54 protein-coding genes, 2 tRNA genes and 1 riboswitch (2 of these 57 running past the window's edge) are annotated in these 56754 nt (G+C 57.1%); of the genes, 31 read left to right on the forward strand and 25 right to left on the reverse strand.

Annotated elements, in window-relative coordinates; genetic code table 11:
* The 3 genes from sufC to AC2A6O_RS00265 form a co-directional block, all read right to left on the reverse strand.
* Positions 1–26: the beginning of a Fe-S cluster assembly ATPase SufC gene (sufC, locus tag AC2A6O_RS00255; RefSeq protein WP_148586993.1), read on the reverse strand. Its footprint begins 730 nt before the window's first position; only the first 26 of its 756 coding nucleotides appear in the window; it begins with the start codon at positions 24–26; its stop codon lies beyond the left edge, outside the window.
* 66 nt (positions 27–92) lie between these two features.
* Positions 93–1565, reverse strand: coding sequence for a Fe-S cluster assembly protein SufB (sufB, locus tag AC2A6O_RS00260; protein ID WP_148586994.1), 1473 nt, complete (start codon positions 1563–1565; stop codon positions 93–95).
* 103 nt (positions 1566–1668) lie between these two features.
* A complete protein-coding gene (locus tag AC2A6O_RS00265) occupies positions 1669–2838 on the reverse strand; it encodes a cysteine desulfurase family protein (RefSeq protein ID WP_498925291.1) in 1170 nt (389 codons plus the stop codon).
* Positions 2839–3140: 302 nt separating this feature from the next.
* Here AC2A6O_RS00265 and AC2A6O_RS00270 point away from each other — a divergent pair, with 302 nt between their 5' ends.
* From AC2A6O_RS00270 to AC2A6O_RS00280, 3 genes are all read left to right on the forward strand, one after another.
* Entirely contained in the window at positions 3141–3809 is a 669-nt protein-coding gene (locus tag AC2A6O_RS00270) for an alpha/beta hydrolase (protein ID WP_148586996.1), read from the forward strand.
* Between the two features lie 60 nt (positions 3810–3869).
* Positions 3870–4346 (forward strand): GNAT family N-acetyltransferase, encoded by a 477-nt coding sequence (locus AC2A6O_RS00275; protein ID WP_498925292.1) that lies wholly within the window; start codon positions 3870–3872, stop codon positions 4344–4346.
* 97 nt (positions 4347–4443) lie between these two features.
* Entirely contained in the window at positions 4444–5235 is a 792-nt protein-coding gene (locus AC2A6O_RS00280; protein WP_498925293.1) for a GNAT family N-acetyltransferase, read from the forward strand.
* Positions 5236–5307: 72 nt separating this feature from the next.
* Here AC2A6O_RS00280 and AC2A6O_RS00285 read toward each other — a convergent pair whose 3' ends face one another.
* The gene (locus AC2A6O_RS00285) at positions 5308–5790 is read right to left on the reverse strand and encodes a DUF2155 domain-containing protein (protein WP_498925903.1); all 483 of its coding nucleotides are present in this window, start codon (positions 5788–5790) and stop codon (positions 5308–5310) included.
* Between the two features lie 177 nt (positions 5791–5967).
* On the reverse strand, positions 5968–8898 hold the full coding sequence (locus AC2A6O_RS00290; RefSeq protein ID WP_498925294.1) for a valine--tRNA ligase: 2931 nt from the start codon (positions 8896–8898) through the stop codon (positions 5968–5970).
* A 183-nt stretch (positions 8899–9081) separates the two neighbouring features.
* Here AC2A6O_RS00290 and AC2A6O_RS00295 point away from each other — a divergent pair, with 183 nt between their 5' ends.
* Positions 9082–9510, forward strand: coding sequence for a DUF1284 domain-containing protein (locus AC2A6O_RS00295; RefSeq protein ID WP_498925295.1), 429 nt, complete (start codon positions 9082–9084; stop codon positions 9508–9510).
* Positions 9511–9530: 20 nt separating this feature from the next.
* On the opposite strand, the gene AC2A6O_RS00300 is transcribed toward AC2A6O_RS00295, so the two are convergent.
* The 3 genes from AC2A6O_RS00300 to AC2A6O_RS00310 all read right to left on the reverse strand — a co-directional run bounded on the left by AC2A6O_RS00300 (position 9531) and on the right by AC2A6O_RS00310 (position 12808).
* A complete protein-coding gene (locus AC2A6O_RS00300; protein ID WP_498925296.1) occupies positions 9531–10259 on the reverse strand; it encodes a PopZ family protein in 729 nt (242 codons plus the stop codon).
* A gap of 284 nt (positions 10260–10543) precedes the next feature.
* A complete protein-coding gene (locus AC2A6O_RS00305; protein ID WP_286192769.1) occupies positions 10544–11935 on the reverse strand; it encodes a TolC family outer membrane protein in 1392 nt (463 codons plus the stop codon).
* Between the two features lie 210 nt (positions 11936–12145).
* A complete protein-coding gene (locus AC2A6O_RS00310) occupies positions 12146–12808 on the reverse strand; it encodes a protein-L-isoaspartate O-methyltransferase family protein (RefSeq protein WP_498925297.1) in 663 nt (220 codons plus the stop codon).
* Between the two features lie 250 nt (positions 12809–13058).
* Here AC2A6O_RS00310 and AC2A6O_RS00315 point away from each other — a divergent pair.
* Positions 13059–13132: transfer RNA gene (locus AC2A6O_RS00315), tRNA-Cys, on the forward strand.
* A 415-nt stretch (positions 13133–13547) separates the two neighbouring features.
* Positions 13548–14678 carry a carboxylate-amine ligase gene (locus AC2A6O_RS00320; RefSeq protein WP_498925298.1) on the forward strand — a complete coding sequence of 377 codons (1131 nt, stop codon included), beginning with the start codon at positions 13548–13550 and terminating at the stop codon, positions 14676–14678.
* 44 nt (positions 14679–14722) lie between these two features.
* On the opposite strand, the gene AC2A6O_RS00325 is transcribed toward AC2A6O_RS00320, so the two are convergent.
* Complete coding sequence (locus AC2A6O_RS00325; RefSeq protein ID WP_498925299.1) at positions 14723–15016, reverse strand: hypothetical protein; 294 nt, start codon at positions 15014–15016, stop codon at positions 14723–14725.
* Positions 15017–15310: 294 nt separating this feature from the next.
* On the opposite strand from AC2A6O_RS00325, the gene cobD reads away from it, so the two are divergent.
* Together cobD and cbiB are read left to right on the forward strand one after the other, a co-directional pair.
* Positions 15311–16294 carry a threonine-phosphate decarboxylase CobD gene (gene cobD / locus AC2A6O_RS00330; protein WP_498925300.1) on the forward strand — a complete coding sequence of 328 codons (984 nt, stop codon included), beginning with the start codon at positions 15311–15313 and terminating at the stop codon, positions 16292–16294.
* Positions 16295–16303: 9 nt separating this feature from the next.
* Positions 16304–17281, forward strand: coding sequence for an adenosylcobinamide-phosphate synthase CbiB (gene cbiB / locus AC2A6O_RS00335; protein WP_498925301.1), 978 nt, complete (start codon positions 16304–16306; stop codon positions 17279–17281).
* A 1-nt stretch (position 17282) separates the two neighbouring features.
* Here the strand turns inward: cbiB and AC2A6O_RS00340 are convergent, their stop codons facing one another.
* From AC2A6O_RS00340 to cobU, 6 genes are read right to left on the reverse strand one after another with little or no spacing between them, the layout of a single operon-like run.
* The gene (locus tag AC2A6O_RS00340; protein WP_498925302.1) at positions 17283–18773 is read right to left on the reverse strand and encodes a cobyric acid synthase; all 1491 of its coding nucleotides are present in this window, start codon (positions 18771–18773) and stop codon (positions 17283–17285) included.
* Between the two features lie 6 nt (positions 18774–18779).
* Entirely contained in the window at positions 18780–19079 is a 300-nt protein-coding gene (locus tag AC2A6O_RS00345) for a YrhK family protein (protein ID WP_148587007.1), read from the reverse strand.
* Between the two features lie 50 nt (positions 19080–19129).
* Positions 19130–19768: a cob(I)yrinic acid a,c-diamide adenosyltransferase gene (gene cobO / locus AC2A6O_RS00350; RefSeq protein WP_148587008.1), complete on the reverse strand. Its 639-nt coding sequence runs from the start codon at positions 19766–19768 to the stop codon at positions 19130–19132.
* Positions 19765–23523 carry a cobaltochelatase subunit CobN gene (gene cobN / locus AC2A6O_RS00355; RefSeq protein ID WP_498925303.1) on the reverse strand — a complete coding sequence of 1253 codons (3759 nt, stop codon included), beginning with the start codon at positions 23521–23523 and terminating at the stop codon, positions 19765–19767. The genes cobO and cobN overlap by 4 nt, the downstream gene beginning before the upstream one ends.
* Before the next feature lie 34 nt (positions 23524–23557).
* Positions 23558–24673: a cobalamin biosynthesis protein CobW gene (cobW, locus tag AC2A6O_RS00360; protein ID WP_498925304.1), complete on the reverse strand. Its 1116-nt coding sequence runs from the start codon at positions 24671–24673 to the stop codon at positions 23558–23560.
* Positions 24670–25221 (reverse strand): bifunctional adenosylcobinamide kinase/adenosylcobinamide-phosphate guanylyltransferase, encoded by a 552-nt coding sequence (gene cobU, locus AC2A6O_RS00365; RefSeq protein ID WP_498925305.1) that lies wholly within the window; start codon positions 25219–25221, stop codon positions 24670–24672. Before cobU ends, cobW begins: the two co-directional genes overlap by 4 nt.
* Before the next feature lie 33 nt (positions 25222–25254).
* Positions 25255–25472, reverse strand: a riboswitch (cobalamin riboswitch).
* A gap of 334 nt (positions 25473–25806) precedes the next feature.
* Here cobU and AC2A6O_RS00370 point away from each other — a divergent pair.
* Both AC2A6O_RS00370 and AC2A6O_RS00375 read left to right on the forward strand, forming a co-directional pair.
* Positions 25807–25882, forward strand: a tRNA-Asn gene (locus AC2A6O_RS00370).
* A gap of 217 nt (positions 25883–26099) precedes the next feature.
* Positions 26100–27158: a cupin-like domain-containing protein gene (locus AC2A6O_RS00375; RefSeq protein ID WP_498925306.1), complete on the forward strand. Its 1059-nt coding sequence runs from the start codon at positions 26100–26102 to the stop codon at positions 27156–27158.
* Positions 27159–27233: 75 nt separating this feature from the next.
* Here the strand turns inward: AC2A6O_RS00375 and nagA are convergent, their stop codons facing one another.
* From nagA to AC2A6O_RS00390, 3 genes are read right to left on the reverse strand one after another with little or no spacing between them, the layout of a single operon-like run.
* The gene (gene nagA, locus AC2A6O_RS00380; RefSeq protein WP_498925307.1) at positions 27234–28388 is read right to left on the reverse strand and encodes an N-acetylglucosamine-6-phosphate deacetylase; all 1155 of its coding nucleotides are present in this window, start codon (positions 28386–28388) and stop codon (positions 27234–27236) included.
* Complete coding sequence (locus AC2A6O_RS00385) at positions 28385–29425, reverse strand: SIS domain-containing protein (RefSeq protein ID WP_498925308.1); 1041 nt, start codon at positions 29423–29425, stop codon at positions 28385–28387. Before AC2A6O_RS00385 ends, nagA begins: the two co-directional genes overlap by 4 nt.
* Positions 29426–29430: 5 nt before the next feature.
* A complete protein-coding gene (locus tag AC2A6O_RS00390; RefSeq protein ID WP_498925309.1) occupies positions 29431–30192 on the reverse strand; it encodes a GntR family transcriptional regulator in 762 nt (253 codons plus the stop codon).
* A gap of 204 nt (positions 30193–30396) precedes the next feature.
* Between AC2A6O_RS00390 and AC2A6O_RS00395 the strand changes: the two genes are divergently transcribed.
* The 5 genes from AC2A6O_RS00395 (at position 30397) to AC2A6O_RS00415 (ending at position 34519) form a co-directional block, all read left to right on the forward strand.
* Positions 30397–31278 carry an N-acetylmuramic acid 6-phosphate etherase gene (locus tag AC2A6O_RS00395; protein ID WP_498925310.1) on the forward strand — a complete coding sequence of 294 codons (882 nt, stop codon included), beginning with the start codon at positions 30397–30399 and terminating at the stop codon, positions 31276–31278.
* Between the two features lie 235 nt (positions 31279–31513).
* Positions 31514–32425 carry an ROK family protein gene (locus AC2A6O_RS00400; RefSeq protein WP_498925311.1) on the forward strand — a complete coding sequence of 304 codons (912 nt, stop codon included), beginning with the start codon at positions 31514–31516 and terminating at the stop codon, positions 32423–32425.
* On the forward strand, positions 32422–33168 hold the full coding sequence (locus tag AC2A6O_RS00405; protein WP_498925312.1) for a copper homeostasis protein CutC: 747 nt from the start codon (positions 32422–32424) through the stop codon (positions 33166–33168). The genes AC2A6O_RS00400 and AC2A6O_RS00405 overlap by 4 nt, the downstream gene beginning before the upstream one ends.
* Positions 33165–34334: a Gfo/Idh/MocA family protein gene (locus AC2A6O_RS00410; RefSeq protein WP_498925313.1), complete on the forward strand. Its 1170-nt coding sequence runs from the start codon at positions 33165–33167 to the stop codon at positions 34332–34334. The genes AC2A6O_RS00405 and AC2A6O_RS00410 overlap by 4 nt, the downstream gene beginning before the upstream one ends.
* Positions 34335–34342: 8 nt before the next feature.
* On the forward strand, positions 34343–34519 hold the full coding sequence (locus AC2A6O_RS00415) for a hypothetical protein (protein ID WP_498925314.1): 177 nt from the start codon (positions 34343–34345) through the stop codon (positions 34517–34519).
* A gap of 90 nt (positions 34520–34609) precedes the next feature.
* Here the strand turns inward: AC2A6O_RS00415 and AC2A6O_RS00420 are convergent, their stop codons facing one another.
* The 3 genes from AC2A6O_RS00420 to AC2A6O_RS00430 are packed head-to-tail and all read right to left on the reverse strand — an operon-like array spanning position 34610 to position 37722.
* The gene (locus tag AC2A6O_RS00420; RefSeq protein WP_498925315.1) at positions 34610–35677 is read right to left on the reverse strand and encodes an alanine racemase; all 1068 of its coding nucleotides are present in this window, start codon (positions 35675–35677) and stop codon (positions 34610–34612) included.
* Between the two features lie 3 nt (positions 35678–35680).
* Complete coding sequence (locus tag AC2A6O_RS00425) at positions 35681–37198, reverse strand: M81 family metallopeptidase (protein WP_498925316.1); 1518 nt, start codon at positions 37196–37198, stop codon at positions 35681–35683.
* Between the two features lie 2 nt (positions 37199–37200).
* On the reverse strand, positions 37201–37722 hold the full coding sequence (locus tag AC2A6O_RS00430) for a hypothetical protein (RefSeq protein ID WP_498925317.1): 522 nt from the start codon (positions 37720–37722) through the stop codon (positions 37201–37203).
* An 87-nt stretch (positions 37723–37809) separates the two neighbouring features.
* Between AC2A6O_RS00430 and AC2A6O_RS00435 the strand changes: the two genes are divergently transcribed.
* The 9 genes from AC2A6O_RS00435 to AC2A6O_RS00475 all read left to right on the forward strand — a co-directional run bounded on the left by AC2A6O_RS00435 (position 37810) and on the right by AC2A6O_RS00475 (position 47488).
* Complete coding sequence (locus AC2A6O_RS00435) at positions 37810–38196, forward strand: RidA family protein (protein ID WP_148587023.1); 387 nt, start codon at positions 37810–37812, stop codon at positions 38194–38196.
* A 4-nt stretch (positions 38197–38200) separates the two neighbouring features.
* Entirely contained in the window at positions 38201–39067 is an 867-nt protein-coding gene (locus AC2A6O_RS00440) for a MurR/RpiR family transcriptional regulator (RefSeq protein ID WP_498925318.1), read from the forward strand.
* Entirely contained in the window at positions 39060–39854 is a 795-nt protein-coding gene (locus tag AC2A6O_RS00445) for an SDR family oxidoreductase (protein ID WP_498925319.1), read from the forward strand. The genes AC2A6O_RS00440 and AC2A6O_RS00445 overlap by 8 nt, the downstream gene beginning before the upstream one ends.
* Before the next feature lie 9 nt (positions 39855–39863).
* On the forward strand, positions 39864–41774 hold the full coding sequence (locus tag AC2A6O_RS00450) for a beta-N-acetylhexosaminidase (RefSeq protein WP_498925320.1): 1911 nt from the start codon (positions 39864–39866) through the stop codon (positions 41772–41774).
* 342 nt (positions 41775–42116) lie between these two features.
* On the forward strand, positions 42117–42251 hold the full coding sequence (locus AC2A6O_RS00455; RefSeq protein WP_498925904.1) for a hypothetical protein: 135 nt from the start codon (positions 42117–42119) through the stop codon (positions 42249–42251).
* Positions 42252–43211: 960 nt separating this feature from the next.
* A complete protein-coding gene (locus AC2A6O_RS00460) occupies positions 43212–43811 on the forward strand; it encodes a hypothetical protein (RefSeq protein ID WP_209001321.1) in 600 nt (199 codons plus the stop codon).
* A gap of 290 nt (positions 43812–44101) precedes the next feature.
* The gene (locus AC2A6O_RS00465) at positions 44102–45400 is read left to right on the forward strand and encodes an NAD(P)/FAD-dependent oxidoreductase (RefSeq protein WP_498925321.1); all 1299 of its coding nucleotides are present in this window, start codon (positions 44102–44104) and stop codon (positions 45398–45400) included.
* Positions 45397–46239 (forward strand): DUF1365 domain-containing protein, encoded by an 843-nt coding sequence (locus tag AC2A6O_RS00470; RefSeq protein WP_498925322.1) that lies wholly within the window; start codon positions 45397–45399, stop codon positions 46237–46239. The genes AC2A6O_RS00465 and AC2A6O_RS00470 overlap by 4 nt, the downstream gene beginning before the upstream one ends.
* 19 nt (positions 46240–46258) lie before the next feature.
* Positions 46259–47488 carry an SAM-dependent methyltransferase gene (locus tag AC2A6O_RS00475; RefSeq protein ID WP_148587029.1) on the forward strand — a complete coding sequence of 410 codons (1230 nt, stop codon included), beginning with the start codon at positions 46259–46261 and terminating at the stop codon, positions 47486–47488.
* A 48-nt stretch (positions 47489–47536) separates the two neighbouring features.
* Here AC2A6O_RS00475 and AC2A6O_RS00480 read toward each other — a convergent pair whose 3' ends face one another.
* Both AC2A6O_RS00480 and AC2A6O_RS00485 read right to left on the reverse strand, forming a co-directional pair.
* Positions 47537–48343: an SDR family NAD(P)-dependent oxidoreductase gene (locus AC2A6O_RS00480; RefSeq protein ID WP_498925905.1), complete on the reverse strand. Its 807-nt coding sequence runs from the start codon at positions 48341–48343 to the stop codon at positions 47537–47539.
* A gap of 58 nt (positions 48344–48401) precedes the next feature.
* Positions 48402–49055 carry a ChrR family anti-sigma-E factor gene (locus AC2A6O_RS00485; RefSeq protein WP_498925323.1) on the reverse strand — a complete coding sequence of 218 codons (654 nt, stop codon included), beginning with the start codon at positions 49053–49055 and terminating at the stop codon, positions 48402–48404.
* A gap of 314 nt (positions 49056–49369) precedes the next feature.
* Between AC2A6O_RS00485 and AC2A6O_RS00490 the strand changes: the two genes are divergently transcribed.
* The 3 genes from AC2A6O_RS00490 (at position 49370) to AC2A6O_RS00500 (ending at position 52798) form a co-directional block, all read left to right on the forward strand.
* Positions 49370–50404 carry a cysteine synthase A gene (locus tag AC2A6O_RS00490; protein ID WP_498925324.1) on the forward strand — a complete coding sequence of 345 codons (1035 nt, stop codon included), beginning with the start codon at positions 49370–49372 and terminating at the stop codon, positions 50402–50404.
* A 28-nt stretch (positions 50405–50432) separates the two neighbouring features.
* Complete coding sequence (gene cls / locus AC2A6O_RS00495) at positions 50433–51947, forward strand: cardiolipin synthase (protein ID WP_148587033.1); 1515 nt, start codon at positions 50433–50435, stop codon at positions 51945–51947.
* Between the two features lie 206 nt (positions 51948–52153).
* Positions 52154–52798 (forward strand): LysE family translocator, encoded by a 645-nt coding sequence (locus tag AC2A6O_RS00500; protein WP_498925325.1) that lies wholly within the window; start codon positions 52154–52156, stop codon positions 52796–52798.
* Positions 52799–52848: 50 nt separating this feature from the next.
* Here AC2A6O_RS00500 and AC2A6O_RS00505 read toward each other — a convergent pair whose 3' ends face one another.
* Positions 52849–53883: a helix-turn-helix domain-containing protein gene (locus AC2A6O_RS00505; RefSeq protein WP_498925326.1), complete on the reverse strand. Its 1035-nt coding sequence runs from the start codon at positions 53881–53883 to the stop codon at positions 52849–52851.
* Between the two features lie 118 nt (positions 53884–54001).
* Here AC2A6O_RS00505 and AC2A6O_RS00510 point away from each other — a divergent pair, with 118 nt between their 5' ends.
* The 4 genes from AC2A6O_RS00510 (at position 54002) to sseA (ending at position 56642) form a co-directional block, all read left to right on the forward strand.
* Positions 54002–54427, forward strand: a complete 426-nt coding sequence (locus AC2A6O_RS00510; protein WP_498925327.1) for a hypothetical protein — start codon at positions 54002–54004, stop codon at positions 54425–54427.
* Positions 54428–54570: 143 nt separating this feature from the next.
* Complete coding sequence (locus AC2A6O_RS00515) at positions 54571–55287, forward strand: alanyl-tRNA editing protein (RefSeq protein ID WP_498925328.1); 717 nt, start codon at positions 54571–54573, stop codon at positions 55285–55287.
* A gap of 26 nt (positions 55288–55313) precedes the next feature.
* The gene (locus AC2A6O_RS00520; RefSeq protein WP_148587038.1) at positions 55314–55787 is read left to right on the forward strand and encodes a GFA family protein; all 474 of its coding nucleotides are present in this window, start codon (positions 55314–55316) and stop codon (positions 55785–55787) included.
* Between the two features lie 9 nt (positions 55788–55796).
* Positions 55797–56642, forward strand: coding sequence for a 3-mercaptopyruvate sulfurtransferase (gene sseA / locus AC2A6O_RS00525; RefSeq protein ID WP_498925329.1), 846 nt, complete (start codon positions 55797–55799; stop codon positions 56640–56642).
* A 16-nt stretch (positions 56643–56658) separates the two neighbouring features.
* On the opposite strand, the gene AC2A6O_RS00530 is transcribed toward sseA, so the two are convergent.
* On the reverse strand, positions 56659–56754 hold the final stretch of the coding sequence (locus tag AC2A6O_RS00530; protein ID WP_498925330.1) for a methyl-accepting chemotaxis protein. The gene runs 1245 nt beyond the window's last position; 96 of the gene's 1341 nt are visible here — the last part of the coding sequence; its start codon lies off the right edge, out of view — the gene reads right to left on this strand; the stop codon is at positions 56659–56661.

The following is a 56754-nucleotide window of genomic DNA, read 5'->3' on the forward strand; positions in this document are numbered from 1 at the left end:
GCGTGCAGGTTTTTGATCTCAAGCATTGAGATTGTTCCTCGTAATTCGGAGGGCGTTCAGAGCCCCAATCAATTCGTAAGTTTGCAGGGCCGTTAGCCCACGGATCCTTCCAGGCTGATCGAGATCAGCTTCTGTGCCTCGACGGCGAATTCCATCGGCAGCTGCTGGATGACATCCTTGACGAAACCGTTGACGATCAGCGCCACGGCTTCCTCTTCCGACAAACCGCGCTGCAGGCAGTAAAACATCTGGTCGTCCGAAATCTTCGAGGTGGTCGCCTCGTGTTCGAACTGGGCCGAGGCGTTCTTGCTCTCGATGTAAGGCACGGTATGCGCGCCGCAGTCCTGGCCGATCAGCAGCGAGTCACACTGGGTGAAGTTTCGTGCATGCGACGCTTTCCGATGAGCGGAAACCAGACCACGATAGGTGTTCTGCGACTTGCCTGCAGAAATGCCCTTGGAAATGATCCGGCTGGACGAGTTCTTGCCCAGATGGATCATCTTGGTACCGCTGTCGACCTGCTGGTATCCGTTGGAAACGGCGATCGAATAGAATTCACCACGGGAATTCTCGCCGCGCAGGATGCAGGACGGGTATTTCCAGGTGATCGCCGAGCCAGTTTCGACCTGGGTCCAGGAGATCTTGGAATTCTTGCCACGGCAGTCGCCACGCTTGGTGACGAAGTTGTAGATGCCGCCCTTGCCGTCCTTGTCGCCGGGGAACCAGTTCTGGACGGTAGAGTATTTGATCTCCGCATCATCCAGGGCGACCAGTTCAACGACAGCCGCATGAAGCTGGTTCTCGTCACGCTGAGGTGCCGTACATCCTTCCAGATAGGAGACGTAGGCGCCCTTCTCGGCGATGATCAGCGTGCGCTCGAACTGACCGGTGTTTTGTTCGTTGATGCGGAAATAGGTCGACAGCTCCATCGGGCAGCGAACACCCTCAGGAATATAGACAAACGACCCGTCCGAGAAGACAGCCGAGTTCAACGTCGCGTAGTAGTTGTCGGTGACCGGAACGACGGAACCGAGGTACTTCTTTACCAGGTCCGGATATTCGCGAAGCGCTTCGGAAATGGAACAGAAGATGACACCGGCCTTCTTCAGCTCTTCCTTGAAAGTGGTGACGACGGAAACGGAATCGAACACAGCGTCGACGGCGACCCTGTTCTTCGGCTCGACACCTGCAAGGATTTCCTGTTCTTGCAGCGGAATACCGAGTTTTTCGTAGGTCGCCAGCAGTTCCGGATCAACTTCGTCCAGGCTTTTCGGGCCCTCGACGGATTTCGGAGACGCCCAGTAGTAGAGATCATCAAGATCGATTTTCGGGTAGGAAACACGCGCCCAGGTCGGTTCTTCCATCTGCTGGAAACGGCGAAGCGCGTCCAGGCGCCATTCCGTCATCCATTCCGGCTCGTTCTTCTTTGCCGACAGAAAGCGGACGGTTTCTTCGGACAGGCCTTTGGCGCCTCTATCCGACTCGATATCGGTCACGAAGCCGTATTTATACTGGTCGACATCGATGGCTTTCACCTTATCGATGGTTTCCTGTACAGCTGGCATATCTTGCCTCCATTCAACAGGCCCCGTGCCTGCTTCGGTTATTCCCTGCAGGGACCTTGTCACCTGCGCCATGTCTGGCAGCAAAGCTGCCGAATTCCTGTCATCAAGCTGCCTGGTGACGAGCTTGCGGGTTGAGCCTGCCAACGATTTTTGGCCACAGCTCGAGAAACCTGTCTATGTCGGAGCCGCTGGTATTCCACCCCATGCTGACGCGCAAGGCGCAACGTGCAAGATCTTCCGAAACGCCCATGGCGGTCAGCACATGGGACACGGACACCTTGCCGGAGGAGCAGGCAGAACCGGATGAAACCGAAATATGGTCGAGATCAAAAGCGATCAGCGCGGTTTCTGCCGGAATGCCCGGAACGGCAAAACAACAGGTGTTGGACAGTCTTTCCGCCTTGTCGCCGAAAATCACTGTCGAAGGACAAATCGCGCACAGCCCGGCTTCGAGCTTCGCCTTCATCTCTCTCAAATGGCGCATGTCGGCGACTTCTTCAAGGGCGGCTTTGCTGGCAATTCCGAAGCCGGCAATTGCGGAAACATTTTCCGTTCCGCCACGGCGCCAGTTCTCCTGTCCGCCGCCGACCATCAAAGGCGCTGGAACGCGGGCCGTTGAACGCACCACAACCGCACCGATGCCCTGTGGACCGCCGAACTTGTGAGCCGACAACGTCAGCACATCCGCCTGCCAGCTGTCAGGATCGATCGGCATCCGGCCGGCAGCCTGAACCGCGTCCACATGAAAAAAGTGACCGTATTTTTCGGCAATGGCACCGATTTCACCCAACGGCTGAATGACACCGGTTTCATTGTTGGCGGCCATTACGGAAATGAGACTTGGTTCGACGTCTTTGACAGCCTGTTCCAGAGCGTCAAGCACAACGCGGCCGTCTCCGTCGACAGGTATGACCACCTGATCGGAAACGGGGAACCGCCCGCCGGTCATTACAGAGGGATGTTCAACGGCACTTCTGAAGAGTTTGTCGAGATAGACCGGAGCGCCCTGATCCTGCCAGCTCTGTGAGAGGGCCGTCATGTTTGCTTCGGTCCCGCCGGAGACGAATGTCACGGCGCGGGTTTTCGCGTTGCAAAGCCGTGCGACCTGGTCGCGCGCTGTCTCAATACGACCACGCGCCTTCCGGCCATGTGCGTGGACAGAGGACGCGTTACCAGCATCATTCAGTGCTTCGATCATGACCTCACGAACGGTATCGCGCAGGGGTGCGCCCGCGTTGTGGTCCAGATAGATCGGAGCAGGCTGATGCTGCATAGCGCCTCTTATCGTTTGATCTCAAGCCTTGCAAAAAATCGAAAACTCGCTTTGTTGTCAGGTAGATGTGCGAAAAACCTTGAATTTTTCCGCCATCATGACGATAACTGCCCCCAACCGGTCGAACCGAGCATCGTCTGCCTGCTGAGGTAAGGTGCGAACTTTCGAATAATTCTAAACAGGGTTCTAGAAACTCGGAGACAAAGAGTCAAGTTTAGACTTACGGGAAACCACGTATCGTGAGCCCAGAATTCCCGCGCGACCTTCACTCGCGCGACAAAATGACAAGGACATAGCGTTTCATGCCTGAGGTGATCTTCAACGGTCCCGCCGGCCGGCTTGAGGGCCGGTTCCATCCCGCGAGAAAACGCAACGCGCCAATCGCCCTGGTTCTGCATCTGCACCCACAATTCGGTGGCACGATGAACAACCAGATCGTCTACCAGATGTACTACATGTTTGCCCGGCGCGGATTTGCGGTGCTGCGTTTCAACTTCCGTGGCGTGGGCCGATCCCAGGGTACGTTTGACCACGGCCAGGGTGAGCTTTCCGATGCGGCTGCCGCTCTCGACTGGGTGCAAACCGTTCACACAGACGCTCGCGCCTGCTGGATTGCCGGATTCTCGTTTGGTGCCTGGATCGGCATGCAGCTTCTTATGCGCCGTCCGGAAGTGGAAGGGTTCATTTCGGTTGCTCCGCCGGCGAACCTACACGACTTCTCCTTCCTCGCCCCCTGCCCGTCCTCCGGCCTGATCATCCATGGAGACAACGACAAGGTTGTTCCGCAAAAGGATGTGCAGACGTTGGTCGACAAGCTGAAGACCCAGAAAGGCATCGTGATCGATCACGAGACAATTCCGGGCGCCAACCATTTCTTCGAGAACGATATGGATGATCTGATGCAGCGTTGCGGCACCTATGTCGATGGCCGGCTGGGGCTTTCGCCATCCGATTACGTCGACATCGACTGACACGACATCGAAGCCCGCCACCCGGCGGGCTTTTTGTTTCCTGGAACGCCTGCGGTTCTCATGCCCGTTTCAACAGACACTCCCGTTATCCGATCGGCTACCAAAGAAGATTTTCAAGGTCTGTGTGCACTCTACGCGCAGCTTATTTCGGATGACATTGCCGCCGCTGAAAAGTTGCAGCTCGAAACTTTTGACCAAATTCTGGCTCAACCGGGCGTCAATTTGCTTGTCGCAGACCTGAACGGCGCACTGGTTGCGACATGCATGCTGGTCATCGTCCCGAACCTCACACGCGGCTGTGCGCCCTTTGCTCTCATTGAAAATGTCGTCACACACGCTGACTGGCGCGGCAAGGGAATCGGAAGAGCGCTGCTTCAAAGCGCCACTGACACGGCCTTTGCGTCTGGTTCTTTCAAGGTGATGCTGCTGTCTGGTGCGGCCAACAAGGATGCGCATCGATTTTACAAAGACCTTGGTTTTGCCACCACAAAGACGGGGTTTGAAATGCGCGCACCCGGATTCCCCGCACGGACATAGACGCAAGCACTTTGCTTCAATGACGCTCCCCGGTCTGGACAGACCCGCATTTGCCTGCCTTCATTTCAAAAGGCAAAAACGGGAGGCGTAAAACATCATGGCCGGATACTTCGGAACAAAGCAGCAGGTTCAACTGCAGCAACGCGCTGAAGAGCTGTATGGCTGGACCATGGAAACTCCTGGTGCCTGCTGTAACGTCCGCATGCTCGGGACAGACGCCCCTGAGGTTTTGGGTTTCGACACTATCTTCAACTCACTCGAAGAAGACGGTGTCTTCGGATTTCGCCTGCTTGACACAAACGGACACGCAGATCTGGAGAACACACTGACTGAAAAGGGCTACCGGCTGGACACCTGGGATGTATTTGTCGGCGACGCTGAGGCAATCAAAGCTGCAACGACGCCAATCCTTTCAAGGGACCTTCCGGACGGACTTCATACATTTTCTGGACTGGACGGAGCTGAGGGGCCGCTGACGGGTTCGTTTCAGGAATTCGTTGCCGCCGCTGGCATTGCGCCTTTGTCCGGTTCATTTCTGAATGGAGACCACGGCTCCGTTGTTTCCGTCGGACTGTTGGATGCAACAGGCGGTTTCGCGGCCTGCGCGCACGGTTATCTGCCACACAATCAGCACAGCCCATTTTGCCGCTATGCGTGGGGCGGTCTCGTAGCCGTTGCCCCCGCTCATCGTGGTAACGGCCTGGGCACCTATGTCAACGCAATGATGGCGGACGCATGCCTGACCGAGCTTGCGGCAAGCCATCTCTATGAGCTGGTGTCGTCGACGAATATGACGTCACGCCGCATGGTGGAAGGTTGTGGGCTATCCCTGTCACGACAGCTTTATTCCGGGCTGGCCACGAGCGGAGCTGAACGCTTCACACGTTAGTGCTCCGAAACCAGCCTCCCCAGCGGCTTATCCCAGCCTCGACAAACAAGACCCGCTCTTTTGAAGTTGGTATTACCCTTCAAAAGGTTTTGCGCGCGGCACAATTGGGCCGTGATCCTGACCATCCTCAGGACCTGCCAGCGGGTCATCGCCTTCTGCAGCGCTGCCTGTTATAGGCGGTCCGGCATAGTCGTCAGGCGGCGGAACGGTGGAGGCGGCCTTACAATCAGTCAGCCAGATGTCGTAGACGGGATGTTCGACAGCATGGAGACCGGGACTGGCCGCAAACATCCAGCCGGAAAAAATCCGCCGCACTTCGTTGTTGAGCGTGATTTCATCGACCTGAACAAATCCGGTCGTCAGAGGCGACTCTGTCTGAGGACGTGTGTAACAGACCCTTGGCGTGACTTGCAGCGCCCCGAACTGAACTGTCTCGCCGATGTAGACATCGAACGAGATGATACGTCCAGTGATCTTGTCGAGCCCCGAGAAGACAGCGACCGGATTCTCGATCTTTTCCGCGTGCGCCGAAGCCAGGGGCGTTACCGCCGCCATCGCCGCTATTCCAAGGCCTGCGCGCAGGCGCCTAACCGCTCTCATGATGTCAAACTGGTCCGCCATCAGCTTCAATTCGATTCCTCGGATGCCAAGCATACGTATGTTCTTTTATGCGGCGCTAGCACCGAATTGCGGCCCGGAAAAGACAAAGCTTGTTCCGGGCCTCGAAATGATCTAGCCGATTTCCGCCAAACGGCCGAGAGCCGTCTGGACCTTCTCCAGCTTTTCTCTGGATTCGGCAACTTTTTCCCGTTCACCGTCGACAACCTCTTCCGGGGCCTTGGCAACGAATGCCGGGTTTGAAAGCTTCTTCTCGATCTTGGTGATTTCACCTTCCAGCTTGCCGGCTTCTTTCTGAAGACGAGTCTTTTCGGCGCCGAGATCGATCACACCGGCGAGCGGAAGACAAACCGTGGCTTCACCAACAATGATCTGGGCTGCGCCTGAAGGAGCCGCATCTGCCAGCGTCACTGTCTCAGCTCGGGCCAAACGAAGAATGGCGGACTCGTGGGTCTGCAGCCGGGCTTTGGTCTTCTCGCTGGCCCCCGTCACGATCACGGAGACCTTTGTCCCTGCCGGAATGTTCATTTCCGCGCGAACTGACCGGATTTCGGAAATCAGATCGACAAGCCAATTGATTTCCCCAGCTGCGTCCTCGTCAGAAACCTTCGCTTCCGGCCAGGCCGCCAACATAAGCAGACTGTCCTGAGCATTGCCTTCATCACCCAGGCGCTCCCAAAGCTCTTCCGTCAGGAACGGCATGATCGGGTGCAGAACCTTCAGAATCTCGTCCAGTGCCCAAGCAGCGGTCGCACGCGTTTCTGCCTTGGCAGCTTCGTCTTCGCCGTTGAAGATCGGCTTGGCCAGTTCAAGATACCAGTCGCAGAACGTGTTCCAGGTAAAGCGGTAGATCGCACCACATGCATCATTGAACCGGAAGTCTTCCAGAGCCGCGGTTGCTTCGGCGATGCAGCGGCCCGTCTCGGTCGCAATCCAGCGGTTGAGCGTGTGCGTGGTTGCTGCCGGATCGAACCCTTGCACGCGCGCGCATCCGTTCATTTCCGCGAACCTTGCCGCATTCCAGAGCTTGGTCGCAAAGCGCTGACCGCCTTCAGCAGCCTGGTCGGACATCCGCAGCATTCTGCGGGCCTGGACTTCCTGGCTTGCAAGCGCGAAGCGGGTCGCGTCGGCCCCGAACCGTCCGATCAGATCCAGCGGATCAATCACATTGCCGGTCGACTTGGACATCTTCTTGCCCTTGCCGTCGACGACGATCGAGTTGAAATAGACCGTGTGGAACGGCACTTCATCCATGAAATGAAGTCCCTGCATCATCATCCGGGCAACCCAGAAGAAGATGATGTCGAGGCCCGTAATGAGCACATCGGTCTTGTAGTAGCGTGCCAGTTCCGGCGTCTTGTTCGGCCAGCCCATTGTCGAGAACGGCCAGAGCGCGGAAGAGAACCAGGTATCCAGAACGTCTTCATCCCGCGTCAGCGCCTTGCCGCCGGCCATTGCAACGGCTTCTTCCTCGGAATGCGCGCAGTATTCCGTGCCGTCTTCGTCATACCAGACCGGGATCTGATGGCCCCACCAGAGCTGGCGCGAAATACACCAGGGCTGAATGTCGTTGAGCCAGTTGAAGTAGACCTTTTCGGCGTTGCCGGGAATAAGTTTGGTCGTGCCGTCCTGAACGGCTTTCAGGGCCGGTGCCGCCAATGTCTTGGCGTCGACGAACCACTGGTCGGTCAACATGGGTTCGATGACGACCTTGGACCGGTCTCCGAACGGCTGCATGATTTTCTTGGATTCAACCAGCGGCAGACGTTCCGGCGCGTCCGCGCCTTCCTCCAGCGGACGAACGACTGCCCCGCCAAGTGAATTCCACTCCGGCGCCTGTCCCTTCATCCATGCGACATCCGGATGGTCGGCCGGAACCGTGACGGCCAGACCTTCCGCCGTGATCTGTTCAATCACCCGTTTACGCGCTTCGAACCTGTCGAGACCGCGCAGGTCCTCCGGAACGATGTTGATCAGGTCGACCTCTTGAAGGGTCATCTCAGCGCCATTGATGATCGCCTGAGCCTTGCCGGCTTCTTCGACATAAGGCGCACCGTCGGCGCGCATCGCACCCTTGGTGTCCATGAGACGGTACATCGGGATCTTGTTACGCTGCGCGACGCCGTAGTCGTTGAAGTCATGCGCACCGGTGATCTTGACTGCACCCGAGCCGAAATCCGGATCCGGATACTCGTCGGTGATGATCGGGATCAGGCGGCGATGCTCCTTCGGCCCGACCGGAATCTCGCAGAGTTTACCAACAATCGGCTTGTATCGCTCGTCATCCGGATGAACCGCAACCGCGCCGTCGCCGAGCATTGTTTCCGGGCGTGTCGTGGCAATCGAAATATAGTCGCGGGTCTCGCGAAGGGTGATGTTCCCCTCTTCGTCCTTCTCGACGTATTCATAGGTAGCGCCACCGGCCAGCGGATAGCGGAAGTGCCACATGTGGCCATCGGTCTCGATGTTCTCGACCTCAAGATCCGAAATGGCGGTCTCCATTTTCGGGTCCCAGTTGACCAGCCGTTTGGATTTGTAGATCAGGCCCTCGTTATAGAGGTCGACAAAAACCTTGCGAACAGCCTCGGACAGGCCTTCGTCCATCGTGAAGCGTTCACGCGACCAGTCACACGACGCCCCCAGACGCTTCAGCTGAGCGATGATTGCGCTGCCGACTTCACCCTTGTAGCGCCACGCCCGTTCGACAAATGCCTTGCGGCCGATTTCTCTGCGGCTCGGCTCATTGCGCTCGGCCATCTGTCTTTCGACAGCGATCTGTAGCGCAATGCCTGCATGGTCCGTTCCCGGCTGCCAAAGGGTGTCGAAACCCTGCATGCGTTTCCAGCGGATCAGGATGTCCTGCAGGGTGTTGTTGAGAGCATGCCCCATATGCAGCGAACCGTTCACGTTGGGCGGCGGAATTACGATGGAAAAGGAGGCTGCGCCCTCTTTGGCACCAGCTCCGGCCTTGAAGGCCTCCGCCTTTTCCCAGGTTTCGTAAATCCGCGGCTCAACGCTGGCCGCATCGTAGGTCTTATCCAGCATCAGGGTCACTCAATGGGAGAATGAAATTCGATTTTCGTGAAGCACCGTGTAAATCGGATGCGATGCCGCAAGTCAACCGCCTATGCAGGCCAATCCCGCAGCCATGTGGCGCTTTTGGAAGGAGAAACGCCTATCCGTCGATCCGAACTTGGGTCCGAAGGCGTTTGCTGCGATAAGCAGATCATGACCGTTTCAATCCGTCCGCACCACCTGCTTTGCATGCTGACCTATCTGGGCAAGGGCTATACGCCCGCCTTCGTCGAGAACTACAGCATAATCGTTCAACGCCTGAATGACGGTGAGCCAATCGCGTTGGTGGATGGTCCTGACGCCTTGTGTCACCCCATGCTGAGCGAACCGGGCTGCCATTGCCGAAATGAAAGCGTTCGTAACAGAGACCGGACGGCGGCCAACGATATCGCACATGCTCTCGGGCACTCTGTCGAAACCGGCGACAGTTTCGTTTTAACCGGCCAGGACATCGCTCTTTTGAGAAATGCATTCGCCAACGGCGCACTCCGAAAGGCTTGCGAAGGATGCGAATGGCATCACCTGTGTTCGTCAATTGCCCGGAAAAAATTCAGGGGATGCCATCTGGCACCCCCTGACTGAAAACGTCGGGCAATTTCGGCCTAGCGCCGGCGCGTCACGCGCTGGATTTCCTTCTGGACCATCTGCTCCACCATGCCGGGCAGGTTCTGGTCGAGCCAGGCCTTCAGCATCGGCCGCAGCATTTCCTTGACCAGCTCTTCCACTGTCTGCGCCTGGGTCCCCACAAACATGTTCGACAGATTGTCGAAAGCTGCGTGAACCGCTTCGCCAGTGTTCATCGAGGTCAGAGGGGCGTCGACGGGCACATCCGGCAGGTCGTCCGGTACCGGGCTGGTCTCAATGGCCGGCTCAGGATCGAATGCCGGTTCCGGCTCGGGTGCTGGAGAAGCCGCGAAAGAAATGTCGCCGTCATCACCGTCCAAGTCCTCAGCCATACCCTCGACCATGTCCATTGCATCGTCTTCGGGAATGGCCAATTCTTCAGTCAGCTCAAGAACATCGTCGCCTTCGTCTTCTTCGGCATCCGCGGCCATCGCCGCTGCCATATCATCCGCATCATCGTCTTCCGCGGGTATGTCTTCTTCGACGTCGCTGCTCATGTCGAACAGCTTGTCGAGATCGTCCTGGGACATTTCGGAGGCATCGCCCATATCGTCCGTCGCCTCTTCTTCTACTGGTGTCTCTACGGGTTCAGTGCTGCCGTTTTCGCCTTCGTCGGCTCCCTGGGAGTCCTCATCGGATATGATTCGGCGGATCGATGCGAGGATTTCCTCCATCGACGGCTCATCAGCCTTCTTCGCCTGCGCCATGACTTCCCCCGTACTTACCGGCTACGCTCAGGAACAATCAGTTCCGTCAAAATGATTCGTTAACCGAAATTATGAGGGTCCATAGGAAACGCGCAAAGTGAACGCGCTCCGATGCATCGCCTTATCCCCTTTTTAGTCGGAAATTACCGACCACGGGTGGATATCGCCCAAGCGCTTCTCGTCATCCTTCGTAAATTTATCAGGATGTTATGCCAAACAACAAAAGCAGCTGAAGATCTTTCGACCATCAGCCACCATCGTGACGGAGACAAGTTACGAGTTTCTTAGCGGCCATCCGGTGTACGCAGTCCGAACCACTGATCGCGCACAGCCTGGTAATGCTGTTTCGGATTGTAGCGAGCAACACTGAGGCCGAGCGATTCTGCATCCAGCCGGCCCACAGAGGCGACCAGCTGATAGCCGCTTACGATCCGGTTACGCTGTGCGGTCACGAGATTTGATTGCTGTATCACCAGTTCACGCTGCGCATCCAAGACATCAAGTGTTGTTCGCTGCCCGACGCGCTGCTCTTCAATGACACCTTCCAAGGCGAGCTGCTGCGCCTTGACGGCGGCCTGTGCCGCAACAATGGAAGCTTCAGCAGCCTGGTAATTGCCCCAGGCGGAAATGACGTTGGCCCGAATCTGATCGCGTGCGACATCCAGCTGCAACCGGGTCTGGCCCAGTTCTTCCTTCGCCTGACGAACCCGCGAGGACACGCCACCACCCTGGTACAGCGGAATGCTGACATTTCCGAAGATCTGGGCATTGTCGCTATAGTCGGTCACGGGTGACGGGTTCCACGATCTGGAAACGCTGCCATCAAGTGTTACTGTCGGCAGAAGCTCACCTTCGATCGTCTTGATGTTGAAGATGGCGGCATCGACCAGATGCTGAGCCTGACGGATCAACGGCTGGTGCGTTTCGCTCATCTGCATCGCGTTTTCGATGGACTTCGGAACAAAACGGCTGATGGACGTGTCGGCCGACAGGCTGCGTGCTTCCACACCGATGATCTGGCGATAGATGGCACGACTGGTGTTCAGGTTGGCCATTGCGGTGTTGAGGCTGGCACGTGCTTCGGAAGCACGGGCTTCCGCCTGGCTCACATCCGTCCGGGTGCCTTCACCTACATCGAACCTGTCGCGAGCGGCCCTGACCTGTTCCTGGAGGAAGGCAAGGTCACTACGCTGCAGCGACACAAGAGCGGTATCCCTGATCACATCCACATAGGATGTGGCGGCGTCGAGCAGTGTGTCCTGTTCCGTCGACATAAGGCTTTCGCGCTGAGCGCGAACGACAGCTTCTGCCTGACGAGTGGAGTTGATCGTCCGGAAGCCACGGAACAGGGTCTGACTGATGGTCAGGGAGATCGACGCATTGTTGCGGTAGTCGATCGTCGAGTCGGCCCCTGTTGCGAGACGCCCGGCCGCTGCTGATGCCGTCACTGTCGGCCGCCATCCGGACAGCGCCTGCGGCACGTTTTCATCCACACCACGAAGCTGCGCACGGGCTGCATTCAAGGTGGGGTTATTGGAATAGGCAAGAGCCAGCGCTTCTCTGATCGTTTCCGCTTCAGCGGGAGACAGGGAGGCACCAGTTAACGAGGCAGCGGAAACGCCCCCCATCAGCCCTACAGCAATGGTCAAAACTTTTAGAGTTGAACGACCAGACACCCCACACTCCTCACGGGTCAACCGACTTGATCATGTTGAGTAAACTGATGGGTGTTATTCTTCAACCGTTTGAGAGCGGATAATTGCGAATTTCCCCGAGTGCGGCTTAATGGCAACAAGTTCCCGCTGCATAAAGTCCAAATCTGATTGTCAAAGAAAAACCCGCCGGACTCCAGCGGGTTTCCAATTATCTGACATGGCGTCGACGCCTTAGAATACGAACTCTTCCGCTTTGGCGAAGCCCGGCAAAAGGCTCACAGATGCATTGAAGCCGAATCGGCTGCTGACCGCAGTGCCCGACTTTTGGTAAAGCTTGGCGACACCGGATCCACCGCGACCTTCGATCACGGCCAGGCGGCCAGCGGGCTTCAACTGGTCTGTCAGCGTCTGTGGCAATACCTCAACAGCACCATCCACAAGAATGACATCGTAAGGGCCCTCGGAGGAATAGCCCTCGGCCAATGCCCCTTCCACGACCACCGCATTTTCGGTGCCGAGGTCTACCAAAACCTCAGTGGCGGTCTTTGCGAGATCCGGATTTTCCTCCAGAGCGACGACAGAAGCAGCAAGTTTGGAGACCACGGCCGCGCTGTAGCCAGTTCCCGCCCCGATGACCAGAACGATATCGCCTTCCTGGATTTCGGCCAGCTGCACCAGCTTTCCGAAAATATGCGGCTTCATCAGCATACGGCCCGTATCGGCCCCACCAACCGGAAGGTCCTCATCAATATAGGCAACGGCACGCTTGGATGCCGGTACGAAGCGCTCGCGCGGCACCAGTTCCATTGCGTCCAGAATCCGGTGATCGGTCACATCGTTGGTACGCAGCTGGTTATCCACCATCTTGCGGCGGGACTGATTAAAGTCCGTCATATCGGCCCTCACTTTGACATGCCGGATTACCGGCGCCTCTTGAGAAACGTTCATTAGCGATGCAAAGGCTGCCTGACAAGTATCCGTGCAAACAGATCCCGCAATCGCACCACGTTTCTGCGGAAAATAGACTGCGACAAAGGGGTTTCTTCAAATCGGTCTCCCGCAACGGTGGAAATGTGTACGGCGTTAAATTCAGGGCTTGACCAAATCGCGCAACTGTTTGATAAGGCGCGGCACACCACCTAGGGGCCCTGTGGCGGAGTGGTGACGCAGCGGATTGCAAATCCGTGTACACCGGTTCGATTCCGGTCGGGGCCTCCACTTCCTGTTTTCGCTCAGATCGTTTTTCACGTGCCGTCGCCTGGACGGTGCTGGTGATTTCTTGATCCGTTGCACCTTGGCCTCTTTTCAGAAGCGCTGCAAACGGGAAATCCTCGTGAATGTGCAATCCGAAAACGCCGCTGCCGAACGGTAAGTTTTGAGCGTATCTTCACGCAGCAACTTCAAGACCGCTGGAAAACGACTAGGATGTGCTCCCCTTTTTTAGGATTCGTGGCCTGCCGAAAACGGCGACCTTCAACTCCCCCTTTGCCCGCTTGCCCGCTTTGCCTCGACGTTTGATGTCGAAGACCTATAGCCGAGCCGGACAGATCGCAGCGGTCCGTAGGTCCCTGAACATCCCATGCGCCTACTTTCTGGCTTGACCTGACGTTACAATTTCCCGGAAGCTCACCTCATGAAGGAACCTAGTTTCACTATCGGGGTCGAGGAAGAATATCTCCTTGTGGACAAATCGACCCGCAAGCTGGCGAGTTCGCCGCCGCCCGAGCTCTTCAAGGCTTGCGAAAACGCCCTTGAAGGACGCGTCAGTCCTGAATTCCTGAAATGCCAGATAGAGGTCGGCACACCGGTCTGCTCCAGTCTTCAGGAGGTGCGATCTGAACTCGGGTTCCTCCGCAAGACGATTGCGGACGAAGCCGCAGCGTTCGACCTGGCACCAATTGCGTCCTCAACGCACCCGTTCGCAGATTGGACGGACCAGCCGCACACAGACAAGGAACGCTACAATGAAATCGCCAGAACCATGCAAGTCGTGGTCAAGCGCATGGTGATCTGCGGCATGCATGTGCATGTCGGCATCGAGGATGAGGAATTGCGCATCGAGCTGTTCAACCAGCTCGCCTATTTCCTGCCGCACCTGCTGGCCCTCAGCACATCCTCGCCTTTCTGGCGAAGCCGGAACACCGGTCTGAAATCGTACCGACTGTCGGTTTTCAACGAGATGCCGCGAACGGGGCTGCCACCCGGTTTCAACAGCTATTTCGACTATCTGCACACGGTTGATATTCTCGTTCGCGCCGGCGCCATTGAGGATGCCACCAAGATCTGGTGGGACCTGCGCCCCTCGGACAGGTTTCCAACATTGGAAATGCGCATAACCGATGTCTGCCCGCTGCTGGACGATGCTATGGCGATTGCAGCAACCTTCCGATGCCTATGCCGAATGCTCTTCAGGCTGCGCCGTGTCAATCAGGGCTGGCGGCAGTATTCGCGGTTTCTGCTGGCGGAAAACCGTTGGCAGGCACAACGGCACGGAAGCACTGCCAGACTTATCGATTTCGGCCTGAATGAAACAACAGCTTTCCCGGACATGATCGAAGAGCTGATCGAACTCATCCAACCCGACGCCGTTCATTTTGGCTGTGAGGCCGATGTGGCCCACCTGAGAGAGATTGCTGCAAGGGGAACATCCGCTGAACGCCAACTCAAACTGGCCGGAGACTTTCCCGAGGACGGTCAGATACCTCAGGACACCCTTGTAAAGGTTGTCGACCAACTGATTTCGGAGACTCAACAAGGGCTTTGACGGAAGGAAACCTTCCCAGGTCTTGAAACGTGATAACAACCGAATTATCGCGGCGGCGTGCCATGTGCGCCTGTGTGAAAAAACTCCGAAGAACCGGTGAGCACAAACGCAAACTCGTCAATTTCCTCTATCACCGCCGCTGCTGAACGTGACAGGCCCGACCTGGGGCGCATGCCGCGCTGTGCCTTGATCAACGCCTGCCGTGCAAGGGCAAGCTGAACCAGCAGAGCTTCACGTTCGGTATCCTGCAATGGTGAATGACGGCTGCTTTTTGGCATCGGGCGTCCTTTCGTGCACTTTACGATCAATTTGTTCTTCTTTTGTTCTTTCTTCTGCAAATCGCCAGGCCTGTCAATGCGCCTCAGGTTGCTTTGTGGTGTGCCGTACCCGCCGCCCTTGCACGCAATCGGTAACCGAGCTGACAGGTTTCGCCATAAACGCTTGAAAGCACGAGCACCTTGCGCTTAACAACGAGATGCTGCTTCCGAGCAGACTTTGGAGACGTTCCTGCGGCAGCGCATGTCGGGACCGTCTGTACTTTTGATCTTTCAACCGGCTAGATGACTGGACGAAGGGTGGATTGTCCGATCCGCCAACTGCAAGAGGCATATTCGATGGAACACGGCGGGGATTTGACCCTTGCGATTGAGCGCTTTGGCGGAACGCGGGACGACTGGCTGGATTTGTCGACCGGGATCAATCCCTACAGCTACCCTGTACCGAACGATCTACCGTCTTCAGCCTGGACCGCCCTGCCCGCGCGCGGCGCGGAAGAACATCTGATTGCAGCCGCCCGAAACGCATACCGTATTCCAGACCATCTCGGTGTTATTGCAGCGCCGGGGACGCAGATCCTCCTGTCGCTGCTGCCGACGATCCTGCCGGATGGACCGGTGGTCGTGGCCACTCCGACCTACACCAGTCACAAGGATTCCTGGACCCGGGAAAGCCGCGCACCAATTGAGGTGTCCAGCGTCTACTCCCTGCCCGCCGATACGAAAATCCTGGTTCTCGTCAACCCGAACAACCCGGACGGGCGTCTGACAGATGTCAAAAGCCTCATCGAGATCGCACAGACATTGAGTGCAAGAGGCGGCTATCTGGTGGTTGACGAAGCCTTTGCGGATGTCGTTCCGGGAGCCAGCCTGCTGCCGCATATCGGTACGGAAAACGTCGTCGTGCTGAGATCCTTCGGCAAGTTCTTCGGTCTTGCCGGTTTGCGTATCGGCTTTCTCGCCGGTGAAAAAACTGCGATCTCCAGCATGTCCAGACTTCTGAATAGCTGGAGCCTCAGCGGTCCGGCACTGGAAATCGGTGCCAAAGCCTTGAGAGACAGTGCCTGGCAGGACCGGATCACCCGGCAGTTGATTGAGGATATGGCGGACCTCACCGTTGCCCTTTCACAAGCCGGCCTTAGCGTATTCGGCGGCACACCTCTTTATGCGCTCGCCGGTCTGCGGAATCCGAAGGCCTTGCATGAAAGCCTCGCCCGCAGACGGATCTGGACACGGATATTCGACTACGCCCCAACCTGGATCCGTTTCGGCCTGCCCGGTGGCCCGGAAAACCTGAAACGTCTGACCGACGCTCTTGACGAAGCGCTGCAAGAGGTCTGACGGACTGGAATGCTCCTCTACGACCACGCCCTCTGGCTGCTTCTCGCAGCGCTGTTACTGGACGCCCTGATCGGCGATCCTGACTGGATGTGGCAACGCCTGCCACATCCGGTCGTCTGGATCGGCAAAGTGATCGGACTGTTCGACCGTCGTTTCAACAAGACGGAATACGCCCCTGAAACGCGAAAACTCGGTGGCGTTCTGACATTGCTTGTTCTGCTCGCCGGTGCCGGATTTATCGGTGCCGCAATTGAGGCAACCGCCAACTGGCTGCCTTATGGCAGGGTGCTTGAGGCTGTCGTGGCCGCGATTTTCATTGCCCAGAACAGTCTCTACCGTCACGTCGCCGCGGTCCGGGACGGGTTGATCAAAGACGGGTTGGACGGGGGGCGCAAAGCGGTTTCCATGATCGTCGGACGCGACCCGAACCGACTGGATGAGGCCGGTGTCTCGCGGGCAGCCATCGAGTCCTGCGCCGAGAACTATTCTGACGGGATCGTGGCACCTGTCTTCTGGTTCGCCATGCTCGGCCTTCCCGGATTGATCGCCTACAAGGCAGTGAACACGGCCGACAGCATGATCGGCCACAAGAACGAGGTTTATGCCGACTTCGGCTGGGCCGCTGCCCGGTTCGACGATCTGATCAACCTGCCCGCGTCACGACTGGCGGGTCTTTTTATCGCTCTCTGCGCGCCCTTGTCCCGAGGTTCGGTGCGCAAGAGCATCGCCTGTATTCTGGATGATGCGAGAAAACACCGCTCGCCGAATGCCGGCTGGCCGGAAGCCGCCATGGCAGGTGCGCTGAACCTGGCGCTTGCAGGCCCGAGGGTCTATCCGGGGTATACGGTCAACGACCGCTACCTGAATGCGAGCGGACGCAAGGATGCAAGGGCGGAAGATATCACGCGCGCCTTGAGGATCCTGGTCGGCTGCTTCGCGCTTGAAGCATTGCTGATTGCAGGTCTGGCGCTGTTGCTGGCCTTCTAGATCAAGCGTTTTCACCTGTTCCGCGTGCAATCTTCAGGATGGACTCTACATCGAGGACCTGGTCCAGATGCCGTGCGAGATCGTCCAGAATCCGGTCGATGTCTTGATCGTAGCTGAGCTCTGACCGGACGCAGAGAGCCTCCAGAAATGCGGCACGGAAATCATCGTCGGTGAAAAGGCCATGGATGTAGGTTCCATAGACGCGACCATCCGTCGAGACCGCACCATCTGCCCGCCCCTCATCAAGTCGCATCATGGGGTTGGCACAATCCGGCCCGGACGTGCGGCCGACATGAATTTCGTATCCGGACACAGGGGCTCCGCTGGCAACATGGGTACCGCGTGCGGCAATGGTTGATTTTTCTGCCGTCAGGATGGTTTCGACATCCAGATATCCGAGTCCTTCCGCCGTTCCAGGAGATCCCTCGATACCCTCCGGATCGGAGATGGTCTTGCCCAGCATCTGGTAACCGCCACAAACGCCCAGAATATGCCCGCCCCGGCGATGGTGTGCCTTGAGATCAATGTCCCACCCCTGCTTTCGAAAGAAAGCAAGGTCTCCGACCGTGGACTTCGACCCGGGTAAAAGCACAACGTCGGCGTCTCCCGGCAACGGCGTGCCGGGCTGAACAAGCTCCAGTGTTACGCCCGGTTCAAGCCGGAGCGGATCGAGGTCATCAAAATTGGCGATCCGTGAAATCACGGGCACGACAATCTTCAGGCCGCCATCCCCAAAACCGTCTGACAGACCGAGTGCATCCTCCGCAGGAAGTTTCGCTGCGTCGGCAAACCACGGCACAACGCCAAGACCCTGCCATCCGGTGCGTCTTTCGATTTCCCGCAAGCCCTCATCAAACAGGCTTGGGTCGCCCCGGAACCGGTTGATGAAAAAGCCCTTGATGCGCTGACGTTCTTCATCTTCCAGAACCGCGCAGGTTCCCACAACGGAGGCGATGACACCGCCGCGGTCGATGTCTGCACACAGGATCACCGGCAGATCAGCGGCTTCGGCGAAGCCCATGTTAGCGATGTCACCAGACCTTAGATTGATCTCCGCAGGGCTGCCCGCGCCTTCCACAATCACCAGATCCGCACCTGAAGCGTTTATCGAGAAACTTTCCAGAACTCTCGGTAATAATTCCGCTTTCTGCTTTCCATACTCCCGTGCCCTCATCGTCCCATGGCGCTGCCCCTGGACGATCACCTGCGCACCGGTGTCCGTCTCGGGCTTCAACAAAACCGGGTTCATATGAACGCTCAAGGGCACGCGGCAGCCCATGGCTTGCAACGCCTGAGCTCTCCCGATCTCACCACCGTCGGCCGTCACGGCAGCATTGTTCGACATGTTCTGTGGCTTGAAAGGGCGAACCGACAGGCCGCGGTTGGCAAACAGACGGCACAGACCGGCTACGATCAGGCTTTTGCCTACATTCGAACCCGTACCCTGGATCATGATTGCCGGCACCTTGCCGGTGGACATCTGTTCAGCCATTCAATTTCAGTCTTTGCCGAAAGGAGGCGCCCCATAAGGCCGGAACTCGGAGGGGATCGGCAGGTTGGCGAGCCGCAGCTCGAGTATCAAGCGGACCGTCGGACGCACAGCGAACAGAACAGACCCGATAACGAACAGCCAGGTGCCCGCATAAATCAGGCTGTCGTAGAAAAAGAAGATACTGCCGACAAGAAAGGTCAAGGCGGCCAGAAACTCGACGATGGTTCGATAAAGTTCGTATTTTCGAACTATTTCCACATGCGTCTGCGAGGCCGTGCGGAGACGATGGTCGAATAGCTTTTTCATCCTCGTTTCCCCCTAATTTCCATCGTGTTGAGCGATCCTGAGGACAGGTCCTAGAACTCGATGCCTTCCTGGGGTTTCACGCCAGACCGGAACGGGTGTTTTATCTGGGTCATGTCGGTCACGAGATCGGCGATATCGATCAGTTCGTCCTTGGCATTGCGCCCGGTGATGACGACATGGACATCCTCCGGTTTTTCGTTCTTCAGGAAGTCGACGACCTCGTTGATGTCAAGATAATCGTAGCGCAGCACGATGTTGAGCTCGTCGCACAGGATCAGGCGATACTCACCGGAAGTGATCATCTCCTTGGCGGCTTGCCAGGCTTCGTTCGCCGCATCGATGTCCCGCTGACGGTCCTGAGTTTCCCATGTGAAGCCCTCACCCATCCGCTTGATCGTGACAAGATCGGAGAAGCGTTCCAGGGCCATGCGCTCGCCGGTCTCTATCCGCCCCTTCACGAATTGCACCACGCCCACCTTGTGGCCGTGACCGAGTGAGCGGAACACCATTCCGAAACCGGCTGTCGATTTGCCCTTGCCCTTGCCGGTGTGGACGATCAGCAAGCCCTTTTCGAGGGTCTTGGTCGCCATGATCTTGTCACGCGCGGCTTTTTTCTTGCGCATCTTTTCCGCATGGCGGGCATTGAGTTCTTCTTCGGTCTGTTCCGGCTTGTCCTTGTCGGCGGTCACGATGCGTCCGTCCCTTCCAGTCTTGTTTTCAAATCATTTAGTGCAGCATGGGTCGAATTGCGCCGCGGCGTCCAGAGGCCGCGTTCGATTGCTTCCAGAAACCGGTCCAGCATTTCATTGAGCCCGGCCGGATTGGCGTCCTTGAGGAAGTCCAGGACTGTTTCGTTGTCCAGATAGGCATCATAAAGCTGGTCAAAATGGTGATCGCCAACGGCCCGGGTCGTTGCGGCAAAGGCAAAGAGATAGTCGAGCGTGGCAACCATCTCGAAAGCCCCCTTGTAGCCATGCCGCATGACACCCGCGATCCACTTCGGATTTGCCGCCCGTCCACGCACGACCCGGCCGATTTCCTCAGCCAAGGTGCGCACCACAGGGCTTTCCGGCCGCGAATGGTCGTTGTGATAGACCGATGGCGCGTCGCCTTTCAGCGCTTCCACCGTGGCCGCCAACCCGCCTTCGAACTGGTAGTAATCATCACTGTCGAGGAGGTCGTGCTCGCGGTTGTCCTGATTGTGCAGGACGGCGTCGACGGTTTTCAGCCTGGTTTCAAGATCGTGTCTGGCAACAGCGCCTTCCGCTCCGCCTCCATAGGCGTATCCGCCCCAGGTGAGGAAGGCATCGGCAAAGTCTGCGCGTTCTTCCCAGAGCTTCTCATCGATCAATGCCTGAAGGCCTGCACCATAGGCACCCGGTTTTGAACCAAAGACGCGGAACCCTGCTCTGCGCTCGGCTTCGGCCTTGTCCAGCCCCTCGGCCCGAAGCCTCATGCTTTCCGACCGCATCCGCGCAGCAATCGGGTTGGCTTCGTCCGGCTCCTCCAGCGCACCGATCGCACGGGCAGCGCTGTCAAAAAGGTCCATCTGGTGGGGAAAGGCGTCACGGAAGAACCCGGAAACCCGCAAGGTAACGTCGATACGCGGACGCCCAAGTTCAGCCAGTTTCAGGATTTCGAACCCGGTGACCCGACCGGATCCCTGTTCCCAGACCGGCCGCGTACCAATCAGAGCAAGTGCCTGGGCAATGTCGTCGCCGCCGGTTCGCATGTTGGCTGTGCCCCAGCACGTCAACACGAGTGATTGCGGCCATTCGCCTTCTTCCTGGAAAAACCGTTCGGCAACGAGTGACGCGGATTGCCAGCCGAGCCGCCATGCGGTCTCGGTTGGAACGGCACGCACATCGACAGAATAGAAATTCCGGCCGGTGGGCAGCACATCCGGACGCCCACGCGACGGGGCTCCGGATGGTCCAGGGGCTACGAAGCCGCCTGTAAGCGAGGTCAGCACCGCCGACGTTTCAGCATCGCCGGAGCCAGTTACAGCCGGACGCAGGACCGCGTTCAGATCGCCCATAACGGCAGGCGTCGAAAGCCAGCTTTCAGGCACTTCACGGCTCCCTGCAACGAACTCCCGAGCAAGCCTCTCAATCCGCTCGACCGTATCGCCTTGTGAGCGCCAGGGAGCCTCAAGGACATTTGCCAGGACGTCTGGCCGACCTTGCTGCCAGGGGGCAGCGAAATCGCAATCCAGAGGATCGAAGCCATCGAAATGAAGGTCCGCTGCGATGGCCCGTTGCAGGCTCTGTTGCTCTGGCTTTCTGCCACGCGGCACCCTTGCGAGCGCAACCAGCAGGTCGGTCAAAAGATCGCCAACCGGGCTTTCCCCGAGAATATGCAGCCCATCCCGGATCTGCAGTTCCTTGAGATCACACAGATGGGCGTCCAGGCGCGCAAGACGGGTTTCCTCGTCCATCGCGTCGGTGATGCCGATATCCTTGTCCAGACCATGTCGTGCGGCGGCGTCCAGAATGTCGCGCGTCAACGCCTTCAGACGGCGCGGATCGACACCGCTTGCCAGGTAATATTCATCCAGCAAGGTCTCCAGCTCTTCCGCAACGCCATGGCTCTCTGCGCGCGTCAGGGGCGGCGTCAGGTGATCGATGATGACAGCCGACGTGCGCCGTTTGGCTTGGGCACCCTCGCCCGGGTCGTTGACGATGAACGGATAGATGTTCGGAACCGGCCCCAGAACGGCTTCCGGGAAACAGCTTTCGGCCAGCGCCAAGGCCTTGCCGGGCAGCCATTCCAGATTGCCATGTTTGCCGAGGTGGATGACGGCATCGACCGCGAATTGCTCGCGCAGCCAGATGTAGAAGGCAAAATAGTGATGCGGCGGCACAAGCGCCGGGTCGTGATAGGTCTCCTTCGGATCGATATTGTAGCCACGCGCGGGCTGAATACCGACCACCTGATTGCCGAACCGGTGCAGCGCCAGCCGAAAGTGGCCACCTGTTACGTGGGGATCGTCTGAAGGGGCGCCCCAGCGCTCAACAACGGCCGAACGCACGGCGTCAGGCAATCTGTTGAACGAACGCTCGTAGTCTTCAAGTGACAGCGCCTGATAGTCTGCCTTGCCGGACCGGCCCTCCAGCGCATTGGTTACGCCGGACGTCAGGATATCCATCAGATCGGCTGATGTTTGCGGCCCGTCTCCCGTGTCGTATCCGGCAGCGGTCATGGTCTTCAGCAGGCGTACGCAAGACGCCGGTGTGTCAAGCCCGACGCCGTTGGCAAGACGCCCGTCCCGGTTCGGATAGTTTGCAAGAATAAGCGCGGATTTCCTGGCCTCTGCCGGTTTCCGTCCGAGTTTGGCCCAGGCGGCTGCCAGTTCTGCTGTGAACCTGATCCGGTCAGGCACAGGCGTAAAGGCAACCGGTGTCGATTGCGTGGTCTCGTCAAAGACACCTTCTTCCTTGAACGAAACCGCCCGCGTCAGGATACGGCCATCGATTTCCGGCAACACGACATGCATGGCAAGGTCGCGGATCGACAGGCCCTGATCGCTTTCTTGCCAGCCCTCTTTCGAGGATGATGAGAAGACGACCTGCAGCACAGGTTTGCCCGGTCGGTCCAGCGGTGTCGGCTGATGGGCAGCACCGGCTTTGGAGACAGCAAAGGCCGTGCCGTTCAAGACAACGTCGGGTGGTGCCGCGTCGAACAGGCCTTGCAGGATGGCGACGGATTCCGCTTCCTTCAGGCTGGAAACGTAGATCGGCAGCGCATTGACGCCTGCCTTGTCGAGTGCATTGATGAGGGCGTCCAGAGGCGCGGTCTGGGCGCCTTGAACCAGGGCACGATAAAAGGTGATTGCGGCCACCGGTCTGGCAGGGTCACGCCAGGATGCCTTCAATTGTGCAATGTCGGGTGCTGCTTTCCCGGCAAGATAAATTCCGGCACGAGGAAGGGGCACCGGATGCGCCGGTTCTTCGCCCTTTCCAATCAGATAGGCTGCGTATCTCAGGGCGTTGGCGTAATTTTCCGTTCCGCCTTCGACACAGTACCGCCAGAAACGGTGCACTTCGGCCGATGTTCTGGTGGACCGCGACGTCAGGTCTTCGTCCCACTTGTCGTCACCCGGAACGACAATCAGATCGATACCGTTCGCACGGACTTCCTCTTCGAACCTCTCCAGGCCGTAGCGCCAGTATTCCACTCCGCCCAGAATCCGCAAAACAATCAACCGGGACCCACGAACCGTCTGTTCCGCATAAAGATCAACCGAGTAGGGATGCGACAGGGCCATCAGGTTGGCGAGCCGTAGCTCTGCCCGGCCCGCCCCGAGACGACCTTGCGCCGCGGCAAAGCTGCCCAGTTCGGTGTCCGCAGCGGACAGGAACAGAATGTCGGCCGGAGACTGGCCGAGATCGACCGCGTCTCCACCGTCATCGATCCGGCGTGTCTGACTGGCAAGAATGTGCATGCTTGGTCTTTATTTCCGGCTTGTTTTCAGCGTGTCAGGCAGCAGCCGTCAATTCACCCAGCAGACCACGCACCGCAGCCAGATCCAGACCTTTCAGACCAATCACGACAAGCTTGCCGCTTCTTTCGGCTCCAGCGGCGAACCAGGTTTCGACCCGTGGACCAACGGCCTGCACCATTGCCGGCGCCGCCTTGCCCTCGATCTTAACGGAACCCTTGATGCGCAGAACACCTTTTTGCGTCATGGCTTCAAGAACCTTTGTCTCGGCCTCTTTCAGGCTCACGAAGGACGAGACGTCCAGCACGTGGCTTTCAAAATCATCGTGATGGTGATGATCGTGGTGATGGTGGTCATCATCGTGGTCGTGGTCGTGGTCATCGTCGTGATCATGATGGTCATCATGGTGGTGATGATGTTCGTGACGGTCCGTCATGTCGTCCTCGGCAGCAGAGCCCCTACCGAGCAGAACTTCAATCGGGAGCGTGCCGTTTTCGGATGCCACCACGTGAACGGCTGGACGGACATCGGCGGCGATCTTCTCGTGCACCTGTTTCAGGGCGTCTTCCGAAACGAGATCGGCCTTGTTCAGCACAACAAGATCGGCGCACCGCAGCTGGTCATGGAAGAGTTCTTCGACCGGACTGTCGTGATCCAGGGCTTCGTCAGCAGCACGCTGTGCAGCAAGCGCATCCTCATCAAGTGCGATCCGGCCTTCGGCGAGTGCGGCAGCGTCAAGCACGGTCACAACCCCATCGACCGTTACTTTCGGTTTCACGCTCGGCCAGGAAAAGGCCCGCACAAGCGGCTGCGGCAGCGCAAGACCGGAAGTTTCGATGACAATGTGCTCCGGCGGATTGTCCCGCGCGAGCAGCATTTCCATGGTCGGGAGAAAATCGTCGGCAACGGTGCAGCAGATGCAGCCATTGGTCAGCTCAACCACTTCCTCTGCGGCGCAATCAGGGTCCGCGCATCCGTTTACCAGAGAGCCGTCGAATCCCATGTCACCGAATTCGTTGACGATCAACGCGATCCGTTTGCCATTGGCGTTGGTAAGCAAGTTGCGGATCAGCGTGGTTTTGCCGGCGCCCAGAAACCCAGTGACAATGGTTGCCGGTATTTTCGCGCCGGGCTGCAAGGAAGAAGTGGTCATAGTTTGATATCCGGTTGTGAATTGGGTTTCAAAAGCAGCGGCAGCCCCGCAGCGACAAAGACGACCTGGTGGCACTCCTGTGCCATATCCTGGTTCAAACGCCCTTGCGCATCGCGAAACGACCTCGACAGTCTGTTCTCCGGCACAATTCCCATGCCGACTTCGTTGGAAACAAAGACGCAAGGGCCGCTCAGATCCCTCAGAACGGAGGACAGTCGCGCAGTTTCAGCCGAAACGTCCTTGTCAGCGAACATTAGATTGGAAAGCCAGAGCGTGAGGCAATCGACCAGAACCACGCGGTCTGCTCCGCATTCGCCTTGAAGAACGGAAACCAGATCGAGCTGTTCTTCCACGGTGTGCCAGGACGGGCCGCGCTGATCTTTATGGGCGGCGATGCGACTGGCCATTTCATCGTCGTGGGCAGCGCCAGTTGCGACATAGATTTTCCGCAGACCGGTTTCATGGGCGAGCTTTTCCGCCAACCGGCTTTTGCCGGAGCGGGCACCGCCGAGGACCAGTGTCGTCCTCTCGCCAGTTGAATGCGTCATTCCTTCTCCCAGCCGTCCGCCCGACAGCGCCATAGGGTTGCCAATGCGACGGCCGGTCTCCTGGCTTGCGGCTCAGCGCGGTCTGTACCCCTTCCCGGCCCCATAAGGACGCCAGTGGTTTTCGTACAGCCACTCACCGCTCACAGTTGCGGGGGCAGCTCCGGACCTGGACTTGAAAAAGTCCGCACCGGATTCCCGTTTCATCCGGATCGGGCATTGCCTGTTCCGGAACCGTCGGTTTCTTCCTAAACGGATCTTGAGGCCGACACAAGCAGCAGAAAGACTCGGTCACTTGCCCCGGTGATCCGGCATATCCACCCACGCCTACGCCATCTTGAGTCAAAGTCCGGCGATAGCACTGCTCAATTGCCTCGCAAGGGCGCTATCAAACAGCGCGGAACGTAGGGTTTTCCAAGCTCCACAGTCGGTCTAGCGTTCTGAAATATATCGAGTTTTCCACATAGCCTTCAAAAAAATGACGGCGCGATGAAAAAAACACCCTCGGGGGCTTGGCAAACGGATGAAGCCTTTGATATACGCATCTCCATCGACGGGGCGGCAACGCGCTGGCCCCGAGCGTGGTGATCCCCAGTAGCTCAGTTGGTAGAGCAAGCGACTGTTAATCGCTGGGTCGCTGGTTCGAGTCCGGCCTGGGGAGCCATCACCACCTCTTCTTTTTTCCCAAAACGTCCGCTTCAAATTGGTTGGAAACTACGAGTTTCTCCCGTTCGCGATTGCATGCCGCAAGGTTTTCTTGCGCCTTGCAACCAACAGGTCACATCGCCGCGGACCGAAAAAGTTAGCCGCGTTCCGGGGCAGAACATCTCCCTATCGTCACGTCGACATTCATCCGTTGATCCCTGACGGCTCTCGCGTGATTGCGCGCAGGAGACGATGACGAGAGTCCCTTTCTTGATAAAATCCACGACGTCTCGTATCGTGAAATAACGTTAAGTTACTTGCGTTGGTTTCTGGGCAATTTCATCGCCAGAAATGCACCTGCAGATCTCAAAAGCCGGACACCTCTAATGATCGGCGATACAGAGCGATCCATTCCAGCAGTCACAGCAGCTCCCGGTTATGCGGAGTTTCTCGAAAGCTACTGTGACAAGGAGCAGCCCTTGCTCATCAAGGGATTGGCTAAAAGCTGGCCAGCGCGAGAAAAATGGATTTCCAAAGGACTGCGGTCGGACCTGCATAGCCTGCCATCCGTTCGCGACAGAGGCGTCTTTTTCGTAAGCCGGTCACCTGTTCTTGAGCAGGACATCGAGATGCCGGAGTTTTTGAAGGAGGTCCTCTCTTCTGACCAGATAATGAAAGATTCCGTCGCCTGGAGATTCTGGGTGAACAGCAGGAACAACCGAACGGAATTTCACTACGATACCAACGCAGAGAATGTCATCACCGTACAGGTTAAGGGGCGAAAGGAATGGGTGCTCGTATCGCCTGACACTCCGCTGCCCTGCTATCCGTTCACCAATTTTTCCCTTCTGAAAGACGAAGAAAAACTTCTGAAAAACAAACAGTTTTACAAATTCGACCTGGAGGAAGGCGATCTTCTTTACCTCCCGCCGCTTTGGTACCACCGCGTGGTTGCCAAGGAAGACGAGAACATCAACATCAACTGGACGTTCACGAAGCGCGAAACCTCGGTCGTTTCGAAGGAATTCAAGCGAGATATGGAGCGCTGCGGATTGCTGCATTCCTTCAAGAACAGCGATTCCGCGCTGGTTCGGCGCAGCTATGACACCGCCATTCGCGCCCTTCCCAATGTCGGCGGGATTGGCTGGGGTCTGAAATCGTTCATTTCATCGCCCTATAGACCGAGCCGCGCTGCTCTGGTTTGCCGATTTTTCAAGGAACTGCTGCAAATACCGAACACACTACTGACGCTTCCAAATGTTCGATCAACGCTGAAAAAGGTCGACAAGACGTAAGCGACGAGACTCCAAGACTTCCCAATCCCCCCTCGAATACCAGGCAGACAGCTTTTCGCCGTCATACTTTCCTGGTTAAGCTCTTGCCTGTTGCTGTCCTGCAATCCAAACGCTCTCAACGCCAAAATTTTTGCCGAACTGCACAAAATCGGCCGGAAAGCCTTCTTCGAAGCGGCCGAGAGGGCGACCAAGCACATCAGCGGGATCGCTGGTGGCCATCGCCAGCGCCGTTTCAAGCGGAAGCTGGAGCGTTTCCCTCAGAAACTTCAGGGACGCGGGAAGATCGATGTCGGCGCCGGCCAGAGTGCCGTCTTCCAGGGTCAAAGTGCCATTCCGGCGAAAGATTTCGCGCCCACCCAGGAAGAAGGATGTGACATCGGTGCCGGTCTGCGACATTGCGTCGGTCACGATAAATATCCTGCCCGGACCCGTCTTGGACTTGAATGCAATCCGCATTGCGACCGGATCGACATGGACACCATCAGCAATGATGCCCACGTTGAGCGCGCCAAGATCGAGCGCAGCGCCGACAACGCCGGGTTCGCGGTGTTGCAACGGGCTCATGGCGTTGAAGAGATGGGTGACCATCGAAGCGCCTGCTTCCGCTGCTGACTTGCACTGACGATAGGTCGCATTGCTGTGGCCGAGGCTGACGTGAATTCCCGCGTCGGCCAATTCCCGCATCTGCTCGGGCGGCACCGTTTCCGGTGCCACAGTCATGATCAGGCTCGGCAGTTCCCGCGCCGCGCGCAGGTAGAGAGACATGTCTTCCCGGGTCAAAGGCCGGATAAGTTCCGGGTCATGCGCCCCCTTGCGCCCGGCAAAGAGGTGTGGCCCTTCCAGATGCAATCCGTGAAACCCCTTCACGCCTCTCGCCCAGGCAGCAATTCCAAGATCAACGACTTTCCGCGTTGTCTCAGGAGTGTCAGTAATCAGGGTCGGCATCAGGGCCGTCGTTCCAAGGTTCACGTGGGCAGCGCAGATACGTTCGATATCATCGACCGTTTCGGCATCTCCCAGCATCAAGCCGCCGCCGCCGTTGACCTGAAGATCGATCAACCCCGGGGTGAGAAGACCGTCTCCGAGGTCCTTAGACGCCATACCAGCCGGCACTTGCTCAGCGGGACACAGACCCGCCACCTTGCCATCCTCGACAAGCAGGGCTGTATTCGCATGGATTTTCTCTCCATCGAAAACCCGGCTGCACAGATAGGCGGTTCTGGAGGTCATACCGTCTGGGTGACTTTCTTCAGGTGCTTTGGAACATCCGGATTGAAACCTCGGTGCCGCGCGAACCACTCGATGAAGGCATAAAAGGAGACGATCTGGACCAATGCATCGGTCAAGGGATGTCCCGTCGCCTGGAAGGCGAGCTTTTCTGCGCGGCTGACTTTATCCGTCGTTGCAAAGACACTGCCGCCCTGATCCACCATGCGATCCGCGGCCTGAGCAAGCCCCTCTTCAGCAGCATCGCGCACACCAAGGGCGAGGATCGGATATCCGTTTTCGACAATGGACACAGGACCGTGCATTACCTCGGCAGACGAATAAGCCTCGGCATGGATCTGGCAGGTTTCCTTGAACTTCAGCGCGGCTTCATTGGCTATGGCCAAACCCGGGCCGCGGCCAATGACATAGAGCGAGCCACGTTGTTCGATCGGCTTGGCGAGCGCCCGCCAGTCCTTGTCGATCGCTTTCTCGAAATGCTCCGGCAATGCTGCCAAAGCCTCAAGCAATTCCTTGTCGCCGCCGATTTCCGCAAGCAGCAGCAGTCCGGCCAATACGGAATTTACGAAGGTCTTGGTCGCGGCGACGCTGCGCTCAGGCCCCGCGCAGATGTCGATGGCAGCACTGGACAACCTTGCGAGTTCGCTGTCCGATGTGTTGGTAAAGCCAACAGTGAAAGCGCCCTCTTTCGTAGCATTTTCCACGACCGAGAGACTGTCCGGGCTTGCGCCGGATTGAGAGATTGCAATCACCAGCGCCTGGCCGAGCTTGACCTTTCCGCCATAGACCGAGGAAACGGACGGTCCCAGAGAGGCCATGGCAAGGCCGAGGTAGATTTCCGAGGCATACTTCAGAAACGTCGCGGCGTGGTCAGACGAACCGCGGGCAACACTTGCCAGAAACACGGGCGCGCCCGCCTTTTTTGCGATGTCGCGGATCAGCGGATGTCCATCAGCCAACAGACGACGGGCGGCTTCCGGAATTTCTTCAATTTCCCGGCGCATATGCGTCGGCGTGGCAAGGGTACTTGCTTCACTCATCAGGATCAGTCTTCCGAAATCTGAAGTTCGGCGATGAAGTCATAGGCATCGCCGCGGTAAACGGAACGGGTGAATTCGACGACGTTTCCGGATGCGAGATAGGACACACGCTCGATCTTGAGCCCTGCTGACCCCGCCGGCACACCGAGTATGTCAGCATCAATGGGCTCAAGGTTTCGCGCGGAGATGCGCTGAATGGCGCGCACCGGCTGCAAGCCTGCCGCCCTCAGGACGGCATAGAGGGATGTTGTCACACGTTCAGGATGGGGCAGAACAGTCTCGGACAGGGACGCGCGCTCAATTGCCATCGCGGTCCCGTCAGCCTTGCGAAGCCGGTCGACACGGGCAACACGCTGACCGGATGTAAGACCCAGCGTGAACATTTCCTCTGGTGATGCCGGAAACAACCCACGGCGCAGCCATTCGCTGCTAGCGGAAAGCCCCCTGCGTGCCATGTCTTCGGAAAAGGAGGTCAGACTGGAAAGACGCTGTTCGACCTTGTGGACCTTGGGCGCCACGAACGATCCGCTGCCACGTTTCTGGACAACGACCTGATCCTCGACCAGACCAGCAACCGCCTTGCGCACCGTTACGCGGGAAAGGTCCGTGATGGACGCAATTTCGCGCTCGGACGGAAGCGGTTCATTCTCCCTCAGCACGCCGTCGTCAATTGCCTGCTGAATGCGACGCCGCAGCTGCAAGTATCGTGGACCGCTGGAGTTCGCCAGCCAGTCACCATTTTCCAGCAGGGAAATGAAGTCTGTCATTAAACAAGGCGCCTTGGAGATGAAAATAATACCTTTCCGATACCAATTTAAACTCTATCGAAACCCAAAATCAAGTGTTAAAACAATTTGCGTACCTGCGTCACCGCAATCGGAGTCCCCCCGGACACGCCGTCCGTAGGCGGGGTTGGCCGAGAGACCTAATTCCAAGACATGAAACCCGGCGTATCTCCGAGCTCCTGCCCCATGAATTTGCCCACCACAGAAGACCGTGACCCGCTTTCCATTGGCCTGTCCAAAAGGTCCGATGAAGACGTTCTGTCCCTTTTGCTGCAACGTCAGAAAGATGCTTTGAAAGCCACAGAAGCAGCCATCCCGCACATCGCAAAGGCGGCCGAAGCGTTGCAGGCCGTAACGGTGTCGGGCGGAAAGATCGGGTACGCAGGCGCCGGCAGCGCCGGCTTGACGGCGCTGGCAGATTGTCTGGAACTGCCCGGCACTTTCGGCTTCCCTGTGGAACGCATGCGGATGCTCTATGCTGGCGGCGCCACAAACCTGCTCCATCTTGCCGGCACTTACGAAGATGATGAAGAAGCGGGATTTGCGGACTTCCAAACATCCGGCCTCGGCGAAGGAGACATTCTCATCGCTGTTTCCGCCAGCGGATCAACGCCTTATACGCTCGGAACGCTCAGAGGCGCACAGGCGGCTGGCACACGAACGGTTGGTCTGGCGAACAATCCCGACACCCCCCTGCTCCACCAGGCGGATTTCCCGATTTTCTTGAAAACGCCCCCGGAAATTATCGCCGGCTCAACACGCCTCGGCGCAGCAAGCGCGCAAAAAGCGGCGCTCAACATGATCTCGACGCTGGTTGCTCTGCGATTGGGGCACGCGGTTCGTGGCCACATGGTCAACCTCGTGGCCGACAACGAGAAACTGCGCCAGCGGGCCTATCGTATTCTCCAGGATCTCACGGGCTGCACGCCCGAGGCTGCCGCTGAAAAGCTTCAGCAGGCCGGGGGGCGGGTCAAGATCGCGGTGCTTATGATACGGGAAGGTCTCGATCTGGTAGACGCTGAAAAGTCCCTTGCTGAGCATGACGGAAACCTGCGCCCCTTCCTCTAAGGCCCTTGGTCCGCAGGCAACGCCCTCGTCGGCATCGTCCCTCGACATACGAGGCCATGCAGCCCCCTTTGCCGCAACGCAGCATTACCCGTCGCTTTTGACAGGTTTAAAAAGTCCAATTCGTTTTAAAAACGATGCCAATTTCCTTTTTAAGTTTACTATCCATGTTATTGGTTGCATATTGGTATTATAACTGGTCGTTAACAAATATTACCCAGAGGCGTTTGAGCAGGCGATGACCACCTGTTTTGATATTGGAGGCTCCTTCATACGACATGGAGAACTCCAAGTGGATGGAACTGTAGCGGAAAAAGGCCGGGTAGCGACGCCTGGAAACGACTGGCAGGCCTTTGTCGATGCCATCGCGACCTGCTCTGGACCTGAAGGCTCCCCCATCTCGATTTCACTAGCCGGTGCCTTCGATGCACGCAGCGGTATCGCAGATGTGGCCAATATCCCTTGCCTTCACAAGCGACGAGTTCAATCGGATCTGGAGACTGCCCTCAACCGCCCCGTTGCCATTACAAATGATGCCAACGCCTTTGCCCTTGCCGAGGCCGTTGACGGTACCGGACGCGGCAAACCTGTCGTTTTCGGGATTATTCTGGGATCCGGGGTCGGCGGCGGTCTTGTCGTCAATGGCACTCTCGTCACCGGCTATGGCGGTATTGCGGGCGAATGGGGACATGGCCCCATCATGGACCCGACCGCTGGCGGGCAATTGAAGGGCATTGAGCATTATCCCTGCGGCTGCGGCCAGACTGGGTGCATCGACGCGATTTGCTCGGCGCGCGGAATGGAAAAGATCCATCGGTCGCTGCATGGAATTTATCAACCGAGCAAGGACATTACCGCCGCCTGGCATTCTGGTGAGGCAGCTGCCACGCAAACGCTGGAAGCGTTCACGACACTGCTCTCTCGCGCACTCTCTGCCTTTGTCAACACGCTCGGACCGGATGTCATTCCGGTAAGCGGAGGTCTTTCCAACGATCTTGTCCTTCTGGACGTGATCGACAGGAAGACGCGGGACCTCGTGCTTGCAGACTACAGCGAACCGCTGGTCATCAAAGGCGCGTTTGCCGCCAATGGCGGCCTGCACGGGGCTGGAATCGTTGCCCGGACGCTTTTCAAGCAGGCGCTGCGGTGACCAGGCTTTCCCTCGAGGTATGTGTAGACACTCTCGAAGGCGCCTGGACGGCAGCCGAAAACGGAGCCGATCGCATCGAACTTTGCGCAGCCCTTTCCGAAGGCGGCCTGACTCCATCCCACGGTTTCATGGTGGCGGCCGCCAAGCTCCCCGTCCCCGTCTATGCAATGATACGTCCCAGATCCGGAGACTTTCTGTATTCGGATTTGGAAAAGACCGTGATGCTGCGTGACGTGGAAGCAGCCGAACAGGCCGGGCTGGCCGGTATCGTTATCGGGGCAGTCGACAACCGGCGTCATCTCGATCGCGACTTCCTGACCGTGGCCCTGAAGGGCACCGGACTACCGGCGACGCTGCATCGCGCCGTAGACACTGTTCAAGATTACCTGAGAGCCATCGAAGATGCGATCGAACTCGGCTTCGAGCGGGTACTGACGTCTGGTCAGGCCCCCAAAGCGGAAGAGGGGATTCTCCTGCTTGAACAGGCTGTCAGGCTCGCAGACGACCGAATTTCGGTCATGGCCGGATCAGGCATCACCGCCGCCAATGCCAATCGCATCCTCGAGACGTCCGGACTGAGGGAACTGCATGCCTCCTGTTCTTCAGTGAAGCGTTCGCAGCAGCCGCAGGACCTGGAAACCCGCCTGGGCTTCGTTGCCGAGGCAGGCAGCAAGGATACCGATGGAAACGCAGTCCAGGCCCTTCGCAAAGCCATGGATCAATTTACGGAGACCGCAGTATGAAGACCGGCTATGTCGGATTGGGTGCGAGAATTGCCAATGTCAGCAACTGCCTGCAGGAGGTTTCTGGAGATCTTGAGCCCTGCGCCTACGTCGACCCGACACCGGCCGGCCTCAAGCATGTCGAAGCGAAGTGCGGCCACAGCCTGACTGCCTATACGGATCTCGCCAGGATGATCCAAAGGGAGAAGCTCGATCTTCTGATGATCGGGTCGCCCAACTTCATGCATCTGGATCACCTCAGAACCGCGTTGGAGACTGATGTCCGCTACATCTTCTGCGAAAAGCCCATTGTCGTCAGCGAGGAGGAAACGTTCGAGCTTCTTTCCCTGATGAAGAAGCATGGCGGATCGAAGCGTGTCCTTGTCGGTTTGGTCCTGCGCTATTCGCCGCTCTACACCGAGCTTCAGAAGAGCCTGAAATCCGGACAGATCGGCAAGGTGGTCTCCATCGAGGCCTCAGAGCATATCGGCCCCTACCATGGCTCATTCTTCATGCGCGACTGGCGCCGCTACGACAAAAACTCCGGCGGCTTCATGCTGGAAAAATGTTGCCACGACCTCGACCTTTATCAGGGTGTCACCGGCTGCCGTCCGCGTTTCGTGTCCAGCTTCGGCGGACGCAAAAGCTTCGTTCCCGAAAACCGGCCGGATCAGGACCACACTTTCCCGACACCCAAGATCGAAGGCAGGGTTGACCCCTTCACCCCTCGCTGGGGCGGGGGCAATGCCGACTTCGACAGCGACGGCGACATCATCGACTATCAGACGGCGCTGATCGAATATCAGGACGGCGCAAACCTTTGCTTTCACACCAACATGTATGTGCCGGACGAGTTCCGCCGATTTGCGGTCATGGGCACTAAGGGCATGGCGGAAGGCGACTTCATCCGCAACTACTATCGCGTTCATGACGCCCTCACCTCTGCCTGTCTGGTCGACAAACCCAAGGTCGTCGATGCAAGCAGGCACGGCCATTACGGCGCGGATGAAGCCATGGCGCGAGACCTCGTCGATTATTTCAAGAATGGCGGAAATCTGCCGGTTGGGGTTCTGGATGCACTGGAAGCCGGTCTGACGGCAATCAAACTGGATGAAGCGCGCCGGACGCGTAGCGTCATAGATCTCACCGACACCTGGCAGCAGTTCGACAGCTACGGCGTGGCATAGGGGGCACAATGACGCGATCATCGAGAAAGAACGACGCCTTCCCGCTTCTTCTGCTGGTGTCGGCCTCGCTCTTGATGCTGGCCATCGTTGCCTACCCGTTGTTCGGAACGTTCCGACTCTCTGTCACCAACACAAACTTGAGCCCCGACCTGCTCTCACTGGTAGCAGCGGACAAGCACATCTGACAAACGCCGCCCTAGGCGAGAAAACACAACGGCCACCCCGAAGGGTGGCCGTTTCTGTTGTGGCAAGAGGCGGGCAAGCCGTCGGGAGGATCAGACGACTTGCCCACGCGCGGCGACAGCTTCAATGCGAGTCACCACGCCGTCTCGGTGAAACACCAACCGGTCGAACAGGTTGGAAACGACGCACGTATGGTTCGGAATGATCCGGACCCGTTCGCCGATTTGCGGTTTGCTGCCGGAGTTCGTCAGATCCACAACCGCATGTTCCTCGCTGAGCGACGCAATGGACGCCTCAGGATAGTCAATCAGCAAACCGTGGTCGGAAAAGCCCAGCAGGTCCGACGTCAAGGCCTTGGAACCGGCATCCAGGACCGCGCGATTTTCGGTGGGCCGCGAGACAACGGTGGCCAGAACATGCATGGCGCAATCATCAAGGTCGCACATGCCGGCACGCACCATGGCGCGGTCGTTGAAAATGTAGGTACCGGCTCGGTGTTCCGTCGCGCTCGGGACCTGATCACTGTCGAACAAACTCGGCGAACCTGCATGCGACACAACAGGACATTCAAGACCGGCCTGTTTCAGGAGCGCCAGCGTTTCCGAAAAAAAGGCCTCTACTGCCGCTTCAGATGATGGTTTCGGATAGGTCAGAAGACCGTAAAACACCAGCCCGGGCAATTCATCGATCCGCTTTGCAAGGTCGGCTGCAGCAGCCGGGCTTTGGACGCCGTTTCGTCCGCCACCGGTGTCGCATTCAACCAGAACCTTTAACGGCTGACCTCCCGAAAACACCCCTGAAAGGCCATCAACAACGACATCACTATCAGCAACGACCTGTAAATTCACTTTGGCGTTCAGCAGTTTGAGCCTGTCGAGCCGTGATTTGCCGAGCATGTTGAATGTGATCAAAATGTCGGTGAAACCAGCTTCCGCGAAGGTTTCCGCTTCGCTTAATTTCTGACAATTGATGCCGCATGCGCCATGGGCGAGCTGCATTGCCGCCAGTGCCGGGATCTTGTGGGTCTTGATGTGAGGCCGGAATTTGCGGCCAATCCGGTCGAAATACTCCTGCGCGACCTTGATGTTTGTTTCCATAACCGTTTCGTCGATTACGGCAACCGGGGTCAGAAGGTCCTGGATGGATAACCCGACGCTCATCTTTCAGTCTCCATTACGTCCGGCGCGGCCTGCACTGGTCCCGGTTGCCAGGCTGCTCGCCGGAACAGTTTCGTTGATAGGCCAGATGTCCCGCGGCGCTTTCCTGTAGGGCGTAACCCGGGGGTCGTTGGGATAGGGACGTCCGGCCGCACAATAAAGGATCAGCGGACTGATGCGAGCAAAAGACTGATGGAAATGGTTTGTCGATTTTACCACGAGGATTTTTCGTTTGGCCGGATCAATGCCGAAGTTCGAAAACAGGCTGGTGTCGAAGCACTGGGCACGTGTCGAATTCAGGATCACCTCGATACCGCCGACCCGGATCAGACTCGCATCCCCGATGGGAACGACACTTTGGCCAAAGGCTTGTTCGGCGTTTCGAATATTGCGGACAACTTCGACTTCGGCATCTATGGGATCACCTGTTTCCGGCGCAGATTTTGCGCCGAACCGAAGCATCATCCGTGCCCCCTCGCCCGCCGCATGGCAAAGCTGGACGGCTATTGGATCCCAGATTGAACCAAAGGCAATGCTCTCCAGCTTTCTGGCCATGGCTTCCGCCAGAAGCACTGTAGCGTCGCCCGCCGTTCCTCCGCCGGGATTGTCCCACATATCCGCTATGGTGACCGGGCCGCCATCATATTCCAATGCCGTTGAATAGGCGTCGGACGGTGTCAGTTCGGGGCTGCGCACCTTGCCGCGCAGTTTGAAAAGAGCCTCGCCCAGGTCGTGCGCTGTCTTTTGCCCCAACTCCGGCGCGTTGTTTGTCACCGCCAGCAATCTGGTTCCCATTTCGGAAACGTCTCCTGCCATGAAACCATGGACGACCGAGACAGACAAAAGGCCCGGCGTTTCCTTTTCCAGCTGGATCATGTCATCGACGAAGCTTCGCATGGGCTCGGACGTGGTCGGAAAAACATCGATCATCTTTGGGTCATAGACGCTCATGACCGGCTTGACCTCGCCGGCAACCGCCTGACCGGCAATCCGCCAGGCGTCTTCAGCCCTGTCCACAAAATCGATGTGCGGAAACTGCTTGAAGGCGATAAGGGCATCAGCCGCCGCAACACGCTTTGCTGTCAGATGACTGTGCGGGTCGAATGTCGCGATGACCGGAACGCTCGGGCCGACGATGGATCGAACTCGGCTGAGAAAATCCCCTTCCGGATCGTCATAGCCGTCTGCCACCATCGCACCGTGCAAACCGATCACAACGACGTCGAACGGTCCGGCAGCGGCAAGCTGCTCCAGGATTTCGTCGCGCAAACCCTCGAAGGTCTGCCTGGACACGAGTCCAGCGGGGTCCGCCCAGGCGGCAGTCCCTTCAACCAGTTCCCAACCGTTTTCCCGGGCAAACCGGCGGCCGACCGTGACGACCGCCGAACACAATGTCGGGGTTTCGGGATGCTCTCCCGGCCTCGCCAGCAACGAGGCCTTGAACGCGTTGATATCGATCCGGATTGGCGAGAACGTGTTGGTTTCCGTTGCCAGAACAGCGGTGAAGGCGCGTGGTTGGGTCATGATTAAGAGACGGCTCCAAGGGGATTAGGCAGATATCCGGCAAACCCGCAAATCTTCCAGCGCCCCTCTTTTCGGACACAGAAATAAAGCGTTTGCCACAATAGGCGATCCTCACCGCCATCGGCCTTTCTGATCCGGCCGTCGAACTTCTTGCGGGCGATTGCACGCGCGCCAGTTATCTCAATGTCATTCAAGCGGGTCGCCTCGAAGATCGCAGCGCGGGCATCTTCGGCAAACTCTGTTTTGGAAAACTCATTGGCCTGGCGCAGCCATTCGTTTCTGTAGGTTTCCAGGTCAGGAAAACCGAGACGCCAGTTGTCGGGATTGTCTTCCCTTCGGCCGTCGATACCGAAGAACGCAGGCTCGTCGAAATCGCTGGAAACCTTCGACCAGTCCGCCGAAACAAAGGCATCGATATCACGCGAGACGAGCATCTCCCAGATCGCTGTCCGATCTTCGTCTTCGCCCGCGAAGGGATTTGTCTGACTGGTGGGAAGCGCCTGCATACCGGAAACCATTTTCATTTTGACGGTTGATTTTTAAAAAATATACGGGTGAAATAAAACCAATGTCAAACCACTATGTAAATCGTTTTCATTTTGGAGCTTAAAATGTCGATCAAACGTTACGGTGCTGAAAAATCTGGTGCCGGCGGCCAGAACCTGCCCTTCGCAAGAGCCGTCGAAGCTGATGGATGGCTTTATGTTTCCGGACAGGTGCCAATGAAGGATGGCGAGATCGTCGGCACAGGAATTGTCGAACAGACCCACCTGACCATAAAGAACGTCATCGCGATCTTGGAAGAAGCCGGCTACGGGCTTGAGCACATTGTGCGTGTTGGTGTCTGGCTTGATGACCCGCGTGACTTCTGGTCGTTCAATGGCGTCTACAAGACCTATTTCGGCGAGCATCCGCCAGCACGCGCCTGCGTGCAGTCAACCATGATGGTCGACTGCAAAGTCGAAATCGACTGCGTCGCCTACAAGAAACCGGCCTGATCCCATGCGGGATCTCCTGTCCGTTCTGCAGCAGATCGAGCCAGACCTTTCCAAATCGGAACGGATCCTGGCGGCCTTGTTGCGCAGCGATGCCGAATTCATCGTCAACGCCGGCATTACGGATGTTGCAGAACGCGCAGGTGTCTCGCCGCCGACGGTTACCCGCTTTTGCCGCCGCCTCGGCTGCGAAAGCTACACGGCCTTCAAGGTTCAGGTCGCACAGGTCACCTTCGCCGGAACCAGGTACCTGACCGCAAACGCAGCGTCCGACGCACCTTCGGACATCGCCGACAGCCTTCTGGCGCAGTTCCAGGATGCTGTGGCCCGTACGCGCGAAGCGCTCGACATGGAGAGCGTTCTCGCCGCGGCGGATGCCATCTCGACGGCCAAGCTGCTGGCGGCCTTCGGTGCAGGCGGTACGTCCTCCATGATTTCAGATGAAATCCAGAACCGTTTCTTTCGCCTTGGCCTACGCACGGTCAGCGTCACGGATCATGCCATGCAGTTGATGCAGGCCGCCACCATGCGCACCGGTGACGTCATCGTCGCGTCATCCGTTTCCGGCCGAAACCTTCAGATGGTTCGCGCCCTGGAAGCTGCGAAAACCTATGGAGCCGTCGTGATCGCCCTCACCCGGCCCGCCCGTCCAGTTGCGGACCATGCAGATATCACGATCGCCATTGATCTGCCGGAAGGCGAAAACATCCTGCGGCCGAGCACCAGTCGCTATGCCTTTCTGTTTGTAACGGACCTTCTGGCATCGCTCGTCGCAATGCGGCGGGGGGATGAGGCGCGGGAGAACCTCAGACGAGTCAAATACCAGCTTAGCAACACGCGCGATCTTGACGACAAGGAAGCACTCGGTGACTGATCAAACAACGAAGCCTGTTGCGGTGGTGACAGGCGCTGCCGGTGACATCGGCATGGCGATTGCAACCCAATTGTCAGAAACACACGTGATTGCCGCCGTCGACATCGACAGGACGGCCCTTGAAGGCGCGGTAGAAGAACTTGAGAACCATGGTGCACGGGTTGCCGCAATCCAATGCGATCTGACCCAGCCGGCCGATCTTTTCCGGCTCTCCCTAGAAGCTTCAAGGCTGGGTGAGGTCGCTACGCTCATCAACAATGCTGGGGCGGCAGCTGCCCTGTCATTGCATCAGATGACCGCAGAAACCTTGTCGAGGGATCTCGCGCTGAACCTGGAAGCCGCGCTCAATTGCTTCAAGACGTTTGAAAAGTCCTTGATTGCCTGCGGTTCCGGCAACGTAATCAATATCGCATCTGTCAACGGACTGTCCGTTTTAGGTCACCCTTCCTACAGCGCAGCCAAGGCCGGATTGATCCAGGCGACAAGGTCCATTGCTGTCGAGTATGGCAAGTATGGCATCCGGGCCAATGCCATCGCGCCTGGAACCGTTAAAACCCAAGCCTGGAAGGCCCGTCAGGAAGCCAATCCGCAGGTTTTTGCAGAAGCCCTCGCCTGGTATCCGTTCAAATCACTCCCGGAGCCAGACGACATTGCCGCAGCCGTTTCCTTTCTGGTCAGTCCAGCGGCCCGTTGCATCACCGGTGTCTGCCTGCCAGTCGACAGCGGACTGACCGCCGGGTCGCCCTCCCTGGCGCGAACCTTCACTCAATCTGCCGACTTCGACTGAATTCAGATCATGACCAGGTTTGTGCTCGATTGTTTCTATCGCCCGGCAGAGGACCTTGCAGATTCGCGACAGGAATTTGCGCTGACCAATACCGGCTCCAAGCCCCTGAAGGCCTTTACCCTGGCTTATACGGCGCTCAATCGGGCATCAGCTGATGCAAAACTCGAAAACGCCAAAAGCTTCAGCCGGGTCGCAAGCTTTCATGAAATCACGCCGGAGTCCGGCACAACAATTGGGCCCGGTGAAACCTGGTCTTTCGCGATAACCGGTCTCGCGAATGTAGCAAGGCACCGCCTCGATGGTCCGAAGTCGGCCTACGTCAGTACTGAAGGCGGTGTCATCGAGGTCATGTGCAATGACCTGGAAGCACCAGAAGAACTGGAAAGCGGAGAACGGCGCTGCATACCGAACGGAGAGCTCTGCGAACCTCTTCATATAGTTCCCTGGCCTCAGAAGGTCGCCGTTCCAGAGTATGCCGACAACAAGACAAGCTTTCTTGTTGATCATGGCTCTGCTGAAGAAAAGGCATCTGCCGCAAAGATCAACGCGCTCGCCGCAAGACTCTTTCCAGACTCACCCCACCCATTCCGGTTTGCGCCATCGCATCACCAGATCGGAATTGAATTCCGGCAAGACACCAGCCTTGCAGATGGCGGTTACCGACTGGAATTTGCCAATTCAAAGACAACTTTGAGCTACAGCGGAACTGCAGGCCGTGATTATGGCCTGACGACACTTGCCCAGATCGCCTACGGCAGCTTTCGGGCCCCCGAGACGTTCAAGTTTCCGGCGCAGGGAACGATTGAGGACGCTCCCCGATTTTCATGGCGCGGTACCCATCTGGACGTTTCCCGTCACTTCCGGGGCCCCAAGGACATATTGCGGCTGCTCGACATTCTGGCCTGGGGCCGGATGAACGTTTTCCAATGGCACCTAACCGACGATGAAGGCTGGCGGCTTGAAATCAAGGCCTATCCAGAGTTGACCATTAGCGGCGCGCGGCGCGGGCCAGGCTGCCAGCAGGTTCCACAGCTTGGCTTTGCAGCCGAAGTCTATGAAGGCGCCTACACGCAAGACGAGGTGCGCGAAATCGTTGCCCATGCGACCAGCCTCAACATCGACATTCTTCCCGAGATCGATGTTCCCGGACACTCGACTGCCGTCTTGAAAACCTACCCGCACTTTGCCGATCAGGCGGAAGCACCGGAGAGTTATCACTCTGTTCAGGGGTTTCCGAACAATGCCCTTAACCCCGCAATGGATGAAACCTACGCGTTGCTGGAAAAGGTTTTTGCAGAAGTCGCAAGCCTTTTCCCTTTCGAGTTCATTCATATCGGCGGCGATGAAGTGGACGTCAAATCGTGGCTAGACTCTCCCAAGACCCAACGCCTCATGGAGGAAAAGGGATTTGCGGATACGTTGGAAGTGCAAGCCTATTTTATGGGCCTCGTGCGTGACATGCTGAAAAAGCTCAACCGAAAGCTTGCGGGTTGGGATGAGGTTTCTCATGGCGGAGGCATTGATCCGGACGGTGTCCTGCTGATGGCCTGGCAAAAGCAGGAAGTCACCAAAGACCTGATAGACCAGGGCTATGACGTTGTTTGCACTCCGGGCCAGAGTTATTACATGGACATGGCTCAGGCTTCAGGTTGGCAGGAACCGGGCGCGGGCTGGGCCGGCGTTTCGACACCGGAAGACTGCTACACCTATGAGGCATCCGCTGGTCTCAGCGCCGGGAGCGAAAACCGCCTCAAGGGTGTTCAGGCCTGCATCTGGTGCGAGCATATGACCAACAACACCATATTCAACCACATGGTCTTTCCCAGGCTTTACGCGGTCGCCGAAGCGGGCTGGACCGAGCCTGCCAACAAGGCATGGCGAAGATTTGCGGCGCAGGCCCCTTTCTTCCCCCAGTTATGAGAGCGTGGCGAAGTAAAAAGATAAAAATCGCAGTTGGCGGTATTCACACCGGCTGCAGCACTCATTCACCGGCTCTCCAGACTTCCGCTGAGTTCAAGGTTGCCCGTGGGGCGAATCTGCTTAGCAAGGCCGGTATCGATGGTGAGCAATTTGCGGTCGTCACCTTTTGTCCGTCCGTTACCTGTGAAGCTGGTTGGAACAGGCAGTGAAACAATTCGCGACCGGGACGTTCTGACAGAGGTCGCAGACAACAAGATCGTCCTGACAAAACACAGGCTCACGCTCTAATATTTTGACAATTTTCGACGTTTCGAAATCGAGCTGTCGACCGTCAGTTGCCTGATCGTCAAGTCTGGGTATCTTTCGCCAGAATTGGACCCCATCGCCAATCCCGCCCGCACAGCTCTCACGGATGGGCGGTCAATCAGGACATCGAAAGGCACGAAAACAGGCACCGACCGGATCCAAGCTATCTGAATTAGCGGTCCTTCGAATGGCCTCCGGTTTCCAGGCTGGCACGCCGGACAAAGTTTGTCCCCGATGCGGTTGTAAGTGCTAATTGACCAGCTATCGTATACGTAAGGTAAAAACGCAAGCACTGCTCCTCAAACTCTATCGATGAGCTAGGGATCGCTCTGTTTTTATTCAAAGATAAAGCATTCGCAAAATTTTATTCATATTAATTTCAACATCGAATTTAAGTTGCAACACTCGCACAGAAATACATTTCTCAAATCTATCATAGCCTTAGGTGGGACCTTAAGCCTGAAAGCGACCCGTCACTCACGATTATTGTTATTTTTACCAAGGTTGAATGTGAATGGCCGGTCAGTATCAATTTGTGACGTGACCAAATTCAAGCCTTGGGACCGAATCCCACAGGCTGATAAACGGGCAGACAAACGGTCCGAAAAACATAAAGGAATTGGTCCCAAGGGACATATGCACTCACCCCATCGACCGTGCCGATCCCGAAAAGCTCCATCTGGCCTAGCCCGGTGGAGCTTTTGTTTTTAGGTCTGGTTTACCAGGCTGATAAACTCTTGGGGAATACCGACTTCAGAAAACGGTCAAATCAAGCTCGAAGCAGTTCCCGTCATGCGTTTAAAATCATCAAAAACCTTCGACAAAGATGCAACAGTCAAGATTCTTACTCTACGTACATTGTCAGTTATGACGATGCCCAAACGTTCACAAACCAGTGATTGGCCTTGAACTTCAGGGGTCAAACCATACTTATTACCGAAATGTAACTGAAAATGCCCGAATTTGTGATCTTTGTTACACGCATTTGGGAAACTGTGGTGCGATAATGGCAAAATCGTGACCGCACGAATGGGGCGCAAAAGCGCGGAAGACCAAAAAGTCCTTTCAAGGACCACCGTTCAAAGACCCCACGCGCGGTAAATCAAGTTGTATTAGCCTTGGGAGGCGTACATGCAACGGAATACCAGAGCAGGAACTCTTGCGCTTGGCCTTTTCCTCGCTTTTGCGGGAAGCGCTGCAGCGGCCCCATTGCCTCAGGAAACGATTACGTTACCTGAGGATCGCCTTGCGGTCACAGTTGCGTCAGCTTCAAAGGATCAGGCCGATCCGCTGGAAAGTGAGCTCACCATTTGGGTGGGCGAAATCGAATTGGAAGGTCGGAAAACGATCTGGGTAGAACTGATCGATTCCTTCGGCGAAGTGATCTACGACAGTGAGGTGAACACCAACGAAACCCATCTGCTTCCAGATGGCAGAGCCGTTGTTGTTCGCGCCATGGATCAGGATACCGTCGTCGCCAGCAAGGACGAATCCAGATTGGTCAATGAAGGCACTCTCACGGTCACACGGCGTGTGGTCAATGAAGGTGCGGAGGCGGCCACGATCGAACTGATTGAAACCGGTCAGGAACCCACGCAAAAACGCGGCACCATGCTGCAGGTCGCAGATTTTGGTGACTTCGTCTGGCAGAAGGTTGTTGCCTTCTTCGACGCAGCCAGAACACGCGTGCAAGTCGCCTGGAACTGGATTGTCGACACAATCCAGGCCTGATGCGCAAACTGGTCAGAAATGGTTTGCCGACATAGACTATTACCCCTGCCCGGTCTTTGCCGGGCAGGATCGGTTTGCGTTTAGGCGTTCCCCGCCATTTTTCGGCATCTCTCGGCCTGACGCCGTTTGCGGAAGGCCTTTCCACGGTGCCTCGTCAAAAATAATCCAGAAAATTCATCGTTCTATGTGATCCGCCGTTTTCGCCGAGGCGTAACCGCTGCATATGAACCGGAAAACCAGACACGCGAACAGGTTTTCCGCGCTAACAGCGACGCGCCGAAGGATAAGACATGCGGATTGCCGTAATCGGCTCCGGAATCTCCGGAAACAGTGCAGCCTGGGCCCTCAACGATCTTCATGACGTTGTTCTTTACGAAAAGCGTGAGCGCCCCGGTGGCCACAGCGCCACAGCAGATATCGATTATGATGGTGTAAAGATTTCGGTAGACACCGGCTTCATCGTCTACAACGAACTTAACTACCCGAACTTCACTGCCCTGCTCGACCATCTTGGTGTTGCCAATGAAATAAGCGACATGAGCTTTGCCTTGTCAGCGGACAACGGCAAACTTGAATGGTCGGGGCATTCTCTGAACTCGGTCTTCGCCCAGAGACGCAATCTGGTATCTCCGCGCTTCCTGCGGATGCTGCGCGATATTTTCCGCTTTAACAGCAAGTCCGTTGAAGATCTGAAGGCTGGACGCCTGCGCGCGGAAACGCTTGGAAGCTATCTGGAACGCGAGCGTTATTCCTCCGGCTTCATAAACGATTACCTGCTGGCGATGGGAGCTGCAATCTGGTCGACCCCGATCAATGAAATGCGCGACTATCCGGCTGAAAGCTTCGTCGCTTTCTTTGAAAACCACCGCCTCCTGTCCTTCGATCGTCCACTTTGGCGGACGATTTCCGGAGGCAGCCGAAACTACGTCGAAAAGCTTCTGGCTCCCCTTCAAGGCAAAATCAGGCTTGGCAAACCGGTCGCCGAAATCCTGCGGCAAAACGGTCAGGTTCTCGTTCGTGACACCTCAGGCCATCAGGATGTTTTCGACCATGTGATCCTGGCAAGCCACACGGACCAGAGCCTCGCCATGCTGGGCGACTCCAGTCCGCAAGAGCGTGAGATACTGGGTTCAATCCGGTACCGTCCAAACGAGGTCTATTTGCACCGGGATGAGGCCCTCATGCCCAAGCGCAAGAAGGTCTGGGCTTCCTGGAACTACATGTCTGACCGCGAGGCCGGTGAAACCCGGGATGTCACTGTCAGCTACTGGATGAACCGTTTGCAGAACTTCGATCATTCAAGGCCAGTCTTTGTGACATTGAACCCCTACGCACCGCCGCGCGAAGACAAGACCTTCGCAAAGTATGTGTATGACCATCCGCAGTTTGATGCCGCCGCCCGGCAGGCCAAGGAGCGCCTCGGAGACATACAGGGCGTCAACAACACCTGGTATTGTGGGGCATGGCGTGGCCACGGTTTTCATGAGGACGGGTTGGCCTCGGGTCTCGACGTTGCCAGATCGCTTGGCGCGCGCCTACCATGGGACAAGGAGACCACCGAAGGCACCTATCTGGAGGCTGCCGAATGAAGGCAAGGCCGAGCAATCGTCTGAACGACAATGGACCGCCCCCCAACTTGGCGGCCTCTCTGTTCACGGGCACGGTCATGCATCATCGTATGAAACCTCGTGAACACAGGTTTTCCTACAAGGTGTTTTCCGTATTGCTCGACCTGGATCGTCTGGACGTGGCAGCGAAATCCAGTGCGTTCTTCTCCGTCAACCGGTTCAATCTTCTGTCGTTTCACCAAAAGGATCACGGGCCAAGAGATGGTTCGGACCTGCGGTCTTATGTGGACGACCTCCTGGCCAAGGAAGGCCTTGGATCACCAGCGCGTATTTTGCTGCTCGCCTATCCGCGAATGCTTGGCTATGGCTTCAACCCACTCAGCGTTTATTACGCCTACGATCGGTCGGATCGGCTGATTGCCCTCGTTTACGAGGTGAGCAACACGTTTGGCGCTATGCACACTTACGTTGCCCCCGTTCTAGACGCTCAGTCCAGCGACGCCGGCATTCGGCAAGACCAGAAGAAGCTGTTCTATGTGTCCCCCTTCATCAGCATGGAGCAACACTACTTCTTCCGCATGTTGCCGCCTGGAAACACCGTTCGCGTGCGTATCCTGGAAAAGGATGCGGAAGGGCCACTGTTGTCAGCGACATTTTCCGGAACGAAGTCCCCGCTCACCAGCAAGTCGATCCTGCAGGCCTGTCTGCGGGTGCCGCTGCTGACCTACAAGGTCATCGGCGCCATCCATTGGGAGGCCTTTAAAATCTGGCGCAAGCGTGTACCATTTCACGCACGACCCACAGGGGACGAAGAGTTGGCCAGGCAGGCGGGAACTGTTCTGCCACTTTCAAACAACTGAAATTCCAAGAGGTTCTGCTATGAGTGAGCCTATTGTTCTGACCAAGGACAACTTCCGTGCGGAGTTGAAGGGAACGCCACGCATCGCCAGAATGGCTGCCGGTCTTGCTCTCAAGATCCGCTACGGATCACTCGAAGTTCAATTTCCGAACGGTCGAAGGTTTCACATCAAAGGGCTGGAAGCCGGCCCACACGGTGTCCTCAAAATCCACAATTGGGCGTTTTTCCGGATGGTCGTTCAGTCTGGCGACGTCGGTGTCGGCGAAGCGTTCATGGCTGGCTACTGGTCGTCACCTGACGTGACAACGTTTCTCGAACTGTTCTGCATCAACCAGGAATCGACGCTGGAAGCTCTCCAGGGAAAACCGTTCACACGCTTTCTGATGTCTGTTCGCCATTGGCTGAATTCCAATACCAAACGTGGATCGAAACGCAATATTTCGGCCCACTACGATCTCGGCAATGCCTTCTATCGGGAATGGCTCGATCCCTCGATGACCTATTCTTCGGCGATCTACAGCAACGAGACCAATAATCTGGAGCAGGCACAGGCGGAAAAATACGCCTCGCTGGTGCGCCAAACCGGTATCGAGCCGGAGCATAAGGTGCTGGAAATCGGATGTGGCTGGGGTGGTTTTGCCGAATATGTAGCGAAATCAGTTGGTGCCAATGTGCGTGCGTTGACCATCTCTCAGGAACAGTTCGACTATGCGCGCGAACGGATCTACAAGGCTGGCCTCAACGACAAGGTCGAAGTGGTCTTTCAGGATTACCGGGACGAAAACGGCGTCTTCGACAGGATAGCCTCTATCGAAATGTTCGAGGCTGTCGGCGAAAAATACTGGCCGACCTACTTCCGGCAATTGTCGAAATGCCTGAAGCCTGGCGGCAAGGCTGGTCTGCAGATCATCACGATCCAGGATAAGATGTTCGAGGATTACCGCAGAGGCACGGACTTCATTCAGCGCTATATCTTTCCGGGCGGCATGCTGCCGCCACCCGGGCGCCTGGCTGAAATCGGCAAGTCGCTTGGGCTGGACCTCATGGACCAGAAAATCTTCGGGCAGGACTACGCGCGGACGCTTGCCGAATGGCGGCAGAGTTTCCGGCAGGCCTGGCCGAGGATCAGCCCATTGGGCTTTGACGAACGTTTCAAGCGCCTCTGGGAGTTCTACCTCCACTATTGCGAAGCCGGATTCCGGTCCGGCAATATTGACGTTCGCCAAATGGTTTACGTCAAGTCCGCCTGAACCAAGTGATCGTTGGACCTGAACGCTCTCCTGCTAGCAGGCCGGAAATTATCCGGCCTGTTTTTTGTTCCAACCCGTTGATCGGGCGACCAGCGCGAAATAGGCGCTGTAAGGCAGCCAGCGCAAGACCTTGAGCTGCAGGACAAATTTACGTGGAAAGGCGATTTCGAACCTGCTCGGATGGGACAGGCCTTTCCTGATTTCCTGAACGGCCTCCTCTGGAGACATCAGATATGGCATCGGGAATGGATTGGACTGCGTTGCGGGCGTATCCACAAAACCGGGGTTAATGATCTGAAGACGGATACCGGCAAGGTCCAGATCGAATTTCAGCGACTCCACCAAATTGGTGAGCCCCGCCTTGGTTGCCCCATACGCTGCCGAGGTCGGCAAACCTCCATACCCGGCTACAGATGCGACAACCGCGATCTGTCCTCTTCCGGCTGCTTTCATGGCAGCGATAGCGGGCGCGAGCACATTGACGGTGCCCATGAGGTTGACGTCAAAGCTCTTGCGAAAGGCTTCGGTGTCAGCATCGAGGCCGTCCTGCGGCAGATAAACTCCCGCATTTGCCACCAGCAGGGCCAAACCACCGTAGTCTTGCACGATTTTTTTCACGTGCTCAGCCATCACGTCTGTCTTCGTGACATCACCCGGCAAAGAATGAATGGCCCCTGACAGTTCTTCCGACTGGTTCTCTAGCTCGGCCAATTTCTCTTCAGAGCGGGCAGTCACAACGACAGTCCACCCCGATCGGGCAAGATCCAGTGCAAGTTCACGGCCGATACCGGAACTCGCGCCCGTAATCCAGGCGCATCCATGGTCGGGTCTGGCGACGTAGTTTGTCTTGGGCAATTCAGTCTCCGAGTCTGTTTGCCTTTCTACGCAAACAGACCGGAACTTGGATCGGTTTTCAGCGAAGGAACGGCGCGAACCATCGGCCAACAGGGCCGGTCAGTTGCAGGCGACCTGCGGTGACGGCGAAACAAATGCAGTCCTCACCCTCATCGGCCACCGGCTTATGATCAATGTCGCCATCGGCAAAGGCCACGTCTCCAGCCACGTAGTGACCGTCCTCGTCCTTGAAGCCGCCTTTCAGAACCAGCGTCAACTCGGTTCCATGGTGTGTATGGGATGGCATCGCACGGCCGGCCCGCACCCACAGAAGGCTGCTGGTACAGCCGTCTATCTCGCCGAGCTTACATTCCTTCACACCCGGCAGAAGCGTTTTCCAGGGAAGCTGGTCCATGGAAGACCCGATAATCGACCGAAGAGATGCGGGAACCGCGGAATCGCCGCCGTCCATCTCGGCAGGAGGTACATTGTCGTTCAGACTATCGATCTGGCCATCGAGGATAGTTCCCAGAATTGAGTCTCGATTGGCAATTGAGACCGGCTGGACTGTTTCGAGTTCGAACCCGGCAAGTGTTTCGAGTGAACTTACATAGGACCTGTTGCAGTCGCTCATCTCAAGATGCGCACCGACCAGAGCCTGTGCCGGATAGGTCAAGCTTCCGGCCGCATAACCTGCCAGTAACTCGTCCATTCCAGTCACATTTTTTTCCATTACCACTCTCATTTGGCTGCAGAATCCTAAATTGCCCTACCGCCCATACGACAAGCAACAAAATTCAGATCATTAATTACACCAAATTTGTTGGAAATAGAATTTTAGTGAGCAGCCTGAGCGGAACAACTGATGGCGCGTTTTTCACGGCAGAGGGAAAAGTAAACCTGATTGCCTTCTGGTGCTGGCAATCCCCCTTTGAACCCTTACATTGCGACCTTGATCAAGGCCCATCAGACCTTTAGCGTCCTGGGCTCATCAGATTTCTTCTGGCCGGTCAGTGCAACCGGACCAGATCAGCCGGGAAAGAATAAATGTCTGTGTCCGCTTCTGTTGTCGATGCAATCGGGAACACGCCCCTCATACGCCTGAAAGCGTTGTCCGAGGAAACGGGGTGCGAAATTCTCGGCAAGGCCGAGTTCATGAACCCCGGTCAATCGGTCAAGGACCGCCCTGCCCGTCAGATGATTCTCGAAGCCGAGGCCCGTGGAGACCTGAAACCTGGCGGTGTGATTGTTGAAGGCACCGCCGGCAACACAGGCATTGGCCTGGCGCTTGTTGCCAGTGCGCGCGGTTACCGGACCGTGATTGTCATTCCTGAAACGCAGAGCCAGGAAAAGAAGGACATGCTGCGCCTGTGCGGTGCCGAGCTTGTCGAAGTTCCAGCCAAGCCTTTTTCCGATCCAAACAACTACCAGCACGTTGCCCGCCGTCTTGCAGAGGACATGGCGCGCACGGAACCCAATGGCGTCATCTTCGGTGACCAGTGGAACAACCTGGACAACCGGAAAGCCCATTTCGTTTCGACTGGTCCTGAAATCATGGCGCAAACGGGCGGGCGTGTTGATGGCTTCATCTGCGCTGTCGGCTCCGGCGGCACGCTGGCCGGTGTTTCTACCCACCTTCAGGAAAACAAGCCCGGCGTTGTGATTGGCTGTGCCGACCCGCGCGGTGCTGCGATGCAATCACTTTTCACGACCGGCAAGGCAGTTGCTTCCGAAGGTGGTTCGGTTTCCGAAGGCATCGGACTGGGCCGCAGCACACCGATTGTCGGCGATCTCAAAATCGATCACGCCTACACCATTCCCGATGAGGAGGCCCTGCCACTGGTCTTCGACCTTGCCGATAAGGAAGGTCTCCTGCTGGGCGGTTCCTCAGCAATCAACATTGCAGGTGCACGACGCCTTGCGCGCGAACTCGGCCCGGGGAAAACCATCGTGACCATCCTGTGTGACCACGGATCGCGCTATCAGTCGAAGCTCTATAATGCGGACTTCCTCAGATCGAAAAACCTGCCTGTTCCCGACTGGTTGGAACGCAAGGTCACAATCCAGCCTCCGTTTGCCTGATTTATCGAAACCGGGGGGATGACATTTCATGAGTTCGCAAGAACAAGCACTGGCACAAGGTGGCAATGCCGCGGAAGCGGTCATCCACGATGCCGTCACCGACGCCGGTGTTCTGGATGTCATGGCAAACAATCTCGGACTGGTCGCGGCCTTTGTCGCGATCATGTATATGACCGCAGGTATCTGCGCTGTCCGTGAGGTAATGAACTCCAGGACGTCCCAGGGGTCTGTTGCCTGGTTGCTGTCCCTGTTTTTCATGCCGTATCTCACGGTTCCACTCTATTTCGTATTCGGTTGGCGGTCTTTTTCCGACTACGAGAAGATCCAGGCGACCCTTGGCCGGGCAGAGCGTGCCAGGCGTGCCGACGAACTGGGCCTGACCGATCACGCAGAAACAAGGGACTGGCCCGTTCTGTCCCGCGTTGCCGGTGTGCCCTTCATGGCCGGCAACAAGGCGGATCTTCTCATCGATGGCGATGCCACCTTTGGTGCCATTAAGGATGAGATTGCAAAGGCCAGAAACGTCATCTTCTTTCAGTTCTTCGCCGTTCACGACGATGAACTGGGACGTGAAATGGCCGACGCCCTGATCGCGCGTGCCAAGGACGGCATCAAGGTCTACTTTCTGTACGACGACGTCGGTAGCCATTCCCTTTCGAAGGACTATCTGGCCCGCCTGAAGGCTGCCGGTGTCAGGGTTTGCGGGTTCAATGAAAACCACAAATTCCTGCGTCTTCTCGGACCGATGCGCCTGAATTATCGCAATCACCGCAAGCTTGTTGTCGTTGACTACCAGGTGACCTTTGTCGGTGGACACAATGTTGCGGACCAGTATGTGGGCCGGGACAGTTGGTTCGGGCACTGGCGCGATACGCATGTACGCGTCGCAGGCCCGGCCGCCGTTGCCTGCGCGCTGTCCTTCGTGGAAGACTGGTTGTGGGCAAGTGGCGAACGCATCGACCTGCCCCAGGTCGGCGAGATCCCGATGCCGGGCGACGAAGCCGTGCTGGTCATGCCAACCGGGCCGGCAGACAAGCTTGAGGAATGTGCGCTGGCCTTTGTAGAAACGGCTGCCCGCGCACGCAAAAGGCTCTGGATCACGACACCCTATCTGGTGCCCTCTCTCGACATCCAGACGGCTCTGTGTTCAGCGGCCATGCGTGGTGTGGACGTACGTGTTCTGATGCCGGAAAAGCGGGACCATTGGACTGTCTGGCTGGCAAGCCACGCCTATGAGGACACCTTGGTGCAGCGCGGGGTTAAGGTTTATCGCTACATCGATGGCTTCCTGCACCAGAAAGTCACGCTCATGGACGATGAACTCGTTTCCATCGGCACGGTGAATTTTGACAACAGGTCATTCCAGATCAATTTTGAACTGACCCTCTGGTTCACTCATCCACGTACGATCAGCAATGTTGAACGCATGCTGGAGACTGACTTCCAGAACTCACGTCTAACCTGGCCCGACGCGTTTCAGTCGCGCAGCTATGTGTTCCGTGTCTTGGCCCAGGGTGCCCGGCTGTTGTCTCCGATCCTTTAAAAAGATCAAAACCAACTGACATCGGACGTAGGGCCGTTGGACATTTAACTGTTGCTGCTGATTTTTCGCGCGCTCAATCCCGAGGATTGAATTTGGTCCTTTGAAATCAGTCATGGAGCAGTTTGCAGGCGGCTGGTCAGAGCTGGTGCCGTTGAGGCGAATGATCTAAACATCTGTCAGACCACCTTCACCGGCACTTGCAAACCATGACTTACGTACCAGACGACACGACCCTGCTTGCCTTCACAGCCGCGGCGCTGGTTCTGGCGCTAACACCCGGACCAGACATGACGTTGTTCATGAGCAAGACGCTGACGCAAGGGCGCTGCGCCGGGTTAGCCGCAGTGTTGGGAGCCACCTGCGGATTGATCCTGCACACAGTGCTCGCTGCCATCGGTGTTTCGGCCCTTCTTTCAGCCTCAACGATTGCATTTACGGTGCTGAAAATCGTTGGCGCCATGTATCTGATCTGGCTGGCGGTCCAGGCTGTCAGAAATGGGTCAAGCCTTGCGCTGCAAGCAGCTTCCGCGAAGCGACAGCCGTTTCACCGGGTTTGGCTTCAGGCGCTTGGGATCAACATTCTCAATCCCAAGATCGTTCTGTTCTTCGTGACCTTCCTGCCTCAATTCGTGAGCGCATCCGATCCGCATGCGACGGGAAAGCTCATGTTCCTCGGGTTTTACTTCGTCGCGCTGGGCATGCCGATATGTACTGCGATGGTTCTTGGCGCCAGCGCCTTTGCGCGTTTCCTGAAAAACTCGCCCAAATTCATGCGTGCCTTCGACTGGGCCTTTGCCGGCATCATGGGAACCTTCGCCTTGAAGCTTCTTGTGGCCAAGGCAAACAACTGATCCGGAAGCTTGTTGCGTTTCGTCGTCTCGTCTGACCGGCCCTGAATTTACTAGCGAGCCAGCAACTCCCTGAGGCCAGCAGGTGTGACTTGAGCCATCATGCGAAAATCCCGGCTCATGTGATGCCGATCCGAATAGGAAGCCTGGAAGGCTACATCATCCAGGCAGCAGTTGCCGGACGCCAAAAGGCGCGTTGCCTTGCGCAAACGGACGAAACGCACCAGCCTGGCATAGCCCAAACCCGCCTCCGTCAACCGGCGTGAAAGGCTTCTCGGAGACAATCCGAGTTCAGCGGCTGTCGACATCAAACCGGGGTGCTCTCCCTCGGACCTTTCAAGGCTGCCGACAACCCGCTCCAGAAGACGGTTCCCCCGGGCACCCGATTGACTGTTTAACAGGTGGCCAAAAGAGAGGCTGCGAGCAGGTGGCACCAACCCGACTTCGCTTTTGAGACCGGGTGTCTCTTCTGAAAGAACGATCAGGATATCGCTATCGAAGTCAATTTGGTCTCCCAGAAAGGTGCCGAACCGGTAAATCGGATAGGAAGCACCACCGCGTGTTATCGACCAGATACCCTGAATATGTGCGCCGGCACTTTCCAGCGTTCCCGTCGCAACCCCTGCCAGCATTGCCGGCCCGAAGGGTTTCTGGTTGGCTGGGCGCACCTTGTAGGGAGACAGGACCAGTGAATTGTGCTGATCAGCGACAATAAATTCCTGTCTGGGGCTGCTCTCCTGAAACCGTATGGACGACTGCAACGCCAGAACACCCGACCATCTTTGGACCAGGGCTGAAACACTTGGTGCACTTGTCAGAAGGTGACTGATCACATCGAACCCGGCAGGCCGCCCGAGCGCACGAGCCAGATCGAAGATCACACCGCATCCGCATGCGTCATACAGCATGCCGATGCGAGACAATGTATCCTTGCCATGGTCGTCCCGCAGAGAGCACTTTTCATAAACATCCGGAAATCGTGTCTCGGCCTGGCGTGCAAAATGGTCCAGCCACCAGTTCCAATAGGCAGAATAAGCTTCGCCAAGCGGCTCGTTGACGCGCTGGTTTCCCGCAGATTTGCGGGACACGGGGACAATTTTGGCGTCGATATTCACAGGCCTTCTTTCGACCGTGTTGCAGGATGCTAGGTGCCCTCAAACGAAACCAAGGGTTTAGGGTAAATGCAAGCATCGAAATGGAGGGAACATGCGCACATTGAGACCTGGTCTGCCGGGGTTATCCTTCATATTGCTGACCACACTGTCCGCGACCACTTCCGCGCTTGCCGATCCGGCCAACCTGACAGTGGCTGAAATCGACGAGATGATGTCGGGTAACTCCATCCACGGGTTCTTTCCGGACGGCGTCACGGCCTACAGGCAGAACAACCACGCCGATGGCATTGCTGTTGTCGTCGTCAAGGGCGACAAGATCCGGAACATTCCGTGGGAGGCTATCGAAATGGACGGGACGGGACACTATTGCGAAGACTGGAGCGGCGATGGCTGGGGCAAGCTCTGCTTCACGGTGACAAGGGAGGACCCCGCCAAACCGGTTTTCACCAATGCCAAAGGCAAGTCAAACAGCCAGAACTGGACCAAGGGCTTTGTCGACCTGAATTTTGCTGACTGATTTTTCTTTCACTTAAGAACGACGCCCGTAATCCGGCCGGATTGCGGGCGTTGGTTTTTCAAGCCCTGGTGAACGTCAAATAGACCTTGCGCGAAAGGCGTATCGTTGATCAATTCAACGCTCTTAAGTCCAGGGAGTTCAAGATGACCACGCCACTGTTTCGCGACGACGCCTACCTCAGAACATGTGAAGCTGAAGTGGTCGGCGTGAACGAGCGGGGCGGTATCTTGCTGGATAGAACGGTGTTTTACGCCACTGGCGGTGGACAACCCGGGGACAGCGGCACCCTGGAACTGGAAGACGGCACAAAACTTGTGATTGCTACCGCTGTTTATGAAGAGGACAAGAAAACAATCGTCCATGTGCCGTCCGAAGAGCAAAGTCTGCCCAGCCTCGGTGCCCGTGTGACTGCCCATATTGACTGGGCAAGGCGTTACCGGCTGATGCGCATGCATACGGCGCTGCATCTTTTGTCCGTGGCCCTGCCCTATCCCGTTACCGGTGGCCAGATTGGAGATCCTGAAGGACGCCTCGATTTCGACATGGGTAACGAGACGATCGACCGGGAAGAGCTTGTCGAGCAGCTCAACGCACTCGCTTCAGGAGATCATGAGGTCACCACCCAATGGATCACGGACGAAGAACTCGACGCCAATCCCGGCCTGGTCAAAACCATGTCGGTCAAGCCGCCGCGCGGGTCAGGCAAGGTGAGACTAGTCAGGATCGGTGGCGATGTTGACTTGCAGCCTTGCGGCGGAACACATGTGACCAGGACATCCGAAATCGGCGCGCTCGAACTTGGAAAGATCGAAAAAAAGGGAAAGCAGAACAGGCGCGTTCGAATTCGTCTGACGGATTGACCGAATGAACGAATGGAGTGGTAAGCATGAAACTCTCAGGTAGCTGTCGGTGCGGTGCTGTTTCCTTCGAAGTAGAAAGCAAAACGCCCTACCCGTTCATGCGGTGCTACTGCTCGATCTGCCGCAAGACAGGCGGCAGTGGAGGTTATGCCATCAACCTCATGGGAGAAGCAGGCAGCCTGAAAGTGATGGGTGCGGAAACGAAGGCGACCTACAACGCCGTCATCGATGGCGAAACCAGCCCCGCGGAACGTCATTTCTGCAAGGCCTGCGGTTCTCATCTTTGGGTCAGCGACCCGCGCTGGCCAGAGCTTGTGCATCCACACGCTGGCGCCGTCGATAGCCCCTTGCCAACACCGCCGGAGATTGTCCATATCATGCTGGCGTACAAGCCTGACTGGATAGAGGTGCCGAACGGTCCCGGACATGTTCATTTCCAGAACTATCCGGACCTATCCATCGAAGACTGGCACAAGTCAAAAGGCTTGCTGGAGACCTAAGGAGACCCAATGACCGACCATCCTCTCGTATCGACCCAATGGCTGGACGATCATCTCTCCTCGCCCGATCTGATTGTGATCAATGCCTGGATGCCGCCAGTAACACATCCGGACGCTCCCGCCGTCTATCCGAATGCCCATATTCCCGGTGCGGTCTTTTTCGATGTCAACGAAGTTTGTGACAAGGACACGGACCTGCCGCATATGCTGCCTGCTCCGCACGTGTTTTCATCGACCATGCGAAAAATGGGTATAGGCGATGGCCAGACACTCGTCGTCTATGACGATTTCGGTTTCTATTCCGCGCCGCGCGTCTGGTGGACCCTGCGCAGCATGGGGGCAGAGCGGGTTTATGTCCTTGATGGAGGGTTTCCCAAATGGCGCGCAGAAGGCCGGGCATTCAACGATGACACGCCCCGCCGGGTACAAAGCCATTTTTCTTCCCGACTGAACCATGGCGCGGTGGCGGACCTCGCTCAGATCCGTTCTACAATTGAAAACGGATCACGCCAGATCCTGGATGCCCGATCCGCCGAACGGTTTGCCGGAGAAGCTCCCGAACCCCGCCCGGGACTTCAATCAGGACACATGCCAACTGCCCTCAACCTGCCCTTTACCCAGCTCATTGCCGAGGACGGGACCTTCTTGCCTAAGGAAGACCTGGCAAAGGCCTTCCAGGACGCGGGAGTGGATCTTGAAAAGCCCGTTACAACGACTTGCGGTTCGGGCGTCACTGCAGCGATCCTGACACTGGCCCTCACCGTGCTGGGAGTCCGTGATCTTGCTTTGTATGATGGCTCCTGGGCGGAATGGGGAAGCCGGGACGACACGGATGTCGTCACCGACACGGAATAACCCCAGACGGCATTTTTCAGGTTCCGGTTTTCAAGGTCTCGAAGAAGTCACGGATCTCATCTGAAATCGAATTGGTGCTCGATGACATTCTGCCGGACGCCGTCATCAGACT

The organism is Labrenzia sp. ATLA3, assembly GCF_057180185.1.

Coding starts and splice junctions, on each gene's coding strand:
- AC2A6O_RS00285 (WP_498925903.1), bottom strand. CDS start 5,790: ATGGCGGCGGTAACGCCCCTGGCTTCGGCGCACGCGGAAAAGATCGAG.
- AC2A6O_RS00475 (WP_148587029.1), top strand. CDS start 46,259: ATGAGTGAGCCTATTGTTCTGACCAAGGACAACTTCCGTGCGGAGTTG.
- AC2A6O_RS00420 (WP_498925315.1), bottom strand. CDS start 35,677: ATGAGCGTCGGGTTATCCATCCAGGACCTTCTGACCCCGGTTGCCGTA.
- AC2A6O_RS00500 (WP_498925325.1), top strand. CDS start 52,154: ATGACTTACGTACCAGACGACACGACCCTGCTTGCCTTCACAGCCGCG.
- AC2A6O_RS00295 (WP_498925295.1), top strand. CDS start 9,082: ATGACCGTTTCAATCCGTCCGCACCACCTGCTTTGCATGCTGACCTAT.
- AC2A6O_RS00465 (WP_498925321.1), top strand. CDS start 44,102: ATGCGGATTGCCGTAATCGGCTCCGGAATCTCCGGAAACAGTGCAGCC.
- AC2A6O_RS00390 (WP_498925309.1), bottom strand. CDS start 30,192: ATGACAGACTTCATTTCCCTGCTGGAAAATGGTGACTGGCTGGCGAAC.
- AC2A6O_RS00440 (WP_498925318.1), top strand. CDS start 38,201: ATGCGGGATCTCCTGTCCGTTCTGCAGCAGATCGAGCCAGACCTTTCC.
- AC2A6O_RS00515 (WP_498925328.1), top strand. CDS start 54,571: ATGACCACGCCACTGTTTCGCGACGACGCCTACCTCAGAACATGTGAA.
- AC2A6O_RS00385 (WP_498925308.1), bottom strand. CDS start 29,425: ATGAGTGAAGCAAGTACCCTTGCCACGCCGACGCATATGCGCCGGGAA.
- AC2A6O_RS00345 (WP_148587007.1), bottom strand. CDS start 19,079: ATGAAAAAGCTATTCGACCATCGTCTCCGCACGGCCTCGCAGACGCAT.
- cobW (WP_498925304.1), bottom strand. CDS start 24,673: ATGACCACTTCTTCCTTGCAGCCCGGCGCGAAAATACCGGCAACCATT.
- AC2A6O_RS00510 (WP_498925327.1), top strand. CDS start 54,002: ATGCGCACATTGAGACCTGGTCTGCCGGGGTTATCCTTCATATTGCTG.
- AC2A6O_RS00460 (WP_209001321.1), top strand. CDS start 43,212: ATGCAACGGAATACCAGAGCAGGAACTCTTGCGCTTGGCCTTTTCCTC.
- cls (WP_148587033.1), top strand. CDS start 50,433: ATGAGTTCGCAAGAACAAGCACTGGCACAAGGTGGCAATGCCGCGGAA.
- AC2A6O_RS00300 (WP_498925296.1), bottom strand. CDS start 10,259: ATGGCGCAGGCGAAGAAGGCTGATGAGCCGTCGATGGAGGAAATCCTC.
- AC2A6O_RS00490 (WP_498925324.1), top strand. CDS start 49,370: ATGTCTGTGTCCGCTTCTGTTGTCGATGCAATCGGGAACACGCCCCTC.
- AC2A6O_RS00425 (WP_498925316.1), bottom strand. CDS start 37,198: ATGACCCAACCACGCGCCTTCACCGCTGTTCTGGCAACGGAAACCAAC.
- AC2A6O_RS00430 (WP_498925317.1), bottom strand. CDS start 37,722: ATGAAAATGGTTTCCGGTATGCAGGCGCTTCCCACCAGTCAGACAAAT.
- cobN (WP_498925303.1), bottom strand. CDS start 23,523: ATGCACATTCTTGCCAGTCAGACACGCCGGATCGATGACGGTGGAGAC.
- AC2A6O_RS00265 (WP_498925291.1), bottom strand. CDS start 2,838: ATGCAGCATCAGCCTGCTCCGATCTATCTGGACCACAACGCGGGCGCA.
- AC2A6O_RS00290 (WP_498925294.1), bottom strand. CDS start 8,898: ATGCTGGATAAGACCTACGATGCGGCCAGCGTTGAGCCGCGGATTTAC.
- AC2A6O_RS00395 (WP_498925310.1), top strand. CDS start 30,397: ATGAATTTGCCCACCACAGAAGACCGTGACCCGCTTTCCATTGGCCTG.
- AC2A6O_RS00400 (WP_498925311.1), top strand. CDS start 31,514: ATGACCACCTGTTTTGATATTGGAGGCTCCTTCATACGACATGGAGAA.
- AC2A6O_RS00520 (WP_148587038.1), top strand. CDS start 55,314: ATGAAACTCTCAGGTAGCTGTCGGTGCGGTGCTGTTTCCTTCGAAGTA.
- cbiB (WP_498925301.1), top strand. CDS start 16,304: ATGCTCCTCTACGACCACGCCCTCTGGCTGCTTCTCGCAGCGCTGTTA.
- AC2A6O_RS00435 (WP_148587023.1), top strand. CDS start 37,810: ATGTCGATCAAACGTTACGGTGCTGAAAAATCTGGTGCCGGCGGCCAG.
- cobU (WP_498925305.1), bottom strand. CDS start 25,221: ATGACGCATTCAACTGGCGAGAGGACGACACTGGTCCTCGGCGGTGCC.
- sufB (WP_148586994.1), bottom strand. CDS start 1,565: ATGCCAGCTGTACAGGAAACCATCGATAAGGTGAAAGCCATCGATGTC.
- AC2A6O_RS00415 (WP_498925314.1), top strand. CDS start 34,343: ATGACGCGATCATCGAGAAAGAACGACGCCTTCCCGCTTCTTCTGCTG.
- AC2A6O_RS00310 (WP_498925297.1), bottom strand. CDS start 12,808: ATGACGGACTTTAATCAGTCCCGCCGCAAGATGGTGGATAACCAGCTG.
- AC2A6O_RS00410 (WP_498925313.1), top strand. CDS start 33,165: ATGAAGACCGGCTATGTCGGATTGGGTGCGAGAATTGCCAATGTCAGC.
- AC2A6O_RS00470 (WP_498925322.1), top strand. CDS start 45,397: ATGAAGGCAAGGCCGAGCAATCGTCTGAACGACAATGGACCGCCCCCC.
- AC2A6O_RS00320 (WP_498925298.1), top strand. CDS start 13,548: ATGAAGGAACCTAGTTTCACTATCGGGGTCGAGGAAGAATATCTCCTT.
- AC2A6O_RS00450 (WP_498925320.1), top strand. CDS start 39,864: ATGACCAGGTTTGTGCTCGATTGTTTCTATCGCCCGGCAGAGGACCTT.
- AC2A6O_RS00270 (WP_148586996.1), top strand. CDS start 3,141: ATGCCTGAGGTGATCTTCAACGGTCCCGCCGGCCGGCTTGAGGGCCGG.
- nagA (WP_498925307.1), bottom strand. CDS start 28,388: ATGACCTCCAGAACCGCCTATCTGTGCAGCCGGGTTTTCGATGGAGAG.
- sseA (WP_498925329.1), top strand. CDS start 55,797: ATGACCGACCATCCTCTCGTATCGACCCAATGGCTGGACGATCATCTC.
- AC2A6O_RS00280 (WP_498925293.1), top strand. CDS start 4,444: ATGGCCGGATACTTCGGAACAAAGCAGCAGGTTCAACTGCAGCAACGC.
- AC2A6O_RS00485 (WP_498925323.1), bottom strand. CDS start 49,055: ATGGAAAAAAATGTGACTGGAATGGACGAGTTACTGGCAGGTTATGCG.
- AC2A6O_RS00275 (WP_498925292.1), top strand. CDS start 3,870: ATGCCCGTTTCAACAGACACTCCCGTTATCCGATCGGCTACCAAAGAA.
- AC2A6O_RS00340 (WP_498925302.1), bottom strand. CDS start 18,773: ATGGCTGAACAGATGTCCACCGGCAAGGTGCCGGCAATCATGATCCAG.